Source organism: Peribacillus sp. Bi134, from assembly GCF_918698065.1.
GTDB lineage: Bacteria > Bacillota > Bacilli > Bacillales > DSM-1321 > Peribacillus.
The window spans coordinates 230,685-288,355 of record NZ_CAKKLN010000008.1 but is presented as its reverse complement, the minus strand read 5'-3'; the positions used below and the strand labels follow the sequence as shown (position 1 = coordinate 288,355).

The 57,671-nt window shown below is 40.6% G+C and carries 52 protein-coding genes (1 of these 52 only partly in view); 37 read left to right on the top strand and 15 right to left on the bottom strand.

From position 1 onward, the window contains the following. A protein-coding gene (locus tag LQ188_RS19710; RefSeq protein WP_101224948.1) for an ABC transporter permease crosses the window boundary here: on the top strand, positions 1-974 show its 3' portion. It extends 31 nt beyond the left edge of the window; the window shows 974 of its 1,005 coding nt (coding positions 32-1,005); its start codon lies off the left edge, out of view; its stop codon occupies positions 972-974. Between the two features lie 172 nt (positions 975-1,146). Here the strand turns inward: LQ188_RS19710 and LQ188_RS19705 are convergent, their stop codons facing one another. Then, positions 1,147-1,770, bottom strand: a complete 624-nt coding sequence (locus LQ188_RS19705) for a nitroreductase family protein (RefSeq protein WP_101224947.1) — start codon at positions 1,768-1,770, stop codon at positions 1,147-1,149. A 125-nt stretch (positions 1,771-1,895) separates the two neighbouring features. Between LQ188_RS19705 and LQ188_RS19700 the strand changes: the two genes are divergently transcribed. Continuing rightward, positions 1,896-2,246 carry a winged helix-turn-helix transcriptional regulator gene (locus tag LQ188_RS19700; RefSeq protein ID WP_101224946.1) on the top strand — a complete coding sequence of 117 codons (351 nt, stop codon included), beginning with the start codon at positions 1,896-1,898 and terminating at the stop codon, positions 2,244-2,246. Positions 2,247-2,550: 304 nt separating this feature from the next. Further along, positions 2,551-3,534 (top strand): ketoacyl-ACP synthase III, encoded by a 984-nt coding sequence (locus tag LQ188_RS19695; RefSeq protein ID WP_230177897.1) that lies wholly within the window; start codon positions 2,551-2,553, stop codon positions 3,532-3,534. Positions 3,535-3,884: 350 nt separating this feature from the next. Here LQ188_RS19695 and LQ188_RS19690 read toward each other — a convergent pair whose 3' ends face one another. After that, the gene (locus LQ188_RS19690; RefSeq protein WP_230177895.1) at positions 3,885-5,297 is read right to left on the bottom strand and encodes a cytosine permease; all 1,413 of its coding nucleotides are present in this window, start codon (positions 5,295-5,297) and stop codon (positions 3,885-3,887) included. Between the two features lie 327 nt (positions 5,298-5,624). Between LQ188_RS19690 and LQ188_RS19685 the strand changes: the two genes are divergently transcribed. From LQ188_RS19685 to LQ188_RS19635, 11 genes are all read left to right on the top strand, one after another. Next, the gene (locus LQ188_RS19685) at positions 5,625-6,332 is read left to right on the top strand and encodes a GntR family transcriptional regulator (protein WP_230177894.1); all 708 of its coding nucleotides are present in this window, start codon (positions 5,625-5,627) and stop codon (positions 6,330-6,332) included. A gap of 20 nt (positions 6,333-6,352) precedes the next feature. Then, on the top strand, positions 6,353-7,498 hold the full coding sequence (locus tag LQ188_RS19680) for an LLM class flavin-dependent oxidoreductase (RefSeq protein ID WP_101224942.1): 1,146 nt from the start codon (positions 6,353-6,355) through the stop codon (positions 7,496-7,498). After that, positions 7,499-8,077, top strand: a complete 579-nt coding sequence (locus tag LQ188_RS19675) for an amino acid synthesis family protein (protein WP_057278565.1) — start codon at positions 7,499-7,501, stop codon at positions 8,075-8,077. Then, a complete protein-coding gene (locus LQ188_RS19670; protein ID WP_230177893.1) occupies positions 8,077-8,889 on the top strand; it encodes an alpha/beta fold hydrolase in 813 nt (270 codons plus the stop codon). Before LQ188_RS19675 ends, LQ188_RS19670 begins: the two co-directional genes overlap by 1 nt. Then, on the top strand, positions 8,886-10,370 hold the full coding sequence (locus LQ188_RS19665; RefSeq protein WP_230177892.1) for an aldehyde dehydrogenase: 1,485 nt from the start codon (positions 8,886-8,888) through the stop codon (positions 10,368-10,370). The genes LQ188_RS19670 and LQ188_RS19665 overlap by 4 nt, the downstream gene beginning before the upstream one ends. Positions 10,371-10,427: 57 nt before the next feature. Further along, entirely contained in the window at positions 10,428-10,988 is a 561-nt protein-coding gene (locus tag LQ188_RS19660) for an NAD(P)H-dependent oxidoreductase (RefSeq protein WP_101224940.1), read from the top strand. An 88-nt stretch (positions 10,989-11,076) separates the two neighbouring features. Next, positions 11,077-11,382 (top strand): hypothetical protein, encoded by a 306-nt coding sequence (locus LQ188_RS19655; RefSeq protein WP_101224939.1) that lies wholly within the window; start codon positions 11,077-11,079, stop codon positions 11,380-11,382. A 37-nt stretch (positions 11,383-11,419) separates the two neighbouring features. Beyond that, entirely contained in the window at positions 11,420-12,862 is a 1,443-nt protein-coding gene (locus LQ188_RS19650; protein ID WP_230177891.1) for an aldehyde dehydrogenase family protein, read from the top strand. A gap of 12 nt (positions 12,863-12,874) precedes the next feature. Next, the gene (locus tag LQ188_RS19645; RefSeq protein ID WP_101224938.1) at positions 12,875-13,129 is read left to right on the top strand and encodes a YciI family protein; all 255 of its coding nucleotides are present in this window, start codon (positions 12,875-12,877) and stop codon (positions 13,127-13,129) included. Between the two features lie 334 nt (positions 13,130-13,463). Then, complete coding sequence (locus LQ188_RS19640; protein ID WP_230177890.1) at positions 13,464-13,628, top strand: hypothetical protein; 165 nt, start codon at positions 13,464-13,466, stop codon at positions 13,626-13,628. 131 nt (positions 13,629-13,759) lie between these two features. Next, the gene (locus LQ188_RS19635) at positions 13,760-14,212 is read left to right on the top strand and encodes a helix-turn-helix domain-containing protein (protein ID WP_101224937.1); all 453 of its coding nucleotides are present in this window, start codon (positions 13,760-13,762) and stop codon (positions 14,210-14,212) included. A gap of 121 nt (positions 14,213-14,333) precedes the next feature. Here LQ188_RS19635 and LQ188_RS19630 read toward each other — a convergent pair whose 3' ends face one another. Then, on the bottom strand, positions 14,334-14,690 hold the full coding sequence (locus LQ188_RS19630; protein ID WP_230177889.1) for a hydrolase: 357 nt from the start codon (positions 14,688-14,690) through the stop codon (positions 14,334-14,336). A gap of 188 nt (positions 14,691-14,878) precedes the next feature. Between LQ188_RS19630 and LQ188_RS19625 the strand changes: the two genes are divergently transcribed. The 8 genes from LQ188_RS19625 (at position 14,879) to LQ188_RS19590 (ending at position 23,204) form a co-directional block, all read left to right on the top strand. Beyond that, positions 14,879-15,568 carry a hypothetical protein gene (locus LQ188_RS19625; RefSeq protein ID WP_230177887.1) on the top strand — a complete coding sequence of 230 codons (690 nt, stop codon included), beginning with the start codon at positions 14,879-14,881 and terminating at the stop codon, positions 15,566-15,568. A 195-nt stretch (positions 15,569-15,763) separates the two neighbouring features. After that, complete coding sequence (locus tag LQ188_RS19620; protein ID WP_202190644.1) at positions 15,764-16,999, top strand: trypsin-like peptidase domain-containing protein; 1,236 nt, start codon at positions 15,764-15,766, stop codon at positions 16,997-16,999. Positions 17,000-17,255: 256 nt separating this feature from the next. Beyond that, on the top strand, positions 17,256-17,570 hold the full coding sequence (locus LQ188_RS19615) for a hypothetical protein (RefSeq protein ID WP_101224934.1): 315 nt from the start codon (positions 17,256-17,258) through the stop codon (positions 17,568-17,570). A 1,046-nt stretch (positions 17,571-18,616) separates the two neighbouring features. Then, positions 18,617-19,546 (top strand): cytochrome aa3 quinol oxidase subunit II, encoded by a 930-nt coding sequence (qoxA, locus tag LQ188_RS19610; RefSeq protein ID WP_101224933.1) that lies wholly within the window; start codon positions 18,617-18,619, stop codon positions 19,544-19,546. 73 nt (positions 19,547-19,619) lie between these two features. After that, positions 19,620-21,566 (top strand): cytochrome aa3 quinol oxidase subunit I, encoded by a 1,947-nt coding sequence (gene qoxB, locus LQ188_RS19605; protein WP_101224932.1) that lies wholly within the window; start codon positions 19,620-19,622, stop codon positions 21,564-21,566. Continuing rightward, on the top strand, positions 21,566-22,162 hold the full coding sequence (gene qoxC / locus LQ188_RS19600) for a cytochrome aa3 quinol oxidase subunit III (protein ID WP_101224931.1): 597 nt from the start codon (positions 21,566-21,568) through the stop codon (positions 22,160-22,162). Before qoxB ends, qoxC begins: the two co-directional genes overlap by 1 nt. A 1-nt stretch (position 22,163) precedes the next feature. Continuing rightward, positions 22,164-22,448 carry a cytochrome aa3 quinol oxidase subunit IV gene (gene qoxD / locus LQ188_RS19595; RefSeq protein ID WP_101224930.1) on the top strand — a complete coding sequence of 95 codons (285 nt, stop codon included), beginning with the start codon at positions 22,164-22,166 and terminating at the stop codon, positions 22,446-22,448. 306 nt (positions 22,449-22,754) lie between these two features. Continuing rightward, positions 22,755-23,204, top strand: coding sequence for a YfmQ family protein (locus LQ188_RS19590; RefSeq protein WP_101224929.1), 450 nt, complete (start codon positions 22,755-22,757; stop codon positions 23,202-23,204). Positions 23,205-23,798: 594 nt separating this feature from the next. On the opposite strand, the gene LQ188_RS19585 is transcribed toward LQ188_RS19590, so the two are convergent. Beyond that, positions 23,799-24,056 carry a BA3454 family stress response protein gene (locus LQ188_RS19585; RefSeq protein WP_230177886.1) on the bottom strand — a complete coding sequence of 86 codons (258 nt, stop codon included), beginning with the start codon at positions 24,054-24,056 and terminating at the stop codon, positions 23,799-23,801. Between the two features lie 124 nt (positions 24,057-24,180). Further along, positions 24,181-25,017 carry a DMT family transporter gene (locus LQ188_RS19580; protein ID WP_101224928.1) on the bottom strand — a complete coding sequence of 279 codons (837 nt, stop codon included), beginning with the start codon at positions 25,015-25,017 and terminating at the stop codon, positions 24,181-24,183. Positions 25,018-25,320: 303 nt separating this feature from the next. Here LQ188_RS19580 and queF point away from each other — a divergent pair, with 303 nt between their 5' ends. Both queF and LQ188_RS19570 read left to right on the top strand, forming a co-directional pair. Then, positions 25,321-25,821, top strand: a complete 501-nt coding sequence (gene queF / locus LQ188_RS19575) for a preQ(1) synthase (protein WP_034305880.1) — start codon at positions 25,321-25,323, stop codon at positions 25,819-25,821. Positions 25,822-26,024: 203 nt separating this feature from the next. Then, the gene (locus LQ188_RS19570) at positions 26,025-27,371 is read left to right on the top strand and encodes an aspartate kinase (protein ID WP_230177885.1); all 1,347 of its coding nucleotides are present in this window, start codon (positions 26,025-26,027) and stop codon (positions 27,369-27,371) included. Between the two features lie 659 nt (positions 27,372-28,030). Here the strand turns inward: LQ188_RS19570 and LQ188_RS19565 are convergent. Next, positions 28,031-28,591 (bottom strand): nitroreductase, encoded by a 561-nt coding sequence (locus LQ188_RS19565; RefSeq protein WP_101224925.1) that lies wholly within the window; start codon positions 28,589-28,591, stop codon positions 28,031-28,033. A 449-nt stretch (positions 28,592-29,040) separates the two neighbouring features. Between LQ188_RS19565 and LQ188_RS19560 the strand changes: the two genes are divergently transcribed. The 9 genes from LQ188_RS19560 (at position 29,041) to LQ188_RS19520 (ending at position 41,411) form a co-directional block, all read left to right on the top strand. Beyond that, positions 29,041-30,789: an ABC transporter ATP-binding protein gene (locus LQ188_RS19560; RefSeq protein ID WP_230177884.1), complete on the top strand. Its 1,749-nt coding sequence runs from the start codon at positions 29,041-29,043 to the stop codon at positions 30,787-30,789. Beyond that, positions 30,764-32,554, top strand: a complete 1,791-nt coding sequence (locus LQ188_RS19555) for an ABC transporter ATP-binding protein (protein ID WP_230177883.1) — start codon at positions 30,764-30,766, stop codon at positions 32,552-32,554. Before LQ188_RS19560 ends, LQ188_RS19555 begins: the two co-directional genes overlap by 26 nt. Before the next feature lie 366 nt (positions 32,555-32,920). Continuing rightward, positions 32,921-34,975 carry a carbon starvation CstA family protein gene (locus tag LQ188_RS19550; RefSeq protein ID WP_101225040.1) on the top strand — a complete coding sequence of 685 codons (2,055 nt, stop codon included), beginning with the start codon at positions 32,921-32,923 and terminating at the stop codon, positions 34,973-34,975. Positions 34,976-34,988: 13 nt separating this feature from the next. After that, entirely contained in the window at positions 34,989-35,192 is a 204-nt protein-coding gene (locus tag LQ188_RS19545; RefSeq protein ID WP_101224922.1) for a YbdD/YjiX family protein, read from the top strand. Between the two features lie 305 nt (positions 35,193-35,497). Next, complete coding sequence (locus tag LQ188_RS19540; protein WP_230177882.1) at positions 35,498-36,712, top strand: ammonium transporter; 1,215 nt, start codon at positions 35,498-35,500, stop codon at positions 36,710-36,712. Between the two features lie 15 nt (positions 36,713-36,727). Then, positions 36,728-37,090: a P-II family nitrogen regulator gene (locus tag LQ188_RS19535; RefSeq protein WP_230177881.1), complete on the top strand. Its 363-nt coding sequence runs from the start codon at positions 36,728-36,730 to the stop codon at positions 37,088-37,090. Positions 37,091-37,660: 570 nt separating this feature from the next. Continuing rightward, positions 37,661-38,311, top strand: coding sequence for a LytTR family DNA-binding domain-containing protein (locus tag LQ188_RS19530; protein ID WP_133351753.1), 651 nt, complete (start codon positions 37,661-37,663; stop codon positions 38,309-38,311). 130 nt (positions 38,312-38,441) lie between these two features. Continuing rightward, the gene (locus tag LQ188_RS19525; RefSeq protein ID WP_101224918.1) at positions 38,442-39,968 is read left to right on the top strand and encodes an acetyl-CoA hydrolase/transferase family protein; all 1,527 of its coding nucleotides are present in this window, start codon (positions 38,442-38,444) and stop codon (positions 39,966-39,968) included. Between the two features lie 336 nt (positions 39,969-40,304). Then, positions 40,305-41,411, top strand: coding sequence for an AI-2E family transporter (locus tag LQ188_RS19520; protein ID WP_101224917.1), 1,107 nt, complete (start codon positions 40,305-40,307; stop codon positions 41,409-41,411). 54 nt (positions 41,412-41,465) lie between these two features. On the opposite strand, the gene LQ188_RS19515 is transcribed toward LQ188_RS19520, so the two are convergent. From LQ188_RS19515 to LQ188_RS19495, 5 genes are all read right to left on the bottom strand, one after another. After that, complete coding sequence (locus tag LQ188_RS19515; protein WP_230177880.1) at positions 41,466-42,884, bottom strand: NAD-dependent succinate-semialdehyde dehydrogenase; 1,419 nt, start codon at positions 42,882-42,884, stop codon at positions 41,466-41,468. A 203-nt stretch (positions 42,885-43,087) separates the two neighbouring features. Continuing rightward, positions 43,088-44,356 (bottom strand): dicarboxylate/amino acid:cation symporter, encoded by a 1,269-nt coding sequence (locus LQ188_RS19510; RefSeq protein ID WP_230177878.1) that lies wholly within the window; start codon positions 44,354-44,356, stop codon positions 43,088-43,090. A gap of 228 nt (positions 44,357-44,584) precedes the next feature. Continuing rightward, entirely contained in the window at positions 44,585-45,496 is a 912-nt protein-coding gene (locus tag LQ188_RS19505; RefSeq protein WP_101224914.1) for a 2-dehydropantoate 2-reductase, read from the bottom strand. Positions 45,497-45,652: 156 nt separating this feature from the next. Next, positions 45,653-46,210 carry a 3D domain-containing protein gene (locus tag LQ188_RS19500; protein ID WP_101224913.1) on the bottom strand — a complete coding sequence of 186 codons (558 nt, stop codon included), beginning with the start codon at positions 46,208-46,210 and terminating at the stop codon, positions 45,653-45,655. Positions 46,211-46,607: 397 nt separating this feature from the next. Continuing rightward, positions 46,608-47,672 (bottom strand): M20/M25/M40 family metallo-hydrolase, encoded by a 1,065-nt coding sequence (locus tag LQ188_RS19495; protein ID WP_101224912.1) that lies wholly within the window; start codon positions 47,670-47,672, stop codon positions 46,608-46,610. A 163-nt stretch (positions 47,673-47,835) separates the two neighbouring features. On the opposite strand from LQ188_RS19495, the gene LQ188_RS19490 reads away from it, so the two are divergent. Continuing rightward, entirely contained in the window at positions 47,836-48,342 is a 507-nt protein-coding gene (locus tag LQ188_RS19490; RefSeq protein ID WP_048685038.1) for a general stress protein, read from the top strand. Positions 48,343-48,391: 49 nt separating this feature from the next. Here the strand turns inward: LQ188_RS19490 and LQ188_RS19485 are convergent, their stop codons facing one another. From LQ188_RS19485 to LQ188_RS19475, 3 genes are all read right to left on the bottom strand, one after another. Beyond that, the gene (locus LQ188_RS19485) at positions 48,392-50,386 is read right to left on the bottom strand and encodes a methyl-accepting chemotaxis protein (RefSeq protein ID WP_230177876.1); all 1,995 of its coding nucleotides are present in this window, start codon (positions 50,384-50,386) and stop codon (positions 48,392-48,394) included. Between the two features lie 203 nt (positions 50,387-50,589). After that, positions 50,590-52,062, bottom strand: a complete 1,473-nt coding sequence (locus LQ188_RS19480; RefSeq protein WP_230177875.1) for a PH domain-containing protein — start codon at positions 52,060-52,062, stop codon at positions 50,590-50,592. Beyond that, positions 52,062-52,556 (bottom strand): PH domain-containing protein, encoded by a 495-nt coding sequence (locus LQ188_RS19475; RefSeq protein WP_101224909.1) that lies wholly within the window; start codon positions 52,554-52,556, stop codon positions 52,062-52,064. The genes LQ188_RS19480 and LQ188_RS19475 overlap by 1 nt, the downstream gene beginning before the upstream one ends. 234 nt (positions 52,557-52,790) lie before the next feature. On the opposite strand from LQ188_RS19475, the gene dacB reads away from it, so the two are divergent. The 3 genes from dacB to bluB all read left to right on the top strand — a co-directional run bounded on the left by dacB (position 52,791) and on the right by bluB (position 55,916). Beyond that, the gene (gene dacB, locus LQ188_RS19470) at positions 52,791-54,281 is read left to right on the top strand and encodes a D-alanyl-D-alanine carboxypeptidase/D-alanyl-D-alanine-endopeptidase (protein WP_230177872.1); all 1,491 of its coding nucleotides are present in this window, start codon (positions 52,791-52,793) and stop codon (positions 54,279-54,281) included. Between the two features lie 296 nt (positions 54,282-54,577). Continuing rightward, complete coding sequence (locus tag LQ188_RS19465; protein ID WP_230177870.1) at positions 54,578-55,183, top strand: uridine kinase; 606 nt, start codon at positions 54,578-54,580, stop codon at positions 55,181-55,183. A 91-nt stretch (positions 55,184-55,274) separates the two neighbouring features. Further along, the gene (bluB, locus tag LQ188_RS19460; RefSeq protein ID WP_101224907.1) at positions 55,275-55,916 is read left to right on the top strand and encodes a 5,6-dimethylbenzimidazole synthase; all 642 of its coding nucleotides are present in this window, start codon (positions 55,275-55,277) and stop codon (positions 55,914-55,916) included. A 119-nt stretch (positions 55,917-56,035) separates the two neighbouring features. Here the strand turns inward: bluB and rpoN are convergent, their stop codons facing one another. Beyond that, on the bottom strand, positions 56,036-57,379 hold the full coding sequence (gene rpoN, locus LQ188_RS19455; RefSeq protein WP_230177868.1) for an RNA polymerase factor sigma-54: 1,344 nt from the start codon (positions 57,377-57,379) through the stop codon (positions 56,036-56,038). Positions 57,380-57,671: the final 292 nt, after the last annotated feature.

The following is a 57,671-nucleotide window of genomic DNA, read 5'->3' as shown; positions in this document are numbered from 1 at the left end:
CGAAAGTGAAGAAAAAGGTGGAACTATTCGACTTTTTCTATAAATACGGCACAATATTGACGATTATCATTCTGATTGGAATTTTTGCCGTATCCAATCCATCTTTCATTCAAACTACGAATCTGGTCAACATCCTGCGTTCCATTTCAATCGTGACCATCATTGCGATCGGCATTACGATATCCCTGACCGTGGATGGCTTCGACCTTTCCGTCGGCTCCGTCGCATCATTGGCCAATGCCATCGTCATCTCGATGTTTGTCTGGTTTTCACAGGATACATTAATTGCCATATTAGCTGCGATCGGTGCCTCACTTGTCGTAGGCGCCTTGAATTCATTCATGATCGTTAAATTGAGAATTCCCGACATGCTGATGACTTTGGCTACCATGTTCATTATCCAGGGAATTGCCCTTACCTATACAAAAGGGGCCACGGTTTCGCAAAATATGGTCATGCCAGACGGGACGTTCGCAACAGGACTGATCAGCCCGTTTTTCGCCAAAATTGGCCAGGTACCGTGGATAATCCTGATCATGGCCGTCATTGTGATAGCGACCCATATCTTTTTGACTTATACGAAGCACGGTCGTTATATGTACATTATTGGGGGAAATAAGGAAGCGGCGAGACTTTCCGGGATATCGGTCAATAAATACAAAATCCTTGCCTATCTGCTTTCGGCTCTATTTGCTGCAATCGGGGGGATTGTCCTTGCTTCAAGGGTCATGACATCGGAAATCAATTCAGGGTCACCCTATTTAATGGATGCCGTCGCGGCTGCCTTCATTGGTTCCTCCGTTTTAGGAGCGGGAAAACCGAATGCCTTTGGAACCTTTGTCGGAGCAGTCCTGATCGGAATCCTACAAAATGGGCTGATCATGATGTCCGTTCCGTATTATGCGATGGATATCGTCAAAGGAACAGTGCTGGCCCTTGCTCTCGCTGTAACTTATTACAAACAAAAACACTAAAATGAATCCGTTACGTTAATATGACTATATGATAAGTCTGCATGTGGATGAAATGTGAGACTGTAACTCGTGGTGAGTTTTAACTATAAGATGATAGGGGAAGAGGGTTCTTTTTAACCCTCTTTCCACACTAATCTCCCATATTCAAATTTTAAAAAAGTAAAAACACTCACTATATTTTGTTTTTATAAATGACTTTGTTCACATCGTGTCTTACTGTTTTGTGACCTTCTTTAATTCCTTTCCCCATGGCGATAAGCATAACATCTAAATACCTATCAGAAATTTTTAAAGCTGACTTTAATTGTTCGGAATCATACCCGGACATTGTAATGGTTTCAAGACCTGCCTCGTTCGCCAATAAAACTAACGACATTGACGCCAGGCTTGCGTCTCTTATTAATTCAGCCTTTAAATCTTCTTTTGATTTATTTAGATAATAATTGATTGCCGCGTTTGTTAGATAATCTCTTACTGATGCGTCAAAATAACCTTTTTGAAACTCATCCTCATGTATCATTATGATATTTTCTTTTTCAAATGCTTGATAATCACCTAGTATAACAATCAGTACTGAGGCTTCAATTACCTGTTGCTGATTAAAAGCAATGGGCAGTAACAAATTCTTTAAATATGGTTCATCTATAACCAGGTATCGTGTTGCTTGAATATTGTTTCCGTTAGGCGATTTACTAGCTCCTTCAATAAATGTCGCCAACGTTTCGGGACTAATTTTATAATCGGGATCGTACTGCCTTACGGAACGTCTTTTTTCTATGATCTCCCTTACACTCATCGTGTTCACTCCCAATGTTATATTTGCTTCATAATCAGAGTATAATGGACCCATGATGTAGAAGAAAATAACGCACAATAAAGTGGCATAGCCACCTTTATGTGCCTATTCAGGAGGAATGAGGAATGAAGAGTTTAAATACTGGAATAAATATTTTCATGAATACTGTAGGAGGAAAGTGGAAATGCTTAATCCTCTTTTTTCTGAGTCAAAAACCAATGAGGACAAAAGAGTTTTATATTCTAATACCGGCCATTACCCAGAAAGTTTTGACCGACCAATTAAAGCAGTTGGAAAGAGATGGGCTTGTCCGAAGAGAAGTATATAAAGTAGTACCACCAAAAGTAGAATACAGTTTAACTGAGTTGGGTCAATCCTTTGTACCTGTATTAAATACAATGTGTGAATGGGGCACTACATATGCAGTTGAACAAAATCTCGAAAGACAAGAACAAATTTGTCGCCATCATAAATAGTAAGAGCTGCATCAACTAGGAGTATGGCTTTTTTTTTGACAAGTTCAGTGATGCAAGCAGAATTTATTCAACTATCAGTATAATTGTCAGAAATACAAAATGTCTTGAAGATGACTTTTGGCAGTCACTCTAGAGATTGTAATAAACTAACAGGTGCTTTACTTTAAAGTAGTTGCTTTTCCCCACTCTTTTTCTTAAAATGTAACGGTTAGTTGCATAAGATTTTTTTTGCTTTATAATTAGTACCAGGTGTTAATATCAAGTTATAAAATGATGCAATTCATACACACGAGGTGGCTATTCTATGTTCAAATCCAAAGCACGTATTACTGCGATAGGTTCGTATGTTCCTGAAAAAAGGTTAACAAATAAAGACTTGGAAAAAATGGTTGAAACCAATGATGAATGGATTGTTAAACGTACTGGTATTAAAGAACGAAGAATTGCACATGAAGAAGAGTTTACTAGTGATATAGGTTATAAAGCTGTAAAGGATTTAATTGAACGGTATGATAAATCTGTCGAAGATGTTGATATGATCATTGTCTGTACCTTTACACCTGATTTCAACACTCCAAGTGTAGCATCTTTAGTCCAAGCAAAGCTAGGTATTAAGAATACTGGAGCTATTGATTTAAACGCTGCCTGTGCAGGATTTACTTATGGGCTGCATGTAGCTAATGGATTAGTAACATCTGGTTTAAACAAGAAAGTTCTTGTTATTGGAGCTGATACTTTATCTAAACTTATGGACTATGAAGATCGAGCCACTTGTATTTTATTTGGAGATGGCGGAGGAGCAGTTCTTGTAGAATATGATGAAAAACAGCCAAGTTTTATTTCTTCACATTTGTATTCTGAGGGAGAAGGCGGAAAACATTTATATAGTACAAACCTATCGACACGAATAAATGGTGAAGACTTAAATAATAGTGGCAACCTTGTACAAAATGGACGTGAGGTTTATAAATGGGCTGTCACGACCGTTCCAAAAGGAATGCAAACTGTGATGAAAAATGCCGAATATCAATTGAATGATGTTGATTGGTTCGTACCGCATAGTGCAAATTTAAGAATGATTGAGTCAATATGTGATAGAAGTGGCTTTCCAATTGAGCGTACTTTATATAGCTTAGTGGAGTATGGAAATACTTCTTCAGCGACAATTCCATTAGCTTTAGAAATAGGATTAAAAGAAGGGAAGCTCAGTGGTGGTGAGAAGGTTTTATTATATGGTTTCGGCGGTGGATTAGCTCAAGCTGGATTGCTTATCAATTGGACCTTATAACGCTTTTTTCTACAACTAATAACGAGTTTGTACCAAAAGAAGGCCTCTCATCGGGGGCCTTCTTAAAGTATGATTCTTTGAAAAAGTTTCATTCAAACTTAAATGAAGAGTCAGGATAATTCAACTGGGCCCTTATTTGTATTTAGACAACTAGAGGTATACCACATCATCCTCTAAAAAAAAACAGAACCTTTGAACTGAAGTGAACCCAAATGGTTAGGCACTTTATTTAAACAGCCTTGAAGGCATGAACCCGGTAATCTACCGGGCTCATGCCTTTTTATTTTATATTTGGTCAAAAAAACTGCACCTCCATTTTGGGTGCAGTTCATTTACGGTTCTCTATTATCTTACTTAACATTCTCTTCGGAAGCGTTTGTTTTCTCTAATGAACCAATCTTTTGTTTGTTTATTGCATTTTCAGCGGTATTCAACTTTTTTCTCATTGGGAAGTAATACAAAACAGCTGGGACAACTAACCCAATAATCCAAGCGATATCTGCTCCTTCAAAAGCCTTGGCTATCGGTCCTACATAGAATGATGTGTTTATAAAAGGGATTTCCGCCAAGATTGATACAGGGAATGCCATACAAGTAATCCAATTTATTTTGCCATATTGACCGTTCACATCAAAAATATCTTTTACATTGTAATGGCCATGTCGCAGCAAATAATAATCAACAAGGTTGATGGATGTCCAGGGAATTAAAAAATAACTAATGAAAAAGATGAAATTCAAGAAAAAGGATAGGAAATTACTCTGACCTAGTAAGCACAAAACGGTACCTGCTACTGTTACACAGAATATCATTCCTATTCGTACTTTCGGTGTGACCTTTAATTTAATAAACGGTTCAATTGTTGTTATGGTTGCCATGAATGCTCCATATAGGTTAAAGACATTTATAGCAAGCTGTCCAAAGATGATTATAAAGAACATGATTATAGCAAAATTTCCAAACAGGCTGGCCAAGTTACCGCCAGAGTGATCAAGGAAGTTAGGTATCGCTATGGTTAAGGTTGCGCCTAATGTCATCATCCATATAGTCCCGATGACTGTGCCAGCGTAACTATACCAAAATGTATGGGCCGTGGGTGTGGTTATCGGTAGATAGCGAGAATAGTCTGCAACGTAGGGGGCATATGCCAATTGCCATGTAGCAACCATACTCACTGCCAGCAAAAACACTGGTATATCCAAATTCCCAATGGCCCAACTGCCTGCCGGAACTTGCAATTGGAAAACTATATATGTAGCTACAATATAAATACAAAGAGACGCCCAGGATAATAATTTTTGCATTTTATGAATTAAGTTATAGCCATAAATGGTGGCCACGAAACAAAGTACATTTAAAAGTATTATGCTCCATGTTTGGTCGATCTTTGTTAAACTGCTTAAGGTTTGTGCTGCAAGCAAACCGCTGCTGGCAAAGAAGCCTAAATAGACAAACATAACGAGAAACAAGGGGAAGATGGCTCCGATTACACCAAATTGAGCCCGGCTTTGGATCATTTGCGGAATTCCGAGTTGAGGTCCTTGAGCTGAATGGGAGGCCATGAAAATGGCGCCTAATAAGGTACCGACAATAATTGCAGCCAGACTCCAAAATAAATTAAGACCTAATGTAATGGGCAATGCCCCGGTCACAAGGGTGGTAATATGCATATTTGCCCCAAACCAAATTGGAAATAAATCACGGGCCTTGCCATGGCGTTCATCTGCCGGAATATATTCTATACTGCGAGTTTCAACTTTCATCAATTTACCCCCTATCAAATTCGGTATACTACCATGTACCATGCAAGCTTATTTTATAGAATCACTATAATTGTAAGCGTATACAGATGTCAATATTTTCAGAAAAAATAATTTTTAGGTAACTATCATAAAATATCCGTTCATTCAACTAGTGAATTTCAATAAATCAGATTGATCATTAGACTGAATGATTGGAAATATTAAACTCTAGTTTGAAAATTGTGGAACAACACGTCTTCCAATAAAAAATAAAAATTTTATATTTTTTGAATTGACAGTCTATTTTTCATGACCTATAATTGCACTTATCAAGAGCTTGCATGGTACATGGTACAAACTTTTAAAAAGGAGGGGCTTTTCATTACAGCTATCTTAACGTTGGGGATTACTGCTCAGGTTACGAACGCTATACGCGAATCCATAGTAACTGGAGATTATGAACCAGGACAAAAATTATCGGAAACTGTTTTATCTGAATATTACAAAGTTAGTAGAACCCCTATCAGGGAAGCATTTAAACAGCTAGAAAGAGAAGGGTTAGTCGAGATCATTCCAAGGGTTGGAACATGTGTGACCAAACCAACTGAAAAGGAACTGGATGAGTTATTTACTTTAAAGGAAGTAATGGAAGGGCTCGCAGCGGGGCTGCTTGCAGAAAGCGGGAGTGCTGAAGACATTAATAACCTTAAGCAAGCAGTGTCTGACATGGAGGTTGCTATACAAACCTCGGATAAAAAGCTATATGTCGAGGCTAATGATGTTTTTCATTCAGTCATCCAAGAAGGCGCCAATAACTCTAAATTAAGTTACATGCTAAATTTGCTGCTCAATCAAATACCTTATAGACAGTATGTCTTTTTAACCATTGAAGATCCGAATCGCCGTGAGAGATCACTAAAGGAACATCAGGCGGTCTTGATTGCTATAGAGAAAGGCAATCGGGAGGAAGCGGAGAAGGCCATGCGAGAGCATGTAAAAGCAAGTGGAATGCAACTTAAAATGGACATAGCAAAGAAACTTGGTCAAAAAAAGTGATATGAGGGGGAATGAGTACTATGAAATTTGGAATCTTTGCAAACCTTGCAGGACAGGGAAGACATGATGAATATTATAAAGTGCTGGACGAAGCACGTGAGCAAGCTATTTATTGTGATGAAAATGGTTATGATTCGATTTGGTATACCGAGCACCACTTTGGTCATGAAGGAAATGAATTGATTTCTAACCCGATCTTAATGGGGGCTGATATTGCTGCACGTACAAAGAACATTCGAATTGGACAAGCTGCGAATGTCGCCACTTTCTGGCATCCGCTGCGTTTGGCGGAAGACATAGCAATGCTTGATCAGTTAAGCAAAGGACGTGTGGAAGTTGGTCTGGCACGTGGATTATACGGACGGGAAGCGGCTAATTTAAACACTTTGGCTGATCCGGCAAATCAAGAACAAAACCGTGCACTGTTTGAGGAAACACTGGAAATTTTAAAAAAGGCTTGGTCAAACCGTTTCTTTTCACATCAAGGTGACATCTATCAATTTCCTCCTAAAGGTTTAAAGTGGAGTCACCCTATGAGCCCATCAACACCGGAGTTTATGGATATGGAGAAAGGAGAAATTGATAAGATTTCCCTTATGCCTAGACCTTACCAGCAATCACTTCCTCTGTGGCAGGTAATTGATTCACCGCGTTCTATTGAATTGGCCGCGGAGAACGATATACAAGGAATGTTTTGGATGCCGACCGTCAAAGAATTAAAAGGCCGTTTTGAACTGTACCGTGAAAGGGCTTCCAAATCCAAAGGCTATGAAGTGCCACTTGGTCAGGGTATTGCTTTGGTACGTGATGTATATGTAGCGGAAACGATGGAACAGGCTCGTCAAGATGCGGCAGAAGCAGTATTGAACAATTATCGCTGGATTTGTCACTGGAGAGGACTTAGCAACCTTATGGATCCGGGCGAAACAGTAAAAGAAGGGCAGGAATTGAACTATGAATTCTTACACCCAAGAAATTTATTGTTTGGTACACCTGACTATGTAGCAGAGAAAATTCAGGAATTGAAGGAAGAACTGAATTTGGAAACATTACTGCTTTGGGTGAACCATAATGGTTTGCCACATGAAAAAATGATGAAAAGTTTAAAATTGTTCACGGAAGAAGTAATGCCAAGATTCACAAAAACTAAATTGGGGGTAATGTAAATGTTAGATATTCGTAAAGTGTATACAGCTATAGAAGAAACACGTATTGAGGGCGGTAAAAAAGTAGAGAATCCCATCAAGATGATAACAACTATGGCGGTTATCAAAAACCCATGGGCTGGAAGAGGATATGTTGATAATTTAAAACCGGAAATTGATGAATTTGCACCGCAAATTGGCGAACTATTAGTTGCTGAACTATTTAAGCACATTGATTCCGCTGATGACGTCGAAGCATTCGGCAAGGCAGCTGTCGTGGGTGTTGATGGGGAGGTTGAGCATGCATCAGCTTTTATCCACACTTTGAAATTCGGTAACAAATTCAGGGACGCCGTGAAAGGAACGAGTATCTTAAGCTTTACTAATAAGCGTGGTGGCGCTGGATCTGCGGTGCTCATACCGATGGTACATAAGACAGATGAGTCTGAACGCTCTCATTTCATTACATTTGAAGCTTCTATACCTGATGCACCTAGGGCCGATGAGATCGTTGTTGCCATTGGGGCTTCTACAGGAGGACGTCCTCATCCGAGAACAGGAAACAGGCATCAAGATATGGTTGAAATGGGGCTGGTTTAATGCCAACTACATTGCATGGAAAAGATTCGCTTCATTATGAAGAGAAAGGGATGGGGCAATCGCTTATCTTTATTCATGGTGTTGGTCTTGATCTTACGATGTGGAAAAAACAAGTTGAAGATTTGTCGAAACATTTCCGTGTTATCACATATGACATGGTTGGGCACGGAGGATCTGAGCATCCTCCGGGTCCTTATTCCCTTTCACAGTTTGTTGAGCAGTTAGCAGAACTAATGAATCACTTACGGATTGAAGGAAGTCATATTATTGGTTTCTCCATGGGTGGTATGGTCGCTCAGGCATTTGCATTAAAATATCCGGATAAAGTGAAAACGCTAACAATTATGAACGCAGTGGCCAATCGGACGAAGGAACAGAGGAAAGCCGTTTTAAAAAGAGTGGAAGAAGTGAAAATAACGGGCCCTTTGGCAACAATTGAACCGGCCATTAAACGATGGTTTAATATTGAATTCTTGAATTCAAAGGAAGAAACTGTAAGTGAAATTCGGGAAAGACTTCAGACAAACGATGCTGCTTCATATTTAGCGGCCTATACACTTTTTGCAACTGCGGATGAAGAGTTGTGGCCGCAGATCCACCAGATTAATATACCGACCCAAATTATAACAGGGGAGCATGATGTAGGTTCAAATCCCGAAATGGCAAGACAAATGCATGAAAAGATTGTGGATTCAGAATTAATGATAGTACCAAATATGAGGCATATGCTGCCGATAGAAGGAGCCAAAATAGTGAACGAAGCTATTAGGTCGTTTATTGAAAGACAAAAGCAAAGGGGTGACTCGATGTGAAAGAGCTGAAGAAATATCAGATGTATATAAACGGGGAATGGATAGAATCATCAAGTGGTGAATATTTCGATAGTTATAACCCTGCAACCGAAGAAGCTTGGTGTCAAGTCGCTAAAGGGAATGCTGAAGATGTAAATCATGCCGTTCAATCTGCGCATAATGCATTCCTGCATTCGGGATGGACCAATATGACATTCACGGAGCGGGGGCGTCTGGTTAGAAAGCTTGGAGAGCTGATTGCTGATCACTCTGAAGAGCTTGCGAAAGTCGAATCACTGGATAATGGGAAATTAATACGCGAAATGCGCGGTCAGGTAAAATATTTACCTGAATTTTTCTATTACTATGCGGGTCTAGCAGATAAAATCCATGGTCAAACCTTACCAATTGATAAAAAAGATATGTTCGCTTTTACATCCAAAGAGCCGCTGGGGGTAGTAGCCGCCATTACTCCTTGGAATTCCCCTCTTTATTTAACAACCTTGAAGCTTGCACCTGCACTTATTGCAGGAAATACCATAGTCATTAAACCTTCGGAAATGACTTCGGCCTCTCTATTGGAATTGGTGAAACTGGTTGAAGAAGCTGGTTTTCCACCTGGAGTAGTCAATGTAGTTACCGGCTTTGGAACTCCTGTAGGCGATACACTCACCTCCCATCCTCTTGTAAGGCGTGTGGCCTTTACGGGAGGTTCAGAATCAGCACGGCATATTGTTCGTAATTCGGCTCAAAATTTTGCGCAGGTATCGCTTGAACTTGGAGGGAAATCACCCAATATCGTGTTTGAGGATGCTAATCCGGATAATGCGGCGATGGGTATCATAGCTGGTATTTTTGGTGCTTCAGGACAAAGTTGTGTGGCAGGTTCGCGTGCATTTTTACATGTTGATATTTACGATGAAGTGATGCAAAAACTCGTAGACAGAGTATCGAAAATCAAGATCGGTGATCCTTTTCAAGATGAAACAGAAATGGGTCCGCTGGCTACGCAGGCCCAATTGGAGCGAGTCGAAAAATACGTGGCTATCGGATTAGATGAAGGTGGTAAACTTGTTTGCGGAGGTAAAAAGCCTGAATATTTAGAAAAAGGTTGGTATTTTGAACCCACGATCTTCGAGCATCACGATAATAATTCCCGTATTACAAAGGAAGAAATATTTGGCCCTGTGTTAAGTGTGATCCCTTTTAAAGATGAAGAAGAGGTTATTCAATTAGCAAACAGTACTGATTACGGATTGGCAGCTGGAATTTGGGTGAGTGATATTGCAAAAGCTCATCGAGTCGCGAAAGCTATACGTGCTGGAATTGTTTGGGTGAATACCTATCGAAGTATTTCACCAATTGCTGCAATCGGTGGATCTGGCCTAAGCGGTTATGGAAGAGAAGGCGGTTATGAAGCGATTCATGAATATATGCAAGATAAAGTTGTTTGGATCAATACATCATCTGAACCGATTCCTGACCCGTTCATAATGAGATAATGGGAATTCTTGGGTATGCGCTTTTATCTAAGAGATTTAATAAGGAGGAAAAGTGAAATGAAATTACTGGGGATTTCAGGAACGATAATAGGAACGAAGACGAAAGTTGTTATTGAAAAGGTTTTAGAGGAAGTTAAGAATAACCATCCTGATATCGAAGTCGAATTGCTTGATTTGAAAAAGTATGATGTTCAATTTTGTGATGGCCGTAATCCGTCAACATACACTGGAGATACGAAAAAAGTAATTGATATCGTTACCTCAGCAGACTTTTACATTATAGGAACCCCAATATTCCAAGGGTCAATTACAGGAGCTCTTAAAAACTTATTTGATTTGATCCCCCCGAAGGATTTCCGTAATAAAGTAATGGGGCTAGTGGCTACCGGTGGAACCTACCAGCATTATTTAGTCATTGAAAATCAGCTGAAACCTATAGCCAGCTATTTCCGTGCATTTGTTGCACCTGGCTCTGTTTATGCTCATAACGACCATTTCAATTCACAAAACGAACTGGTTGATGAGGAAGTTTTGGAACGTATTTCAATGCTGGGTGAAGAAATCGTTTTTATGCAAAAAGCACTGAAAAGTACTAAACCAGAGCATCAATTAAGCTAAAGGACGGTAGATTTTAAAAAACTCCATAAATCGTTTTGGAATTGAGTACATTTCAATAAGCAGAGCTAAGTAGCAAGGAGGGAACAAATTGCTATTAGATGTAGAAGAGATAATAAACTTAACTGATTTATCCTTTATTAAAGTTTGTAATGAACAGTATGGGATTAATAGAGGAGTTTATAATACCATCGATGCCTGGTTTTATAAGCAAGGAATTAGTAACATTCTAGAAAGGCGCAATAGTATATTGTATTTTCTTGAATTTATTAAGCGAAGTTCCGAGAGTGAAAATAATCACTGTAAATTTGGTCACGGTGGCTTAACGACAAAATTAGAAGAGTATTATTTTCCAAGAATGGAATCGACTGTTTCAAAAATTGCCTCTAATCTTTAGATGAAGCACTTACAAAGAGTGAAGGGTGGCTGAGAACATGACAATCATAGATAAAGTAGAAAAAAAACATTTACTAATTAAAGGGGAATGGGTGGAGGCGAAGGAGTATAGTTTGCTTCGTTCTCCTTATTCAGGCGAAGTCATAGCTGAAATCCCCCTGGCCACAGGCGAAGAAACCGACCAAGCTATTGAAGCGGCGCAAAAAGCTGCTAAGGTGATGGCAAAAATGCCAGCCCATCAACGTGCGAAAATCCTGGAAACATTGGCCCATCTTTTTGAAGAGCGCGCGGATGAAGCCGCCAAAATCATATCTATTGAATCAGCAAAGCCGGTTACAACCGCTAAGGGCGAGGTGGCGCGAACAATTGAAACCTACAAGTTTGCGGCTGAAGAAGCGAAAAGAATTCATGGAGAAACGCTTTCGCTGGATGCCGCCCAAGGTGGCGAAAACCGACTCGGTTACACTGTACGTGAACCGATTGGAGTGATTGGGGCCATAACACCTTTCAATTTCCCCATGAATCTAGTCGCTCATAAAGTAGGTCCTGCCATCGCCTCAGGTAATACAATTGTATTAAAGCCAGCAAGCCAAACACCTCTATCCTCTCTGTTCCTCGGAGAATTATTACAGGAAGCCGGATTGCCTGCAGGAGCATTAAATGTGGTCACAGGTGGAGGAAGAGTGGTTGGAGACAAGTTGGTCACTGATTCTAGAGTAAGTATGATTACTTTTACCGGCAGCCCAGGAGTCGGGATTGGCATCCGCAACAAAGCCGGATTGAAACGAGTGACGCTGGAGCTGGGATCAAATGCAGCTGTCATTATTGACAGGGGTGTGGATATCGATAAAATCATTTCTCGTTGTGTGACGGGAGCGTTTTCCAATCAGGGACAAGTATGTATTTCTTTGCAAAGAGTTTTTGCTCATGAAGAAATCTACGATCGCTTTGTTGAAAAGTTTATAGAAGCTACCAAACTATTAAAATTAGGTGATCCGCTTGATCCAGAAACGGATGTTTCCGCTTTGATTTCCCCAAATGATGTTGAAAGAAGCCTCAATTGGATTGAAGAGGCAAGACAAGGTGGAGCCAAGATTGCAACAGGTGGAATAACGGAAGGCAATATCCTTCATCCGACCGTCATATTGGATGCAGATACTCACACAAAGGTATCTTGTCAAGAAGTGTTCGCCCCAATCGTTTTGATTAACAAGATTCAATCAGTAGAACAAGCAATTGATTTGGTGAATGATTCAATTTATGGCCTGCAGGCAGGGATTTATACGAACGATGTAGGTACAGCAATGGATGCAGCGGAAAATTTACAAGTTGGTGGAGTCATGATCAACGACATTCCGACATTCCGTGTGGATAATATGCCGTACGGTGGAGTGAAGGAAAGTGGAACTGGACGTGAAGGATTAAAATATGCAGTTGAAGAAATGACAGAAATGAAGCTGGTTGTCTGGAACCGAAATTAGGGAGTGGAAAGCATGGCTTATTATGCAGCAATTTTACATATGATTGATGCTGAAAAAAATATAGAAGTTCGTCCACATCATATCGAGTATTTAAACGAACTTGATCGTAGAGGGAAGGTTTTTGCAAGAGGCCCTTTTGCGGATGGCTCAGGCGGCTTGGTTGTTTATATTGCAGACACATTTGAAGAAGCACTCTCTTTAGCGGAAAATGATCCTCACGTTGTACATAAAGTGCGGAGACTCGAATTAAAAGAATGGAACATTTAATAATGAAACGTTATGATTGCGTGTCAATGCGATGAATATATACTGGGATCTGGAGACAGTTCCTTCATTAAAGGGAGGTTGCCGAGGCAACCTTTTTTTATGTGCAAAGCAACTCGATAACGAAAAGGTAAAGTTATACCAAAGTGAGGAATGATCTTTGATAACTGCCAGTTGTTATATTGTGAAAGTATTAGTGGAAAAAGGATCAAAGAGCGAAATAAAAAAATGCTTCGTGTAGTTAAACAGGCAGGAAAAAATGGGTTTAAAAGTCTTGTCTATACAAGGCTTTTTTTGAATTAAGCTGAATTATGTGATGGCAAGATGGCTTATTCAGTTGAAAAATTATAGAATTGAGTTGCTGCTTAACTGGCTAGCTACGACCTCGGAGTCGCTTGCTTTGATGAGGCTTGGCAAACAGTCGGCGGAAAGGGAGCTGATTTCTGAAATCAACTGGAATCTTTTAAAAATTTACCTTTCTGCAGCAGTTCCGGAAAATTAATCTGATTCCCTTGATATATCAAGGTTTTCTTCGGTGTCACTCATAAGTTGCATAGTAATGCGCTTATTACTATCTTTACTTTGCATAATTCATCTCACAATACTAGGAGTAGGAAAGGCGATGAACTCACTATGATTTTTAGCGAACGATTAAAAAAAGAACGGGAAAAAAGAAATTGGTCACAAAATGATCTTGCGGAGAAGATTCATGTGAGTCGCCAATCTGTGTCCAAATGGGAAACGGGAAAAAATTATCCTAGTATTGAAGTACTCATTAATTTAAGTGATTTATTTCAAATTACGGTAGATGAATTATTAAGGAGTGACGAGGAATTGAAAGAAAAAATAATAAGGGAAAGTAAGCAGTTAGCATTTCCAAAAAGGAAGATGTTTTTTGATATCGTATTATTAATAGGAGCATTTTTGTTAGTGTCTAAATTAATTATTTTTGGACTTAATAAATTTGCCGGCACAGATATTACCATTTTAAAAAGCATGCCAGTTGTATCGAATTTTTTACCATTAGCTTTGATGGTCATTGGCGGTATTGGTTCAGATTATTTGAAGGATAAATATGTAGATTAAAAGAACTCTGCTTATAAAACTTTATAATGAATCATAAAATAGAATCTTCTGTTTTCCCTTTTATTGTGGGGACATGATAATAAAAGAACAGAACCTTTGAATCAGGTTCTGTTCCTATTTCTTATTTGAACTTTTGCACTTCTTCTTGTCCCTCGAATTTGTTATCTTTCAATATGCCGATTTCTTCAATATGGTTTCGTGCCGTTTCATCCCCTAATTTATAAATGAGGGCATAAAGCCTTTTCATGGCTGCATCGTATTTATCATTTGCCCGGTCATGATGATAGAGTAGGTAGGGCACATGTGAACGGGCATATGCTTCCAGGTCATCTGTCCGGTGTTCCTCCAAGCATTGTTTCAATTCTGCAAGTTCCTCATCAGTTGCGTGTACAGTGAAGCTTGGATTCTCTTCAAGTTTTTGTCCGAGTACGTCGCCGCTGACCAAATCGACATGATAGGTCTGTTTTTCCTGCATCATTCTGTGATCATCCTTTCAAGCGTTTATCTATTCTGTACCACTATTTGTAAAAACTTAATCATCAATGTAAACATTTCCTTAATGAAAAAGATAGGAAATAGAGGTATCGGATTTCTTATCAAATGGTATAAGATGAATTTACAGAATAATATGGAAAATCAAGGGGTGATATAGTGAAGAGGTCAATCATGGTTATTTTTTTGGTGTTGATTGCTTCAGGCTGCGTAACAAGGAATTATGATTCCAATATGGATTTAGGGAAAAGTCAGTTGAATGAGGAAAATTATTTAGAAGCCCACGAGGCATTTGAATTAGCTTATAAAGAAGCAAATACACCGGAAGCAAGAGAGTTAATGGATCTTTCAGGTTTTCTGGCGAATGGAATGAAGAAATACGACGAACAGGATTTTGATTCGGCCAAAAGAGATTTTGAAGAAGCAACCGCATATAAAGCAAAATACCAGGAAGGTAAACTAATGGTTTCTAAGGCGGTGGAAATGCAACCGGTATCAGACTCCGCCACGATAGAAGCAGTAGAGGGAAATGACGAGGCGGAGCCGGCGGAGGAAGCAACCGTGGACGGAACCAATGGATCCAAAGTAGAAGATGAGGCGGCAACGGATACAATAGGCAAAGAAGAGAGCAAGGCTTCGGTTAGTACATTAAGTAAATCTCAGGCAGAAAAGCTAGTTAAGGATTATGTGGACATGGAAAATTTTCCTGATTTAGATATCGAATATGATCATGATGCCGAAAAGGGAGATTACATTTTTCATGTTTTCGAGGTGGATGAACCTAGTCAGGAAAGTGGCCACAAAACCACTTGGGGCTGGTATGGCGTGAATAAGAAGACTAAAGAAGTTTATGAAGTCTTGTAAGGATAACTGTATGGTCGAATTGAAGGCCCCTGTTGAGGCCTTTTTATTTTGCAGGCGGCAAGATACAGGATTCGATAAAATTTTATAATTTTTGTAAAATGTCGCCCTATTCGTTATTTCTTAAGAATTTTTTAATATTTCCTGTTTATGATTGAGTCAAGTAAAGGATAAAGGACAATCATAGGAGGGATAAAGATGGAAAATTATAATGGTGATGAGCAAGTCAGAGTAAAGGCAGAACGGAAAAAGGGTAAGTCTCTTTGGCTAACTAGCCTTGTTTCCGGAACGGTTGCTGCTATGGTTACATCGTCTGTATTTCTATTTGGCGGGGACTTTATAGGTCAAGGGAATAGTCCAGTGAATGAGTCAACCAAAACGGCAGGTGTACAGCAAACGGAAAGTGTTGAAAAGGATAAAAGTGTCACGGCGGAAAAGTTATCGACAAGTACGGATTCAAATGATAGGGCAGAGATGGTCGAATCAGCATCCAAATCGATAGTCGGGGTCGTGAATTTACAGGAGATGCAAAACCAGTACCCGTACCAGCAGCAAAGCACGGAGAGCGAAACGGTTGAAAGCGGCACCGGCTCAGGGGTCATCTATAAAAAAGCTGATGGGAAAGCCTATATCATCACGAACAATCATGTTATTGAAGGAGCTAAGGAAGTCGAAATTTCATTGTATGATGGACAAAAGGCAACGGCAACGGTTGTCGGGGCTGATGCTTTGACTGATTTAGCGGTGTTGACAATTGATGCCTCGAAAGCACCTGAGGGAATTAAATTCGGGAATTCCGATAGCATGCGTCCAGGAGAAGAAGTATTGGCAATTGGCAACCCACTTGGACTTGATTTTTCACGATCGGTTACACAAGGGATCGTCAGTGCGACCGGACGCTCCATTTCAGTCGATACCTCGGAAGGGGAGTGGGAACTTGATGTGCTTCAAACAGATGCAGCGATCAACCCCGGCAATAGCGGGGGTGCATTGATCAACACCGCTGGGGAAGTGATCGGCATAAACAGTTTGAAGATTTCCGAAAACGGTGTGGAAGGCTTAGGATTTGCCATACCAAGTAATGATGTGATTCCGATTGTTACGGAGCTAATTGAAAATGGAAAAATCACGCGCCCATATTTAGGAGTCAGCTTGGCCAGTATGGAAGAACTGCCGCAATATTACATTCAAAATGTTCCAGAAGCCGTAAAGTCCGGCGTAATGGTGACGAGTATAGAGGCGGGATCGGCTGCGGCGAATGGAGGGCTTAAGCAACAGGATATCATCGTTGAGATTGATGGAACGAAAATAAATACTCCCGCTGCATTAAGGAAGTACTTATATACAGATAAGAAAATCGGAGATAAAGTAAAGATTAAAGTATATCGAGGCACTGAAGAAAAAACGGTAACGATCACCTTGCAAAAACCATAGAATGAGGTAAGGCCCCTGATTATTCAACAGGGGTCTTTTATTGGAGTTTTTTTAATAGTATACAGTGGGCTAATATCGGAAAAAACAGATAGTGTATTTGCACTGTTTTGAAGTTTGTTCATGTAGTCTTGAATACCTAAAAGTGAATGGTGGCGCCTTCTATTTGTCAAGGTTTTCATCGTGAATATGTTAAAAAATAGAAAAGATTTGACAAATTTGTGAAATGTCATAAAATAGAAAGAAAGGGGATGAAATTATGGAAGCTAATCAGAAGATGTTAGATGCAGTGAAATGGGTATCGGGCACAGGTTGTGTAATCGGAATTATTATTTTTGCTTTAAGTTTCTTTGTAAGCGATTACAATAAGGATTATATATTCACCGCTGTTGGAATCGCCATCACATTAAGCGCAGCTGCCATTTTTCTAGTTGGTATATTTTTTGTCCTGACAGAGGAAATGGTAATGAATACACGTAAAGGCGAAAGAATTGAACCGGAAACGACTAAAATCATAAAAATGAAAACAAAGGCTAAAGCTCCAACAAACAGAAGTACAGAATTCAGTAACTAAAGCGAGGAATATAGCGCAATATACTGTTTTTCTAAACAAAACTAGTTGTTCTTTTACCTAACTTGCTGAATTTGAGTCAACTTGATCACAATTAATGAATGCGCTTTCATTTCATATTATCAGAATCGAATTATCGATTTGTTACATTTTAATTCAATATACTGCCACTCGTCATTGCCAAACACACGATGTGCTTGTACATCCAAACCAACTGCCTGCACGCCAGGAAGTCTCAATTACATTTTAAACAATATCTACGAGAAAAGGACACTTTTAAGAAGTCCTTTTTTTGTGGTTTTTTTTTATGTACTTTTAATTGAAAATTCAAAAGGGAAAGGGATACAGGTATCAATATGGGGTTATTGAGCAGTGGTTTTGCTAAAGGCAGATTTGATAGCAAACCTGAATTACTTACTACGCTTTTGCTACACGGCTGTTTAAAAATACTGACAGGGCATAAGGATTGCAAAAAGAACCCAATTTCATTTCAACTCGTTGTTTCCTTATATATATATAATATTGACCTGTGTTGGTTCATAAGGGTATTGAAGCATGGAGACAACATCGTGTCCCATGTGTCTACCATTTACCAACCTCCTTGGCCGAGTGAAAAAAATCCGGTTTAAATCATGGTATCTAACGATAAATACCTAATTGACAAGATAGGTAATATAATTCATAATCTTTAAGAGTTTTGAGGCAATATACACGGTGACTATAATGTGAAATTTTTATTTCATTATATTAGAGTAATATTAAATGGAAAGAGGATCGGTACTATTTGTAATCCTGCACTGATAAGTGAATTTTCAAAGGCAAGATATGAAACATTTATTATATTTCATTTGCTGAAGATTTTCGAACATTTCAGTTCATTTACCATCTTCTTACTGCTCTTTAATGAACTTTATGTGACAGATGTCACTTTGTATTGTCTTTTTTTAGACTTGGGATTAATATTGGTATGTCGGGGTTTGTGAACATGGTAACACTTTGTCCGAATAATTACCAATTGGAATTTTATTATGTAAGAAAGGGGTAGTACTATGAAAATAAAATGGGCTCTATTAACTATACTTTTTACTATTGCCACTGTGCTAACCGGTTGCGATAACCCATTAATGGTCTTGGACCCTAAAGGGCCAGTAGCTGCAACACAAGCAGATGTTATTATGATTTCGATATGGACAATGGCCTTTGTCGTCCTTGTCGTTATGGTACTGTATATCTTCATGATAATGAAATATCGTGCTTCCAAACAACGTGATGATTATGAACCGCCTCATATTGAAGGAAGTAAGGTTCTTGAAATAATTTGGGTTGCGATCCCAATTCTAATCGTCGCTTTCCTATCCGTTGTTACTGTTAAAACAACAAATGAAGTTGAGGCAACACCTAAAGGATACGGTGATCAAGAACCTTTAATTATTTACGCTTCATCTTCAAACTGGAAGTGGCACTTTAGTTATCCGGAAGAAGATATCGAAACAGTCAACTATCTGTTTTTACCTACTAACCGACCAATTGAATTTAAACTTTACTCATTCGGTCCAATCTCAAGTTTCTGGATTCCGCAACTTGGAGGACAAAAATACGCGATGTCGGACATGGTTAATACGTTGCACTTAGCAGCTGATGTACCAGGAGAGTATATGGGTCGAAATTCAAACTTCAGTGGTTCAGGTTTTGCTCAGCAAACTTTCAACGTTAATGTACTATCTGCAGAGGAATACGATAAGTGGGTAGATGAAATTAAAGCTACTGCTAAACCGATTACTGAGAAAAAATTCAATGAATTGTTAAAACCTGGTCATGTGGGACAATCCACTTACACTGGAACTCACTTAGAGTTTTCTCCAGCTCCTGAAGGGGAAAATGCTGGTCATGACCACGGATCTTCTGATACGGAAGAAAATGATTCCAAGGATTCACACGATGAACATTCAGAACACAGCAACATGAATCATGATCACTAAGAATTAATTTCGTTCGATAAAACAACTAGGTTTACAAGATAAGGAATATTTTCCTGAAAGGAGTCACAAAAGTATGGATTACTTTGATCGATTTGCCGTACCTCATCCAAGTCCTGCGATTTATGCATCCATGGTTGCCATTGGGTTAACTATGATTGCGGTTGTTGCCGGAATTACCTATTTTAAAAAATGGGGTTACTTATGGCGTGAGTGGTTAACAACGGTTGACCATAAACGTATTGGTATCATGTACATCTTGGCAGCACTGCTTATGCTCTTCCGTGGTGGCGTGGATGCTCTTATGATGCGTGCTCAAACGGCTATTCCAGATAACGGTCTTTTGGATGGACAGCATTATAATGAGGTATTTACAACACACGGGGTCGTCATGATCCTGTTCATGGCTATGCCATTTATCATTGGGTTAATGAACATTGTCACACCATTGCAAATTGGAGCGCGTGACGTAGCATTCCCACGTCTGAACGCAGTAAGCTTCTGGTTATTCTTCATGGGGGCAATGCTATTTAACATCTCTTTCGTAGTCGGTGGTTCTCCTGATGCAGGTTGGACATCTTACTTCCCGCTGGCAAGTAACGATTTCAGTGAATCAGTAGGTTCGAACTATTACGCGATTGCAATTCAAATAGCTGGTATCGGTACATTACTGACTGGTATCAACTTTATCGTAACAATCTTGAAAATGAGAGCACCTGGCATGAACTTAATGAAAATGCCAATGTTCACATGGTCTATCTTGATCACAAACTTCATTATCGTTTTCGCTTTCCCTGTATTGACAGTGGCACTTGCGTTGATGACAATGGATCGTCTATTCGGAACTCAATTCTTTACGATGGCCAATGGCGGTAGCGATATGCTTTGGGCGAACTTGTTCTGGGTTTGGGGACATCCTGAAGTTTATATAGTAATTCTTCCGGCTTTCGGTATTTACAGTGAAATCATTTCGACATTTGCACGTCGTAACCTGTACGGGTATAATTCGATGGTTATCTCCATGGTAGCTATTTCTACTCTATCTTTCATTGTATGGGCTCACCATTTCTATACAATGGGTCACGGTGCAATGGTTAATGGTATCTTCTCGATTACCACGATGGCAATTGCCGTCCCGACCGGTGTTAAGATTTTCAACTGGTTGTTCACACTTTGGAAAGGTAAAATCGTTTTTACCGTTCCGATGCTATACTCTTTAGCTTTCATTCCGATTTTCACGCTCGGTGGGGTAACAGGGGTCATGCTTGCAATGGCAAGTGCTGACTACCAATACCATAATACAATGTTCTTAGTAGCTCACTTCCACTACGTTTTAATCCCTGGTACTGTATTTGCCGTACTTGCTGGTTTCACGTACTGGTGGCCAAAAATGTTCGGTTTCATGTTGAGCGAAAAAATTGGGAAATGGTCGTTCTGGTTCATTACAATCGGCTTTAATGTTACATTCTTCCCGATGTTCATCACTGGTTTAGATGGGCAGGCACGTCGTATGTATACGTACTCTGAATCAACAGGGTATGGTCCATTGAATATGCTCTCTTTCGTTGGAGCGATTGGCTTGGCAATAGGTTTTGCACTTATTGTGTACAATATCTATTGGAGCACTCGTTATGCGTCAAGAAATATTTCAAACGATCCATGGGATGCACGTTCTCTAGAGTGGGCTACACATACACCAATCCCTGAATATAACTTTGCAATTGTGCCAACAGTTGATTCTACAGAAGCATTCTGGGATTCAAAGAAAAAAGGCTTTAAGTTATTTGGCGGTAAAGTAGAAAAGATCCATATGCCAAATAACAGTGGTGTGCCGTTTATCATGAGCTGTATCTTCTTCGTTTGGGGCTTTGCGATGGTATTCAGCATGTGGATCATTGCTATCATTGCAACGATCGGTATCTTTGCTTGTATGATTCACCGTTCATTCGAAAAAGATCACGGACGTTATATCTCTGTTGAAGAGATCGAAGAAACTGAAAATAAATTGCGAGGTGCTAAGTAATGAAAATAGATAACTCGCTGCCACTAGAATATAGCACGGAAGAAAATCGCTTAAAGATTTTTGGATTCTGGATTTTCCTAGGAGCAGAAATAGCTCTTTTCGCTACACTGTTCGCCACTTATTTTGTATTGGTCAATGGAACTGGAAATGGTCCAACAGGGGAACATCTTTTTAAAGTCCCAACCCTGATGTTCCAAACAATCTTTCTTTTAACCAGTAGTTTTACCATAGGTCTTGGAATCAATGCAATGAGACTTGGCAGACAGAAAGCAACGATTGGTTTCTTCATTATCACCCTTATTCTTGGTTTAGGCTTCTTGGGAGTCGAAATTTATGAATTCGTGGAGTATGTACATGAAGGAGCAACCATTCAAACAAGTGCTTTCTTATCTAGTTTGTTTACATTACTAGGTACGCATGGAGCTCACGTTACACTTGGTTTATTCTGGGGAACCTTCATCGTCATGCAAATCAAAAAGCGCGGTATGACTCCAGAAACAACAAACAAGGCTTTCATCTTTTCACTTTACTGGCATTTCTTGGACGTTGTCTGGATCTTCATCTTCAGTTTCGTCTACCTGAAAGGAATGATGTAATATGAAAGAATTATTCCCACGGGGCCAAGTTATGGGATTTGCGTTTTCTCTAGTCCTGACTTTGGTCGCACTATCAGTTATTATGTATGATCTCTCACTAAAAATGGGTGTGATCATCCTACTTGTTACAGCTTTCATGCAAGCTGCACTGCAATTAGTTATGTTCATGCACGCAGGTGAGTCTGAAGATAAAGCATCGATTTACACAAACGTTTATTACGGATTGTTCGTTGCATTGGTTACAATTTTCGGTACAATGCTAACAATGATTTGGGGATATCAATAATCGATTCCGGAAAAGCTGGGCGTCTTGATGACGCCCAGTTTTTTTGTACTTTAATAAATATAATTTCTTATACCGATCTATCCATCTCATTCATGGAAATTTGTTAAGAAGGATGTGGATGAAACCATTATGTTTAGTATAACCATTTCGGAAAATTATATTTATAAAGGGGAAATTGTGTTTAAGTACAATGTTTTACCAAAGTAAAACGTTAATAGAACGGACACATCTTCTAAGAGAAATTGCCAGCCCTATTGATATAATAAGTTATAAAGAATTAATTATAAATGTAGCGGAGATGATGAATTGACATTGCCGGTTTTGATTTTGACAATTATATTAAGCTTGTTAAAAATATTGGTTTCCTGTCTTCCAACCGATGCTGTTAATTGGATTATCAGCAAATTTAAAATACACTCAGAAATTAGTGGCGGGAATGCGATCGTATCCTTTGACGGAAAACGTTTGGAAGGTGAAGAAAAAGTTCAAGTTATTAATTACTTTAATAACGCCAGATTTTTGAAGAAAAATCATATATTCCCGGGTAACGAGCAATTGTTTTTACATCCAGAGGACAGTGGGACTCCATTAGTCATTGATACTAAAAAAGGCAAAATTGATGTTAAGTTATTTGTGTATATTTACAATGACCGAGTGGATGTAGTTAAACAGTACAAGAAGAAAGTCATTTCTTATAGCCTGTTTTCCGATAACCTCCAAGAACGTTCCATGCCATTAATAAGAAATTTAGTTTAATAACAGTAATTCGGTCTCAGTTTGTAAACAAAAGGGTTCTGTATTAAATTAAAAACAAGGTTGATTGGAATGGTGTGTGCGAGACCTTTGCGGGGAAAGCGTGTCCAGGGGAGACCTCGCAGGCGCAAAGTGAGTGCCAGGAGAGGAAATAAACGATTGAATTTAACAAACCCTCAACAAAAACTGCAGGAAAATCAATTATTAGCTTGTTTGTGGACAAAAGGGGTTCTATCTAAATTTTAAAACAAAGTTGATTGGAACGGAGGCTCCCGGACCGCCCGCGGAAAGCGAGTGCCTGGAATGGAAATCAACGGTTAAATTGTCTACAGTTGAGACGGTCCTTTAAAAGACCGTCTTTTTTAAAAGACTTTTATTATATAATCCCATTTCTATTGGATGTTTTTTCCATTATAAAAATTCTAGTACACAAACTGACATCTTAATTTTAGTGTCTTTTGAATAAAAATAATTAAAAGTGTTTTTTACCAGGAGGGAATTGCTGCAAGAGGATCTTTAATAGTTCATATGAAACGTATTTTGGAAATTATTAAAATGGTAATAAAAAAGCAGGTATCTATTGCGATGCCTGCCTTCTTACGCTTTCCATTGCTTTTCAACTTGATGAAGGGCTTGTTGTAAAATTACTTCATGATCTGTACCCGGTTTAGTAAGGACGTTAGTTTGATAAGATTTTCCTTGGAAATCAACTGTTACTGTAACTTTTACCATAATGCATCTTTCCTTTCTTGATTCAGAATTAAATGAGGTGGTTGTACCTATTTCTTTAATACCCGTGGCAGAGGATTTTTCAAACATTTCAAAAGCTGTTAAATCTAAAGAATTAATATTCAAAATTATCTGATATTTTTACGGATGTGTCAACATTTTTTTTTTGACCTACCCCATTTCCCATTAAATAGAAAACGACCTGGCTTGTACACATGACAGCCAGGTTGTTTTTGTAAACGTACTATATTCATATTTTAGTTAAAATAATACCGATTAATGCTGCAAGAACACCGGCAATTTGATAGGTTTTTAGTTTTTCCTTGAATAAATAGCATCCAGCGAATACGACAACTAAACAGTTCAGGCTGACGACAGGGAAAATGATGCTTGCGATCCCTGTGTTCAATGCAAAGAAATAACATCCATAGCCTATCATGCTTAAAAAACCTACTAAGGAACCGATTTTGACTTCCTTTAGCTTGATTTTTTCTTTTTTTAAGGCCAGAGCCGAAAGAAGATAAAGCATTCCGCCTCCATACATTGATACAAGGATATCAAGGGAGTTTAAATGAAGACGTGTTGATGTCGTCATTAGAATTCCGAGCACTCCGAATGATAAGATGGAGAATACTGTGTGCATGATCCAAGGGACATATTGATGGTTACCTTTGGCGTTAGGTGTATACTGGATAACTAATGTAGCGAGAAACATGCAGACTATTCCACTCCACTGCAAGGAGGAAATATGTTCGTGAAAAATTAAAGCTGCACAGAGTATGGGGAATATGGCATTCGCTGCGATTAATGGTGATGTCAAGCTTGCCGGCCCTTTTTCAAAGGCGCTTGCCATCTGGATGTTACCATTAGCGTTCAGTACACCAATTGCTGCACCAAGCATGATGGACAGCCAGTTCAGCTGCAAACCATCCATAAACATTCCATAAATAATGGACAAAATAAAAGCTGAAAAATAAAAGAAAAATTGGATATGTATCTTGGAATAGCCTTTTCCGCTGCTCCATTTGAAAATGCTGTTATTGATTCCGAAACATAAGCTGGTGATGAGTGCTGCAAAAATCCACATGTGTATATTCTCTTCTTTCTTATAGGTTGAACTGCTTTTTCCATTTTAAACTGAATATATAAAGGAATCAAACCCAATTTAAGAGAGTTGCATTGACAGATTGACTATTTTTTTTTATATTTACTAAGACAATTTTAAAATATTTCCCGATAATCGGGAGAGGTTCATAGCATCACCCTCTTAAAAAAACTATGGCTTTGATATTTTTCGCGAATCAACCATATCTTTGAGGAGATATGGTTTTTGTTATATAGAGGCCCATTTTATGAATCTCCCTGAAACGTGGGATTAGGAGGACTTTTCATGTCTGGAAGAAAAGAAGAAGAATTAAAAAAAGATATCACACTGCTTGGTAATCAAGGAACAAAATATACATTTGACTATGCGCCTGAAATCCTTGAGTCATTCGATAACAAGCATCCGAACCGGGATTATTTCGTCAAATTCAATTGCCCGGAATTCACTAGCTTATGTCCGATAACGGGCCAGCCGGACTTTGCTACCATTTACATCAGCTATATTCCCAGTGTGAAAATGGTGGAAAGCAAGTCTTTGAAACTTTATTTATTCAGCTTCCGCAATCACGGTGATTTCCATGAAGACTGCATGAACATCATCATGAATGATTTAATCGAATTGATGGATCCTAAATATATTGAAGTTTGGGGCAAGTTTACACCTAGGGGCGGAATTTCCATCGACCCTTACACGAATTATGGGAAACCAGGCACGAAGTATGAGGAAATGGCGAATTACCGCTTGATGAATCATGACTTATACCCGGAAACCGTGGATAATCGCTAAAGAATGGAGAGACAATGGGGATATGCCCGTTGTCTTTTTCTTTGTTTTTAGCCATTCCCGATTCATCGTCCTGATGATTTGTCTTTTTTAAAAATACAAATGTCCTCCTATAATGGAATTTTCACTTGATTGTTTCGAGAAAAAGCGTAATAATAGGGAGAGTTGATTTTGACAGAATATTTACGAAAATAGGGGATGTCGAGATGAAAGTTGCGAAGTTTGGTGGAAGTTCACTTGCGTCAGGTGAACAATTGAGGAAGGTATTCGAAATTGTTGTTTCTGATCCAGAGAGAAAGATTGTAGTCGTTTCGGCTCCAGGGAAACGCAATTCCGATGATATAAAGGTGACGGATTTATTGATTGAAGCTGCGGAACAGCAGCTGCGCGGGGATAACGGAGAGCAATTGATAGAAGATGTCGTATCCCGCTATGCGAGCATTGCTGAAGAGTTGGATATATCCGAGAGTGTCATCAATGGGATTCATGAAAATTTAATGGCACTGCTGCATGCAGACCAAACTAACCCGAAGCGCTATCTGGATGCCTTGAAGGCAAGCGGCGAGGATAATAATGCGAAGCTGGTCGCAGGTTATTTCCAAAGCCGTGGTGTAGAGGCGCAGTATATAAATCCAAAGAAGGCCGGCTTGATCGTAACGGATGAAGGTGGATTTACCAAGGTGCTGCCAGAGTCTTATGATCGGTTATATGCTCTGCGTGATGAGCCTGGAATCGTAGTATTCCCGGGGTTCTTCGGTTATACGTTGGATGGTGATGTGTTAACCTTCTCAAGAAGCGGTTCCGATATTACTGGTTCGATTCTTGCTAATGGGGTCAAAGCTGATTTGTATGAGAACTTTACGGACGTGGATGCCGTTTATGCGGTGAATCCAAATGTGGTTTCCAATCCGAAGGGAATCCGGGAATTAACCTATCGTGAGATGCGTGAGCTTTCTTATGCAGGCTTCTCGGTATTTCATGATGAGGCACTGATTCCTGCATTCCGTGCGGGAATACCAGTCCATATCCAGAATACGAACAATCCGGCGGCACAAGGGACCCGCATTGTGAATACACGGGATAATACGAACGGGCCCGTTATTGGGATTGCGAGTGATAAAGGATTTTGCAGCATTTACATTAGCAAATATTTGATGAACCGGGAAGTTGGTTTTGGTCGGAAACTGCTGCACATCCTTGAAGATTATGGAGTTTCATATGAGCATATTCCATCAGGCATCGATGATGTGACGCTTATTCTAAGGCAGGACCAGATGAAAGGTGAAGCCGAGAGAAAAATCATTTCCCGAATCAAGAAAGAGCTGCATGCCGATGAAGTGAATGTGGAGCATGATCTTGCCTTGATCATGGTTGTAGGGGAAGGAATGCGCCATAATGTCGGTACAACGGCAAGAGCGTCAAAAGCCCTGGCCGAAGCTAAGGTGAATATTGAGATGATCAACCAGGGCTCTTCGGAGGTAAGCATGATGTTCGGTGTGAAAGGGCACAACGAAGAGACGGCGATTCGGGCATTGTATCACGAGTTCTTTTGAGTATGGGCGTTCAGGGACCTCCTTTTAGAAGGGGGTTTTTTTGATTAATCTTTTAGTCACTATACATACGCTGGATTTTTCATTCGGTTCTTTATGATAGTGGCAATGACCGTGTGATAATCATTACAAGCTAACAGTCGCGCTGTAGGGTTCAGGGCGTCTTTATTAATTTAATACCCATTTGTCAAGTGGTTAAAGCAATTAGAGGAGAACGGAGTTGACGCTCCAACCTCTGAATACATATCTTTCACCAAATTATAAATGAAAGAGATGTCAAAGGCACATCAAGTTTACGAGCCAAATGATTCACTGAGTTGATCTTGCTGAATAGAATCGTGTTTAGAAAGCATCCATATCACCCAAGTTAAATACTTCTATATAATACAAAAAAGAATGTAGGGATAAGTTCTATCTATATGTTAAAACAAAGTTGATTGGAGTGTAAGGGGCGAGACTCCTGGGGGAAAAGCGCGTCTAGGGGAGACATCGCAGGCGTAAGCCGAGGAGGCTCCCGGACCGCCCGCGGAAAGCGAGTGCCTGGAGCGGAGATCAACGTTCAAATTGTAAAAGCCATAAAAAAACTGTAGAAAACTCGATTTTCATCAAGTTTGTCTACAGTCTGAGTCTCCAAATAGAAGATTGGATGCTTTCCTTTTATGTTAGTCCATAATGGTCAGGAGTTGATCGATCGCGGTCCTTGGACGAGGGGCAGGAATCATATCGGGATAGCCAACGTGAAGGCTGCCGACGATCTTCTCGCCTGGTTTCACACCCAAAGCTTCACGAAACTCCATGCTGTGTATCATGCCGTATGTTTCCCATATCATCCCGATTCCCTGTTCCCAGGCAAGCAGGCTGAAATTCTGGATCAAGGCACTTGTAGCCGCATAATCTTCTTCACGTGTCATGGGATTCGGGTTCTCTTCCATGATCACTGCGACAAACATCGGTACACCTATAAGTTTATTATATCCTCGCTGTCCGGCTGCTTTTTTCTTTTCAGGGTCCTTCTCTTTGCCTTCCATGAATGCACGGGTTGCTTCTGCGAGTTTTAAACGGCTATCACCATGCACCACGACGAAGCGCCATGGCTGGGTCATTTTATGGTTCGGTGCCCATGTCGAAGTTTCCAATAATGATTGAATGGTATCAATAGGAACAGGAATGTCCTTAAATCGTTTGATGCTGCGCCGTTCTTTAATGATATCTTCTAGTTTCATGATCATCCTGCTCCTTTAATCATATATGTAAGTTTAATAGTTGAAAAAAAATAATCCCCGGCTGCCTAATATGCTTCCAACGTGAATAAATTACTTGAATAAAGAGGGGGCAATATTCTAGTGACTTGCATTCGCTAATGAGCATATAATTTTACTAGGCACAGAGAAGCCGGGGCGACATTGTATCTATGTACAATATCAAAAGGGTACGATAAGAGAATATCGTAATTGCTTATCAAATTTCAGAGATCGATAATGAAATTGAAAATCATTATCAATTAGAATTTTCGCTTATTTCCTGTTATTTGTCAAGGGTATTTATAAAAAAAAATTCAAGATATTTACCAATGCTTTAAAACGGTTAAAATCTTTTAAAAAATCTGTATAAAAATGTATAATGAGAGGATAAAAAAATGCTATCTACATAAGAAGAATCGAAGGTGTCATAGATGAAAAAATTGTCCTCATTTCTTAAGCCGTACTGGCTTTTGATCATTCTTGCTTTATCCTTAATGATTGTCGAGCTCGGGGTAGAGCTGTTACAACCTTTATTTATAGCAAAAATAATTGATGATGGCATTTTGCAGAAAGATTTATCGGTGGTGATTAAATGGGGAAGTGTCATGGTTGGGCTTTCTGTTTTTTCATTTCTTGGCGGGATCGTTAATTCATTTACGGCATCACATGTAAGTCAAAGCTTTGGACATGATGTCAGGAAAAGCCTTTTTGGTAAAATACAGGCGTTTTCTTTTGCAAATTTGAATAATATCCCGACTTCCTCGTTGATAACAAGGATGACAAATGATGTGACACAACTTCAAAATACGGTTTTTATGGGCTTGCGTATCATGGCGAGGGCGCCATTGATCGTAATCGGCGGAGCGATAATGGCTATTGCGGTCGATTTGAAACTATCACTTGTTTTGGTCATTTCAATTCCGATTCTTGTTTTCTTCCTGAGATGGGTTATGAAACGAGCAGCCAAGCTGTTTAAGCTCGTACAGAAAAAACTCGATAATGTTAATGGCGTAATGAGGGAAAACCTGATAGGCATGCGCTTGATCAAGGCTTTTCTTCGTAAGGAGCATGAAATCGGCCGATTTGACGATGCGAATGAAGAGTTGAAAAGAAAGACCGTGACTTCGCTTCGTCTAATAGAAACGACGATGCCAGTACTGATGTTGGTCATGAATGTGGCGATTCTGATCATTCTCTGGCTTGGAAGCGAATTTATAACAACGGGAGATATACAGGTAGGGGAAGTTGTGGCGATTGTCAACTATGCCACAAGAATTGCGGCATCCCTTTCCGTTTTTTCATGGCTGATCATGGTCATTTCCCGTGCGAAGGCTTCAGCGGAGCGTGTGACGGAAATATTTGAAACCCCGATAGATATTGATGAAGGTAAGGCGGAAAGCAAGAGTGGGGCCGTAAATGGGGGAGGCATCAAGTTTTTGGATGTATCTTTTCGTTATCCTGGAACCGATACGCCGATATTGAAAAAACTGACCTTCTCCATCGATCCGGGAGAAACGCTTGCCATCTTAGGAGCGACAGGATCAGGGAAAACATCTCTGTTTCAGCTGATTCCGAGATTATACGAAGTTGAAAGCGGCTCCATTCAAATTGATGACCAAGATCTGAAAGATATCCCCCTGAATTCTCTGCGGAAAAGGATCGGCTATGTACCGCAAGAGGCGCTGCTTTTTTCAGGAACCATAAAAAATAATGTCGCTTGGGGAAAAGAAGGTGCCTCGATGGAGGAAATCATGGCTGCGGCCAAGCATGCTCAGGTGCATGAGACCGTAATGAAACTTCCGAAGCGATATGAAACCCAGTTAGGGCAAAAAGGAGTGAATCTGTCCGGAGGGCAAAAACAGCGCTTATCGATCGCAAGAGCATTGGTGCGCAGACCGAAGATTCTCCTTCTGGATGATAGTACGAGTGCGCTGGATTTGAAAACGGAAAGTAAATTGCTTGCCGCTTTAAAGGAATATACATGCACAACGCTCATCATTACACAAAAAATCAGTACAGCCATGGAGGCGGACAAAATCTTGTTGCTGGAAAGCGGTCAAGTCCTTGCACTGGGGAAACATGAGGATTTGCTTCAAACAAGCGATCTTTATCGAAAAATCGTTCACTCACAGTTTGGGGAGGAGGGGATTTCGCTTGAGTCAAAGAATATCTCCCGATAAGGCAAAGTCTAAACCGGTCAACTCCTGGAATACGATAAAACGGATCATTCCCTACTTAGCAACGAATAAAAGCCTGTTATTTTGTGTCCTTTTCATGGTGCTGATAAGCTCGGTTTTGGGGTTGCTTGGCCCCTTTCTTGTTGGGATGGCCATTGATGATTATATTGTCACAAAAGATAGCGGGGGGCTGATCACCCTTCTTTTCGGACTTCTTGGAGTCTATATATTCTATTCCCTATCCATGTGGCTTCAGAATTATTGGATGATTGGAATCGCGCAGGATACGGTTTATGAAATGCGCAATCAATTATTTAAAAAGCTTCATCAGCTATCCATCCCCTTTTTTGACCGGCGCCAGCATGGGGAATTGATGAGTAGGGTCACGAATGATATAGAAAATGTCAGTTCCACTTTGAATAGTTCCGTCATCCAGATTTTTTCAAGTGTGCTGACACTGGTCGGGACGATCGGAGTCATGCTGTATCTGAGCCCTTTATTAACTGTTTTAACCTTATTCATCGTTCCGCTTATGTTCTTCGGTCTGAGGTGGATAACGAACCGGACAGGAAAGCTGTTTAAACAACAGCAGAAGAACCTTGGGGAACTGAATGGGTTTATAGAAGAAACGATTTCCGGACAACGGATCGTAAAGGCTTTTTCACAGGAAGATAAAGTGATCCGGGATTTTATCATCCGGAGTGAAAACTTGAAGAAAGCCGGCTTCCTATCACAATCATACTCCGGGCTGATTCCAAAACTGATGAATTTACTGAACAACCTAAGTTTCACGGTAATAGCTGCTGTCGGCGGGTTTTTGGCGCTGAGTGGCATAGGAACGGTTTCCATCGGGGTAATTGTCATCTTCACCGAGTATTCAAGGCAATTCACCCGTCCGCTCAATGACCTGGCTAACCAATTCAATACACTCCTCTCAGCTGTTGCCGGTGCGGAGCGGGTTTTCGCCATACTTGATGAAGAAGAAGAGGAAGTGGATGAGAAGCAGGCCTCTGAACTTCGAGATGTCCGCGGTGAGGTGGTCTTTGAGGGTGTTTCCTTTTCGTATAATGATGAGGAGCAAACGATATATGATGTTAATTTCCAGGCGGAAAAAGGGGAGACCATCGCGCTTGTAGGTCCCACTGGGGCCGGTAAGACTACGATCATTAATCTTCTTGCCCGTTTTTACGAGCCGAGCAGCGGCCGGATAATGATTGATGGGCAGGATATCCAACAGGTGACGAGGTCTAGTCTCCGTAAGCATATGGGCTTCGTTTTACAGGATTCCTTCTTGTTTCAAGGTACGATTCGTGAAAATATCCGCTACGGCCGACTGGAGGCGGAAGATGAAGAAGTGGTGAATGCAGCCAAGCTTGCCAATGCCCATTCCTTTATCATGAAACTGCCAGATCGATATGATACCATCTTGAATCAAGAGGGCAGTGGAATAAGTCAGGGGCAGCGCCAGTTATTATCGATTGCCAGGGCTATTTTAGCCGATCCCATTCTATTGATTTTGGACGAAGCGACAAGTAGCATAGATACGATTACCGAACTTAAAATCCAGGAAGCATTACACCGCTTGATGGAGGGAAGGACAAGTTTTGTCATTGCCCACAGATTGAATACAATTCAGCAAAGTGATCAAATCCTTGTACTTGATGAAGGAAGGGTCATTGAAAAGGGATCCCATGATGAATTGTTGCGGCAGAGGGGTTTTTATTACGACCTATTTCGCAGTTCTTTAAGGGGAAATCAGATTGGATGAAGAAAGAATGTGTGCCGTCAGGCGCACATTTTTTTGTTGTTGGTCCAATAACAAGGACAACTTCCGTTTCATTTAATGATGCACCTTCCAAAAATGGTATTTTTTAATCGATGCGGTTCTTATAAAGAGTGTGAATTCATAAATCCATATTGGTGGGAAAAGAGGTAATTATCGACAAAATAATGGAAAATACTTTACAAATTGACCAATTTACTATTGCTAAAAATCCTTATGGTGACATATAATTCAGAATATATATAAAATTCTTTAAATTTAATGGGCACGGGGAGTAATTCAGCCCAGGTCCCTTATAAATGAAGGTTTTTTATAGTTGTAAAATAGTTCAATGGAGGGGAGATGGAAAAAATGAAAGCGCTTAAGTCAGTCGTACTTTGGGGGATCATATCTGCTTTGGGGGCGGTGAGTTTTGGTTTCGTCGCGCTAAACCGGGGGGAAAGCATCAATGCCATGTGGATTGTCACTGCAGCACTCTGTGTTTATTCAATTGCATACCGCTTTTATAGTAAATTCATTGCACGGAAAGTGTTTGAGCTAGATGACAATCGCCAGACTCCATCGGAAGCGAATAATGATGGGAAAGATTATGTTCCTACAAACAAATGGGTGTTGTTTGGCCACCATTTTGCAGCAATTGCCGGAGCTGGCCCTCTGGTAGGTCCCATCCTTGCAGCGCAGATGGGATATTTGCCAGGGACGCTATGGCTTGTAGTCGGAGTTGTTTTGGCTGGTGCCGTACAGGATTTCATCATTCTTTTCGGTTCGATGCGCCGTAACGGCAAATCTTTGGGAGAGATGATCAAAGAGGAAATTGGACCGATTACAGGCTTGATAGCGATGATCGGTATCCTCGGTATCATGATCATTTTATTGGCGGTACTTGCCCTGGTTGTCGTAAAAGCGCTGGTGGGCAGTCCGTGGGGAATGTTCACGATTGCCTCGACCATACCGATTGCAGTCCTTATGGGCATTTACATGCGTTATATAAGGCCGGGACGGGTTGGTGAAGGGTCGATTATCGGAATCATACTTTTGATGCTCGCGTTATATTTCGGCCGCTTTGTAGCCGAGAGTGCAACATTGGCGCCAATGTTCACTTTCAGCGGGGAAACGATTGCCATCATGTTGATTGTCTACGGTTTCGTTGCCTCCGTTTTGCCTGTATGGATGTTATTGGCACCGCGTGATTATTTAAGTACATTCTTGAAAATCGGTACGATCATCGGACTTGCACTTGGTATCTTTATTGTCATGCCGAGCCTTGAAATGCCTGCAGTCACTCAATTCATCGATGGAACAGGACCTGTATTTTCCGGAAATTTATTCCCGTTCCTATTCATTACGATCGCTTGTGGAGCGGTATCGGGATTCCATGCACTCGTTTCCTCAGGTACAACTCCTAAGATGATTGAACGCGAATCGCATGCACGTCCAATCGGATACGGGGCGATGTTGACTGAATCCTTTGTAGCCATCATGGCGATGATTGCCGCCTGTGTATTGACGCCAGGTATCTATTTTGCCATTAACAGCCCGGGAGCCGTTGTGGGAACGGAACCAGCGCAAGTGGCTGCTACCATATCCGATTGGGGTTTCCTTGTGACACCTGAGATGATTACCGGCCTTGCAGACGATGTTGGGGAAGAGACCATCATATCCCGTACTGGAGGAGCACCGACCTTTGCAATCGGCATGGCCCATATCTTCTCGCAAGTGATTGGGGGGGCGTCCCTGATGGCATTCTGGTATCATTTCGCGATCTTGTTCGAGGCATTGTTCATATTGACCACCATTGATGCAGGAACCAGGGTGGGACGTTTTATGATACAGGATATCATCGGCACCTTTTACAAACCATTTGCCGAAACGAATAAATGGCTGCCTAATATAATTGCAACTGCCATTTGTGTAATCGGTTGGGGGTACTTCCTTTATCAAGGGGTCATTGATCCCCTTGGCGGGATCAACACCCTTTGGCCATTGTTTGGAATTGCGAATCAGATGCTTTCCGCCATTGCGTTGCTGCTTGGGACGACGGTCCTTTTCAAAATGGGCAAAAAAGCGTACACATGGGTCACTCTTGTGCCCACTACATTCTTGTTGATAGTGACCATGACGGCAGGGTGGCAGAAGCTGTTCCATGAAAACCCGGCAATTGGCTTTTTAGCACATAAGGATAAATTTAAAGCGGCTTATGATAGTGGGGAAGTTCTTGCTCCTGCAGCCAATCTGGCCGAGATGAAGCGGGTTATCGTCAATGATTATGTGGATGCTGCTCTATGTGCCATCTTCATGATCGTGGTGATCACTGTCCTGATATCTGCCATTAGGTTATGGATAAAAGTCTTGAAGAACCAGAAAATAGATTTACATGAAACGCCTTATGTATCAAGGTCGTCATAAGGGAGGGAAAGCAATGTTGAAAAGAATAATTACAATTCTCAGCTACAGAAAGCAATTCGTCAGTTTGCTCGTCGGCGTGCCAAGTTATGATACGTATGTGGCACATATGAAAAAGCATCATCCTGAAGAGCGCGTGAAAACCAGGAAAGAATTTTTCTGCGAAGCCCAGGATGAACGGTATAACGCAAAGGGTGGGAAAGTGTCTCGTTGCTGTTAATTGAATATTTTTTGAGGGTCCTCAATATGAGGGCCCTTTTTTTATTGGTTTTTTTGAAGTGGGGCATAGGTAGAGGGGTAAATGTAATAGTAATGGAGTCGTAAAAAGGTGGAAAATTAATTATAAGACAAAAAAATCAAATTATCTAAGCCTTTATTCACAGTTATGTTATATAACCTAACATTTTTTTTATGAAATATAAAAATTAAGTTGAATTATTAGAAAATTAAGTATATGATAAAAAATATAACATAATAGTGTTAATAAACATAACATATACAAAAAACAAGGGGGAAAAAAACAGTATGCAAATGGCAGATTCGGTATTCATGTTTTTGGCGACAATGATGGTTTGGTTAATGACACCAGGGATTGCCCTGTTTTATGGAGGGATGGTAAAAAGTAAAAATGTCCTGAATACGGCAATGCATAGTTATATGCCATTGGCTGTCATTTCGATTCTTTGGGTGCTGATTGGGTATTCATTATCATTTTCACCTGGTAATACACTTCTGGGAGGTCTGGACTGGGTTGGCTTAAAGGATGTAGGCTTTGCACCTGGACCATACAGTGAAACGATTCCTCATAGTTTGTTCATGTTATTCCAAATGACTTTTGCCGTTTTAACCGTCTCGATCATTGCAGGTGGCATTGCCGAGCGGATGAGATTTTCAGCATTCCTGATTTTTACGATCCTTTGGTCTTTATTCGTATACGCTCCCGTTGCACACTGGGTATGGGGAGGCGGCTGGTTAGCGGAACTTGGTACACTTGACTTTGCAGGCGGCAACGTTGTTCATATTTCTTCAGGGGTTGCAGGTCTGGTTTTAGCGATCATGTTAGGTAAAAGGAAAGAGTCGGGTGACAGTGCACCGCATAATCTTCCTTTAACATTCCTTGGCGGATCATTAATATGGTTCGGTTGGTACGGCTTCAACGTCGGAAGCGCACTGACAATCAATGAAGTGGCGATGAATGTATTCGTCAATACAGCTGTTGCGGCCGCTGCTGGTATCATAGGCTGGCTGATCGTTGAGTATATGGCTAATAAAAAGGCAACATTGCTGGGTGCGGTATCAGGAGCTATTTCTGGCTTGGTGGCCATTACACCTGCTTGCGGATTCGTAACCCCTGCCTCTTCCATCATCATCGGTGTCATTGGTGGTGCCGTATGTTTCTGGGGCGTATTCTTCCTGAAGAATAAACTCGGTTACGATGATGCACTTGATGCTTTCGGATTGCACGGGATCGGCGGGACATGGGGTGGGATCGCTACAGGTTTATTCGCGACCACTTCCGTTAACGAAAACGGTGCAGATGGTTTATTCTATGGAGATTTCAACTTGTTGTGGAAGCAGCTTGTAGCGATCATTGCGACATATATCTTCGTTGCCGTGGTCACATATGTCGTTGCTAAAGTCATTAACCTTTTCGTACCGTTGCGTGTCAGTGAAGAAGATGAGTCAATGGGGCTTGATCTTACACTTCATGGAGAAAAAGCTTATCACGAATCCATTTAAAAGGGGGTTGCTCATATGTCCGAGGTTTTAACCAAAATAGAAATCATTACACGTCCGATCAAGTTTGAACAATTCAAAGCGGAACTTGCAAAAATAGGGGTAAGCGGAATGACTGTATCGGAAGTAAAAGGAACGGGTCTTCAGAAAAGTTATGTGGAAACCTATAGAGGCAGAAATCGTGAAATGTCACTACATGATCGAATGAAAATCGAAATCGTCGTGTGTGAAGTGCCAGTTCAGGATGTTGTGGATGTAGCAAGGAAATTCCTGAGTACAGGTAAACCAGGTGACGGAAAAATCTTCGTTTATGAATTGGCGAATGTTGTGAATATCCGTACCGGAAAAGAAGGTCATGATGCATTAAAGAATGACATCTGAATGTCCGGCCGAATGTGCCGGATACAGTTGATTAAAGAAAGGGAGCTGAAAATGGGGAGACTGGTCCGAATTGTTAATGCAAAAAAACAGAAGATCGTTAATACGCTCATTTCAGAGGATGTATATCAACCTGATGACCGACCCTTTTTATTGGAATTGCCACTGAAAAATCTAGAAGAGATACTATCTCTAAGAATAAAATCCTCGTTTCAAAATCCCCGTTTTAAAAAATGACCCTTAGCCGTTATCCTATATGGGGAGAGCGGCTTTTTTATGCGTTTGATTCCCACCCTCGCGACATTTAAATGTTAGTATATAAGGAAACTTTTTTCTTGAATCCCCCATGGAAATCGAGGAGCTTTCCAACTATAATGAATAAGGATGTAAATTTAAATACGATTTTTTTGCCTTTTTTGACGCTTTTCGCTTAGTTACTTCAATTTTTCTTTAATTTTACGAATAGTAAATTCAAAAAAATGTAAGTTTTCCAAAAAATGATGAATTATTTTATGAATGCCCTGTTTAATAATAGGGAAATTATTAATATGTTCTTTTAAGAGGTGAAAGGAAATGGATCAATTTACGGTCGAATCCGTTTTAAATATCATCAGGGAATTTGTACCGAAGGATGCTTCAATTTCTGTGGCTGATTCCGAAAAATACATTTATTATCAACCGAGCAAACAAGTTGATTTAAGAATAAAACCAGGTGATTTAATCAGTGAAAACACAGCGACATATAAAGCACTGAGTGTCCGTAAAAAAATAGGGGTGCAGGTTGAAAGCAATGTATTTGGCGTACCTTACTATGGGCTGAGTGTTCCTATCATGGACCAGGGCAATCCTTTAGGAGCGGTCACGGCCATCTTGCCGACAAAGCCATTAATTTTACCTACATCATTCTTGACCATTAAAACCGAAGATCGCTGGATACCGCTTCCATATGATGAAATTATGTATCTGGAAGCTCAAAATAGGAAAACTAAAATTCAGTCCGAACGTGTGAGTGGATTTCATAAAATGAATTTAAGTGAATTGGAATTCATTTTACCTAGTGATTTATTCATTCGCGTGCATCGTTCGTACATCGTCAATATCAACTATATTCAAGAAATCCTTCCCGATTTTCATTCTACATTTTTACTGATAATGAAAGACAATTCCAAAATCCAGGTCAGTCAAACGTATGCAAGTCAATTCAGGAGGGCTTTAGGATTTTAATGATTCTCCCTTGTGTGAATAAAATGCTGGTTTATGCCCTATTTAAGGCTTTTCATTCAAAAATGAATGTGACGATTACACAGGATTGGTAAAATTAAGTGTAAGAAAAGCGAAAATGGGGGTCTTTTGTATGAACGAAAGCGTTTTCAAAAAAATTCGCAATGAACAATTTAAGGGGAAAGTAGTTACAGCGGAAGAAGCAGCTTCATGGATTAAAGATGGGATGAAACTCGGGATGAGTGGATTTACCCGTGCTGGTGATGCTAAAGTTATTCCGATGGCTCTAGTTGAAAAAGCAAAAACTGAAAAATTCAAAGTTGACGTTTATACTGGTGCTTCATTAGGACCGGAAGTCGATCAACATATGGCGGAAGCCGGTATCATAAACAAACGTTTGCCGTTCCAAGCGGATAAAGGCATTCGCAATAAAATAAATGCTGATGAAGTCACTTATGTGGACCAGCATTTATCTCATACAGCTGAACAAGTTCGTCAAGGCATTGTCGGACCTATAGATTTTGCAATCATCGAAGCATTGGCGATTACTGAAGAAGGATTGATCATCCCGACAACTTCTGTAGGTAACTCAGCCATATTCGTTCAAGAAGCTAAACATGTAATCATTGAATTGAACGTGTCCCATCCAGAAGGATTGGAAGGGATGCATGATATATATACACCAGCTGAACAAGGGAAACGAGAACCGATTCCTATGACTAAAGCTAGTGATCGCCTTGGATCGATCGGTATTGCGGTTGACCCTGAAAAAGTAATGGGAATCGTCATTTCTACAGATCTTGATGCACCTTCTACAATCGTGCCGCCGGATGAAGAAACTGCAACAATCGCGAACCACCTCATTAACTTCCTTCGTGAAGAAATCAAGGCTGGCCGTTTAACTGAAAGCCTTGCTCCGCTTCAGTCGGGTGTAGGTTCAGTGGCAAATGCTGTATTCGCTGGCTTCCTTGATTCTGAATTTAAAGATTTGGAAGTTTATTCAGAAGTGCTGCAAGATGCGGTATTTGATTTAATCGATGCTGGAAAAGTTAAATTCGCTTCAGGTTGTTCGATCACATTAGCTGAAGAAAAAGGTAAACAAGTTTACGGTGAACTTGAAAAATACCGTGATAAACTAGTTCTCCGTCCACAAGAAATATCTAACCATCCTGAAATCATCCGCCGTCTTGGTTTGATTTCAATCAATACAGCGTTAGAGTGTGATATCTATGGTAACGTAAACTCGACACATGTTTCTGGGACAAGAATGATGAATGGAATCGGTGGCTCGGGAGATTTTGCCCGTAACTCACGCCTAGGCATTTTCGTAACGAAATCATATGCAAAAGGCGGCAAGATTTCCAGTATCGTTCCTTTCGTTTCTCATGTGGATCATACTGAACATGATGTGGATGTATTAGTGACAGAGCAAGGGATCGCTGATTTACGTGGTTTGGCACCAAAAGAGCGCGTAGAGTTAATCATTGAAAATTGTGCGCATCCTGACTACCGTCCACAGCTTCGTGCATACTTCACTGAAGCTGTTGCGCAAACTGGCGGGCATCAAACTCCACACATTCTTGAAAAAGCATTTTCATGGCATACAAACCTAGCTAAAAACGGTACGATGCTTGAAGCAGTACTTCAAGATCAAAAATAAGACTCAAAACCACCCCGCCAATACAGCGGGGTTTTTTTATTTGGGTCCGTTTCCCGTATTGGGTGGAAAACCATGAATCTTTCAATTTGCATGATGGTGCATATTAGTTTTTTTCCTCTAACATATAAAAGATTTAAAGTGTAAAATGATGCTTAACCATCAAAAAGATAGGGAACTGTATCTTTAGGCTTTTTTCTTTTATTTTTGTATATAATTATTCATTCAAGTTATAGAAGTATGGTAAACTGCTAACAATGAAGGATTATCATACATAGAATTTTTTCGTTTCCTTAGAAATAAGGAGTCATATAGAATGCTTATAGTGGAGGAGATTATTTGTTCAAGCAAAAACTGCATTTTTGGACGTTAGAGTTATTACTATTGTCTTTACTTTTTTATGTTGGTACAAAGATTTCTTTTCTTTTTGAACCAATCGTGATTTTTACCTCGACATTGTTCTTTCCCATCTTGATTTCAGGTTTTCTCTATTTCCTTTTCAATCCCACTGTTGATTTCCTCGTTAAAAGAAGAGTGCCTAGGGGATTGGCGATATTATTGCTTTATGTATTTTTCCTGGGATTGATTAGTTTGCTGGTCGGTCTGGTTGGACCTTCACTGTCCAAACAGGTTACGGATTTAATCAATAACCTTCCGGATTATTTCAATCAAACAAGGAAGTTCATTGAAGATTCAGCGGAGTCAAAATGGTTTTTATGGACGGTGGAACAAGATTATGTACCTTTGCAAGAAGTAGGGGATTCGCTTCAGAAATATTTGACTGATTTACCTAGTAATATTACGAACAGTTTAACTTCCGTTTTCAGCGTAGTGACGAATATTACTTTAGTGGTCGTAACGGTTCCTTTCATCCTGTTTTATATGTTGAAGGATGGGGATAAGCTTCCGGCCGCCATTATGAAATTCGTCCCGGTTCGCTATAGGAAACCAGCTTTAACAGTGCTTCAGGAAACTGGCGGGACGCTTACTACATACATACAAGGGCAGATGCTTGTTTGCATGTTTGTCGGGATCGGAACTTTCATCGGGTATTTGATCATTGGTTTGCCATATGCGTTCTTATTCGCGCTGATTGGCGCTGTAACCAATATCATTCCATATGTAGGCCCGTTTATCGGAGCCGCTCCTGCTGTCATTGTGGCGTTGATTCATTCACCGACCGAGGCGTTATTGGTCATTCTGGTTGTAACGGTCATTCAGCAATTGGATGGCAATTTCATTTCACCGTTAGTCATCGGGAAGAAATTGAACACACATCCGCTTACCATCATCATCCTATTGCTCGTCGCCGGAAACATTGCCGGTATCATCGGCATGATTTTGGCCGTTCCGACTTATTCCGTTGTTAAAACGATTGTATTGAATATCGTAAAATTCATCAGGATCCGAAAAGAGGAAAAGCTTGAAGAGGATATATTGGAATGAAAAAACGGGCCCGACTCAATTGAGTCCGGCCCGTTTTCGGTGCGTATAAATAGGTTACAAACCTAAGGAAATATATTTTACTTCCAGGAATTCTTCGATGCCCTGGTGTCCGCCTTCACGGCCGAGCCCGCTTTGCTTGAATCCGCCAAATGGAGCTTGCGGAACGGAAGGAAGTCCATCGTTCAAGCCTACAATTCCAAATTCAAGTGCCTCGGTGAATTTGATGCCCTTTGTGATATTTTCAGTGAAGACGTAAGCTGCCAAACCGAAGATGGAGTCATTTGCCCTCTTGATTGCCTCCTCGTCAGTCTTAAAGGAGGCTATAGGAGCTAGTGGACCAAATGTTTCTTCCTTCATGCAGAGCATGCTGTCATCAATGTTGGACAGTACGGTTGGTTCAAGAAAAAGGCCGCTTATTGATTTACCGCCAGCTTCGAGCTTAGCCCCGCTGCTGATTGCTTCATCTATTTGTTTTTGAACCTTATCCACTGCATTTTGATCGATAAGCGGACCGATATCGACGCCATCTTCCAGTCCGTTTCCTACCTTTAGTTCCTTTACCTTGGCAACGAGCTTTTCGATGAAGGCTTCTTGTATGGCTTCGTGGACATAAATGCGATTTGAACAGACGCATGTTTGTCCTGCGTTACGGAATTTTGAACTGATGATGCCATCAACCGCTTTATTAAGGTCGGCATCCTCAAGAACGATTGCTGGTGCGTGACCTCCGAGTTCAAGCGAGATTTTCTTAACTGTGTCAGCCGAGCCCCTCATAAGGGTTTTGCCGACTTCTGTAGAACCGGTAAACGTCAATTTACGAACCCTCGTATCTTGAAGCCAAGTTTCACCGATTTCTGATGATTTTCCTGTCACGACATTGATGACACCTTTTGGAATGCCAGCTTCTTCAGCTAATTCAGCCATTTTTAAAGCTGTTATTGGAGTCAGGTTTGCCGGTTTAATGACGACTGTGCAGCCGACGGCAAGCGCTGGTGCCACTTTTCTTGTAATCATGGCTGCAGGAAAGTTCCAAGGCGTAATGACAGCTACAACTCCGACAGGCTGTTTAGTCACGAAAAGACGCTTATTGGACACGGAAGCAGGAATCGTTTCGCCGTACACCCGTTTTCCTTCTTCGGCAAACCAAGATAAAAAGCCGTTTGCATATGTCATCTCACCAAGAGCCTCTTTAAGGGGCTTGCCTTGCTCTTCAGTCATGATTTTTGCCAATTCTTCTTTATTATCATCAATCAATCGATGCCATTTCCAAATCAGTTCAGCGCGTTCGTAGACTGAGAGTGCAGCCCAGCCCGTAAAGGCTTCATATGCGGCATCTGCAGCCTTCGCCGCTTCAGGTGCACCGCCTTTAGGAACGGTGGCAACTATTTCATCCGTTGCCGGGTTTCTTACTTCAATTTTATCCAATCCAAAATCCGACCACTCACCGTTAATAAATAATCCGTAATCCTTCATGATAAAACCTCCTAATTTGGTTAAATCCATCAAACTACTAAAACTTTTAACTTTATACTTTTACCTGTTACATAAAAGTATAAACACTTTTCACTGATTCTGAAATTTATTTGATTGGCTATTTATAGAAAATTGGCTAATTGATAGAAAGGGAGCTATACAAAAAAGAGGTGCAAGTTACACACCTCTTCATTAGTGTTCGATTATTTTTCCGATGAGACGGCCACTTCATTCATATCACCTGAGATGGCTTGGTTTGGATTGAATTCACCTTCTGATTTAGAAATGACCACTGTAGCAACACTGTTACCGATTAGATTGGTGATGGCACGTGCTTCAGACATGAAGCGGTCGACTCCCAGTAGTAATGCCATTCCTTCAACTGGAATCATTGGGAAGGCAGCTAATGTTGCAGCAAGGGTAATGAAACCGGATCCCGTTACACCAGCAGCACCTTTGGATGTTAACATCAAGATTCCCAGAAGGGTCAATTCCTGCCAGATGCTTAAATCGACACCATATGCTTGGGCGATGAAAATTGCAGCCATGGATAAGTAGATGGATGTGCCATCAAGGTTGAAAGAATAACCTGTTGGGACAACCAAACCGACTACCGATTTTGAGCAACCGTATTTTTCGAGTTTTTTCATCACGCTTGGCAGGGCGGATTCCGACGAAGATGTTCCTAAAACTAAGAGGATCTCTTCTTTTATATAGGCAATGAACTTGAAAATATTAAAGCCGTACATCTTTGCGATCGAGCCAAGGATTAGTATGATGAATAGTGCCATTGTGATATATACGCTGCCCATTAATTGTCCTAACGAGGTTAAAGAACCAAGGCCAAACTTACCGATTGTATAAGCCATTGCTCCAAATGCGGCCAATGGAGAAACTTTCATGATCATACCTACGATGCCGAAGAAAATGTCGGCAATATGCTGAAAGAAAGAAACGACTGGCTGCACTTTCGGTCCCATTGCCGCCATTGATAATCCGAATAATACGGCAAAGAATAGAATAGGGAGTAAGTCTCCGCCGGCCAGTGCTGCAACGGCATTATCAGGAATGATATTAGAAATGAAAGCAACGGCTCCATGTTCCGTTTCGGAAGCGGCTGTTGTATATTGTGATACATCTCCGCCCTCGACTGAATCGATGTTAAAGCCTTTACCAGGTCCCAGCAGATTGACTACGATGATACCGATGGCAAGTGCGAAAGTGGTAACGATTTCAAAATAGAGCAGGGCCTTTCCGCCGATGCGGCCAACCTTTTTCATATCACCCATACCGCCAATTCCGATTACGACGGTTAAGAAGATGATTGGTGCAATGACCATTTTAATCATTTTAATAAATAAATCAGCTAATATCTTCAGTTGTTCACCGAAAGCAGGGAAGAAGAAACCGACTGTTATACCCAGAATGATACCGATGATGACCTGAACTGTTAGATTTTTTAATATTTTCAAGGTGCATTCTCCTTTATTATATGATAGCGCTTTCTTAACTTGGTAATAGTGTAACAGAAGAAAGAATCAGAATATTCTTTTGGTGATATTGTTTTCTTTTTGTTCTTTTTGGTCTTGGGGATTTTTAATAACTGAAGGGAAGAAGAGGAATTAAAAGTGCCATTAGGATATAGATAGATTACTAAGCTGCAAAAAAAAATACCGGTGGAGCACCGGTATTGGCGAAAATCAATTTTCAAAAGGTTTTATGAGTGCATATAGGGTTCCGATCACAGGAAGTTTCAAACCGGCCTTTTCGGCAAGGCGCAGTGCACCGCCCTGTAAATGTTCCACTTCGAGGGTTAGGCCCTTCCGGCGGTCCTGGTGCATGGAAGAGGTGGATTCGTCAGGTAAACCTGCCATGTTTTCTAACGCTTGAGCAATATTCTCCACAGTAATACTGACGTCATAAGCATTTGCAAGCTCCTTCATTTCAATAAGGACCTTTTCTAGCAATCCATTGGTTTCCGGGAATCTCCGTATCGTGCCGATAGGGAGGTTAGATGCAGTTGTCACACCGGAAAAAGCGGTGATGAACATATATTTGATCCACATCCTGATCAATATATTTTCCGTTCTGCTTGCCTTCATGATAGCTGATCCGGTAGCCTGTTCGAATTCATCACAAACTTTTTTTTGTGACGGATGAAGCGGGCCATAGATTAAATCGTGATTTTCATTGGAGTGAATGACATGACCTTTTTCATCAAGGGTTGCTATGATGAAGGCGCTTCCTCCCAAGACGGCTTCTTCGCCCAGTTCGTCCTGTAAAATGGATACATGTTCCAACCCGTTCAAAAGCGGGAGGACCTTTGCGCCCCTTTCAACAAGCACCTTTAAATCTGTAAGAGTGCCTTGCAGATGCTGGCCTTTTACAGCGAGAATCACAAGATCGACCTTTTCTATATCATTTACATTCTCTGTGATATGAAGGTCGGTGAATTGGTAGTTTCCATGTGGACTGGTTAAGCTGATCCCGTTTTCCTTCAATTGTTTAGCGCGGTTTTTTCGGACAAGGTATTGAACATCCTGCCCGGCCTGCTGCAACCTGCCCCCAAAGTAGGAGCCGAGTGCCCCGGCCCCTATAATGACAATATTCAAAGCGCACACCTCTCTTTTGATTAAGATGTACTAATCATAACATTGACTGAATTTTCGGTAAATGTTTTCCGTTTGACGGTAACTGGTTGTTTAGTTGTTTGCAAGAATGGGAAAAACAAAAAAACAGCCTGAAAGGTTTCAGGCTGGTGTTTATCATTATTTATAGATTTTTACTTTAACGGTTTTTCTGCCCCAATTGATAGCTTTTGAGTGAGAAGAGTAGAAGACGTCAATTTTATTACCTTTGATTGCGCCGCCTTTATCTGCAGCAATGGCATCCCCGTATCCTTCTACATGAACTTTTGTTCCAAGTGGAATGACTTTAGGGTCGACTGAGATTGCTTTTACGTTAGGGTTTTTCTTTAAGTTAAGACCCGATGCTGTAATCCCGCTGCAGCCTTTGCAGTTTGCTGTGTATGCTGTTGCCTTCACCGTGATCGTTTTATATTTTTTTGATGATGATGATGTTTTAGCTTTAGGTTTAGCTGCGGTCGATGTTTTCTTGACCTTTAAAACTTGTTTTGGATGGATGTTATCTTTTTTCAGGTTGTTCCAACTTTTGAGTTGATTGACTGTTATATTATGTTTATTGGCGATACCCCATAGTGTGTCGCCGCTTTTAACTTTGTATGTAGTAGTAGCAGCCGATGAAACTCCGGAAAAACTAAATACCAAAAAGAAAGCAGTGAATAGTGGAAGTAGTATTTTTTTCAAAATGAATAGTCTCCTTTGTTTTAAATCGTAGACTTAGAATAACAGGTCTTTATGACAATAATGTTTCGGTGGAATAGTAATTGTGTTACAAAAAGGTTTCCCTTGATAAATAAATGTAATATAAACTAGGTCAAAAGTACTTATCTAAGAAATGTAAATATATTATTTATTATGTCAGTATAAGCGTATTTTTGTTAAATAGTGTTGATGTAATGGCGTATCCTGTTTAATGAGGTAATATATGGACGTGTAATCCCTGGTTTTAAAGTCCTGTATATTTTGTAAAAAAACAACGTAATAATAGACGATTGAATGCTCTTTATTTTAGTAGGAGAGGATATGCGGAACATGAAAAAAGCCGACATCTATGTGATGCCGGCTTTTTTCATGATTTGGATTAATGTAAAACAAATTCAGAAGCGAAATCGACAAGCATTTTTTGATAGACTGCTACCGATTCAAGATTGACGCATTCCCTATCTCCGTGCCAGTTCTCACCTTTTGGTCCGAATTCAATCGCTGGGATATCATATGCCGCAAAAAAGACGGTATCTGCGGAGCCATGTTGTCCAAAAATGACAGCGTCTTGCTTGGTGTTTCTTTCGATAATCGGACGGAGCAGAGTGATGAATGGGTCTGACTCTTCGGTTTTTACAGGTTTACTGTACATATTAAGGTGGACATTATTTCCTGTCACACTTTCGATCTGAGCAATGATATCTTCCATTGTTTGCGTAGGAAGATAGCGAATATCAAGACTTAGCAAACAGGCATCCGGTACCTTATTATAGACCTCCCCACCTTTTATTTTTGCTAGGTTAAGTGAAGGTGAAGCGTAAAGGGGAGTATGATCCCGGGTGAAAGGAAGTTCCTTTATTTTTTGATAAAGATCATAGGCCTTTTCAATTGCATTCACGCCTTCCCATGGCCGGCTTCCGTGTGCGGATTTGCCGGATACTTCAATATCGATTCGAAGGGCACCCTTTGCCTGGAGCCCGATACCCAATTGCGTCGGTTCAGCACAAATCACAAAGTCCCCTCTATAACCATGTTTCGCTAAATATCCGGAACAGTTCAACCCGCCAATCTCTTCATCCGATACGATCTGAAGCTGGATTTTCAAACCTAAGTCCTTATCCTTCAGTTCGGTAAATGCACACATCATCCCTGCAACTCCAGCTTTCATATCGGCTGTCCCTCGTCCATATAAGTTTCCTTCATGAATCTCAGGGAAAAACTGATCCGGCGTTCCGCTGACAACATCGACATGGCCATTCCAAATTAGGGTTTTATCTCCGCTGCCAATCTCGCTTACAAGCATCTTATAACCGTTATTTACGATCACATTCACGGTAAGTCCTTGATCTTTAAGCCAGTCCGCACAGTAATCAACTGCTTGGTTAGCTCCTTCTTTCGATGAACTGTCGATAGATACTAAATCTTTAAGTAACTCGATGAGCAAAAAGAAAACCTCCTAAAAATATGCATACTATGATTATATATACCCTTTCTGAGAAAGGGTTAACTCAAAATTTTTTTCCTGTTAATTAACGTTTAGCACTTTCATCATCTGGGGTATGTAAAGGGGGAGCGACAATTTACATTCTTTAAGGAGGATGATAGATATGGATAAACGTATAATTGGTGTATATGAAACTGGAGAAGAAGCCATAAAGGCTGTTGAGTCATTACAGGCCCAAGGATATAATCGTGAAGATATTTCAGTGGTAGCTAAAGATAAAGAAGAGTTAAATGCAGTGAATGAAGAAACGGGTACCAAAGTTGAGGAGGGGCTCGCAGCAGGTGCGGCGACCGGAGGTATTTTGGGCGGTGCTGCCGGATTATTAGCTGGTGTGGGAGCGTTGGCGATTCCGGGAATCGGACCGGTACTGGCAGCTGGACCGCTTGCTGCAACATTAGCCGGAGCGGCTGTAGGTGCTGGTACAGGAGGATTGGCCGGTACATTAATCGGTATGGGCATACCTGAAGACGAGGCGAATCGTTATGAAGCGGATGTAAAGAGTGGCAAGCTGCTTGTGTTAGTCGATTCGGATGCGAGAAAATCCAGTTCTTCTTACTCAGGAATAACGGAAACCGATGAAACGCTAACGAACGGTAGAAGAACTCTATAGGTCGTAAGTTAAAAAAGGACGGATCCCTTAGGGCCCGTCCTTTTTTTGATTAGAATGTGAATTTCTTTATTTCTTTGTGCATTTCCTGGGATAGGGCATCCAATTCACTAGCCAGGGCATTTAATTGTTCCATGGAAGCATTCGTTTGTTCCACGGAAGCAGATACTTCTTCAGTTCCCGCTGCAGCTTCCTGACTTATCGAATTTAATTTTTCTGCATTGCCCGCCATCCGTGTGACCTCGTTTACCATATCGTTCATCATCTTTTTGATTTCGTCAAAATTGCTGAATGTGTTCGCGATGATGGATGCAATGTGACTGAAGGCATTTTCCGTATCCGTTACAGAAGTATCCTGAAGATGGATTTTTTGATTGACTTGATCAATCAAATGAACGGTATTGGTTGTATCGGTTTGCATGGCTTGAATGATTTGAGAGATTTCTTTCAGTGAGTTTTCCGTCTGTTCGGCCAATTTTTTCACTTCATCGGCAACGACTGCAAACCCTTTTCCGTGTTCACCAGCCCTGGCTGCTTCGATGGCAGCATTCAGGGCGAGTAAATTCGTTTGTCCTGCAATCCCGCTTATGGTTTTTACGATCACACTAATATCATTGGATCGTGCATCCAATGATTTGACTGCCGTACTCATCTTATTGGATATCAGGGACGTTTCATTGAATTGTTGTTTCAGGCCTTGTACTTGAGTGATTCCGTTTTCGGAAGCCTTGAACATATTTTCGGATTCCGTGGCCATTTTGCCCGTTTGCGCCTCAAGATCATTGATTTTGTCAGCCAATAGCTTTACGGCCATTTCGTTATTCTGCCCGACCTCGATTTGGTCTATGGCACCGGTTGCTATTTGTTCCATCGTCATGGCCACCTCGTTAGCTGCCGCTGAATTTTCATCGGCACTAGCCACTAGCGTCATGGAGGAATCCGATACTTTATCGGAAAGGTTTTTGACAACTCCTAACATATGACTCATATTCCTCGTCATTAAGCTGGTGTCTTCTGCAAGTTGGCCTATCTCATCTTTTCTGGAAATGGAATTCCTGGAGGTGAAATCGCCGTTAGCCATTTTTCTTATGGATTCCTGCAGCTTTTTAATGGGATTTGTTAAAGAACGGGTGATGAAGATGGCAGATAGTGCAGTGACGGTAAAGACAATCAAAAGTGTGATGATATTATCGATTATCATCGGGCTTGCCCGGACTTTCACTTCATTTTCCTCCATTACCCCTGCTATTCTCCATCCAGTGGTAGGATTTGTGGCGTATCCGACGATCCGGCTTTGCCCTTCAAATTCCTCGATCATTGATCCGGATTCACCTTTCATTTTTTTGAAAATATTTTCCTTTGATATATCCTGTTGAATTTTTTCCTTGTCTGGATGTGTAACGAATGACCCTTTCTGATCTAGCAAAACTGTATAGCCCGTTTCGCCGAATTTCGTTTTATTGACCATCGTGATCAATGTATCGATCGAGATGTCGACACCGAGCACGCCTATTAATTCATCACGATCATCATATATGGCTTTTGCTGCCGTAATGACAAGCTCATTCGTAGCCTGATCGGTATAAGGTTCCGTCCAAATGGTCTTGTCTTTTTGTTTTAATGCGGATTGATACCAATCCCTCTGTCTTGGGTCGTAGTCAGCCGGCAATTCAGTTTCTGGGAATATAAATGCTTTTCCATCCTTCTCTGTGCCGAGATATATACCATTTATTTCAGAGTTACTGGTTTGCGTATAAGAAAATTCATCCATTATGGATTCGAGGTTCTTATCATAAGAAATCATGATAGGATATTTACTGATTCTATCCAATTGATTTTCCGTTTTTTGAAAGAAGGTCTCGAAAGAATCGTTCATTGACTTGACTTGTTCTTCCGTCGTTCCGGTAAGTTCCTGGGTCGTCAACTCGATACTATTTTTATAGCTCATGTAGGAAATGGCCATTCCGCTTATCATGATCAAAGCTAAAAAGGGAATCAATATTTGTTTTTTTAGTGAATTAAAATACCAGTCTGTCAGTCTTCTCATTTGGAAAAACCTCCTTCTTATAAACTTCTAATTAATTTTGGCTTCTATTTGATATTTCGGTCTTCTTTCGCGTTTTTGAAGTGATTAAGTTAGAAAATTCCAATATTAATTTTGTCATGAAGTGCAATGGTGGGAAGGGAGTGGGATATAGAGGATAAAAAAAGAGTTGACTGCTGTCGTCAACTCTTTCATTTCAATGATTACTATTCGACTTGGATATTTTTTGTCCTGTCCATATACCATGTGTAAAACTCGTCTGCGTATTCAACTGATACATCTTGGAGCTTTGTATGGTGTACAGGCTTGGAGCGGTTGATCGTTTCAATTGTGGCAAGCCCGAAAAGCTTTTGCAGCTTCGAACGTTCCACCTCAATTTGAATGACCTTGCTCCTTTTGGTTATGAATAGTGATGTTTCCAAACTTCCGGCTTTGAACTGAATGAACTCATCATTTAACAAGTAACGGCTATTTTTGTAATCCATTATTCTCAATGTATAAATGAGAACGAGTAGAATCAGTGAGATATACCATAGGGAGACGTTGAAATAATAGATTGCCAATGTTGTGAGAATCCAGAAAAAGCTGGGCCGCAGCATTCGGATTTTGAAGGCCTGTTTCGATAGTGACTTCATTGACCGTTCCACTTTATAAGCGGGTAAAATCTCTTCTACCATCCCATATGCCCGTTCAATTGATAAAAAAGGATAGAGGGTGTTCGTTTCCAGCTCTTCATCACCGGTGCTTCCTGCACTGATCAGTTTCACTTCTGCCAACCCTAGCAATCTTTTAATGATTGATTGGGTGATTTCGACTGCTTGTACTTTTTCTTTCCGAATGGAAAAAGCAGATTCGTCCAGTACGCCTTTCTTGATATATATGCGCTCATGATTGGATGAAATTTCATATTTTCCATATTTAACGAATGTGGAAACGATTCCGAAGGCAACGGCGACACATATGAGGCCTGCAAAAACGATGGTAATGATCCACCATGAATCCAATAACTTGGCAAGAAACCCTTCGGCATTCTCCAAATCGATAAAATCATCGAGTGTATTATATAACGTAGCCAATATCGGGATAAGAGCCAGGAAGCTGAGTGATGTAAAGGAAGCTTTCAGCACATCTTGTTTGCTTGGCGTGAAATGAATCGTTTTTTCATTGGCTGGTTCCATATCCTCAGCAATTCGTTCTTCGGGAATATCCGCTTCGTTAACCGGAAGTTCCTGTTTTGAAGCATATTCCCCCTCAAGCCGTTCGGCCTCTTTTCGGGAAATCATCTCGAAAGGTACACTACCCTGATCACCTGTCATCCCTGTTTCGAATGTTAAAGAGGTCAATCTGAAAATCTTATGAAATAACGTCGTGCGTTGCTGGACATTCTGAACCTTATGAAGCGGGACAGTTCGATACGATTTTGAGACAAGCCCTGAAGTAATATATAAGGTACCTTCTTTGATTTGGTATTTGTATGTATACCATTTAAGGATGACAGAAATGACTTTCCAAACCAGATAAACTAGAAAGCCGATTTGGAGTACCTTCATATACATCTTTTCAGAACCGAAATTCAAGACATAAAGCATGATTATGAAAAATACATTTCCTTTCAGCAATTTCCAAAATTCGAAAGGGATTTTGATAGGGTGTAATCGTTTTGCTTGTTCTTCCATCATTAATCCACTTCCTTAATTTTTGCGAAATGGGCAATTTTATCTCGTAATTCATACGCTTCCTTCTCGGGGATGGCTGGTATGTCATGAGAGTCGCCCATTGTTCCGATGCTTAGGGAATAAAGGTTGTATTTTCGCAAAAACGGTCCTTGGTTCAATTTGACGGATTGAACCTTCGTCATCGGAATGAGTTCATGCGTTTCACTCCAGGCTCCACGTTTTGTTTGAATGAATTCTTCGTTCACGTCGTAACGCCAATACTTTTGCAACAGTATCGGTTCAATGAAGATGGACCAGATAGCATGGAAAAAAGATAATACGATAAGTCCGTTTAAAATCCATCCAATCCATTCTTTCCAAGTGAAATAATCATCAACAAATAATAGGAAGCCAAGGACGGCGAGGATAATGAGATTGGTAATGGCTTCGGTCATCCGCCACACCTTCACTGATTCTTTGGATATTTTCTTCGTTGGTGGCTGTATCTTGGAATACATATATTCACTCCTTACTATGTCTTTATACTTATACGGATTATCTTGCAAAAAAGTTCCCTATTATAGGTACATGTATAGAAATTGGCAGCCGCATACCATGGAGTGGCGGCCGAATAATCCTGCAGTTTCCCGAGTATGTATAAATAAGGAGTTTTCTAGTGGATCTTTTCTTTTTATATGATCGAAAAATGGACAAGATAGAAGTGGTGAGTTTCTAGAGTGGGAGTGATAGGTTTGACGTATAAAAGGAAGTTGAGTTTTATATTCTTCCTGTTTTTGATTTGTTTTTTTAATGGAGAATCGATGCAGGCTGCGAATGATGATGGAAACCTAGGGCAGGAAATTCAACGAATATTGGAGCATTCGCCAGGACTGGATGGGGCGTTGACGGGAATTTCCATCCGTTCAGCTGAAACGGGGGAAGTGATTTATGAACGGGGGTCGCAAACGAGATTGCGGCCTGCTTCGAACCTTAAGCTTTTGACTGCAGCAGCTGCGCTGGAAACTTTAGGGGAAGATCATGTTTTTCAAACGGAACTATACATAAAAGGAGTGCAGGTTGGCCATGTTCTGCAGGGCAATGTATATCTGAAGGGAAAAGGAGATCCCACATTATTGGAAAAGGATTTTGATGAGCTGGCAGCTTCACTGAAGCACAGGCAAGTTAAGTTCGTTCACGGGGATCTTATAGGCGATGATTCTTGGTATGATGATGTTCGTTATTCCCAAGACTTAGTTTGGAGCGATGAACAGGAATATTACGGTGCAGCCGTTTCGGCTTTAACGGCTTCCCCGAATGAAGATTACGATACCGGTACCATCATCGTGGAAATGACCCCAGCGGAAAAGGCTGGGAAGAGGGCAACGGTGAAGCTGGAGCCTGAAACCGATTACGTGAAGGTCATCAACAAAACGAAAACTGTATCGGCTGACGCTAATAACAAAATTGAAGTTGAACGGTCTCATGGCACACAAGTCATTACGGTGACCGGTACCATTCCGGAGCATTCCGGTGTGACCAAAGAGTGGATTTCTGTGGAAGATCCCACAGAATATGCGCTGAGCCTATTTGAAAAATCAATGAAGAAACATGGAATTAAAGTGTTGGGAAAAAGGAAAAAAGGGAAAACGCCAGTAGGAGCGGACATGATTGCTACTCATCAGTCCATGCCGCTTTCACAGCTGCTTATTCCTTTCATGAAATTGAGCAATAACAGCCATGCCGAGGTTTTGGTAAAGGAAATGGGCAAAGAGGCAGAAGGGGAGGGAAGCTGGAAGGATGGTTTGAAGGTTACTCAAAATCAGCTGAAGAGTATGGGTCTCGATATGCAAACGATCATGATGCGTGATGGATCTGGAATTTCCCAAGTCAATATGATTCCAGCGAATGAAATAACGAAGCTGCTGTATGCCGTTCAGGAAAAAACGTGGTTTCCTGCTTACTTGAATGCTCTACCGATTGCAGGCAACGAAAATCGGATGGTGGGCGGTACGCTTAGAAAGAGGATGAAAGGGACACTTGCAGCCGGGAATGTTCGTGCGAAAACAGGGACGATTTCAGGAACGAGCTCCTTATCAGGTTATGTGACGACCAAAAGAGGGGAAAAAATCATATTTTCAATCATCTTGAATAATTTTGTAGAAGAAAAAGGCATTACGGCAATTCAGGATAAGATAGCCGTAATGCTCGCAGAACAGGAAAACCTATTGGAAAGTGGCCATTAATATCCATGGAAAGCTAAGTTGAAGTTCAGGATATGCGAGAAAAAGGTCGGCATCAACCTAAGCATTTTTATATAGTTACCATGACTGTTAGTGAAACGCCTGTAATCCAAGAGGAGTATACCCTGTCCAGCTTACTTTTATTCGAAGATCCTTAAACGTTTTTTTAGTGATGGACCAAATCTATTTTTTGTTTGAAACTAATAACAGTACCTTCATCTTAGTTTTTTCATTTTATCCTCTCAAGGAAGGAATTTAAGGGAGGATGAATAGAAATAAGTAGTATAGGGGGAATGCTTATGAACTTTCCAACACTTAATGGACCGTATACGATTAGCAGTCTTATAACCAAAATTCACGAAATTTCCAAAGAACGATCTCTCTATATATTGGCCATAGATGGCCGGGGCGGGTCTGGAAAAAGTACACTCGCTGCCCGTATCCAAGCAGAATGTCCGGGCAGCGCGGTCGTACATATGGATGACTTTTATTTGCCATCATCGGATAGGGTTCAACTGCCTCCATCCCAAAAGCCGATTGGAGCGGATTATGATTGGGAACGTGTTTGTAACCAAATCCTGAAACCGCTTACGGAGGGAGGGGAAGGAAGGTATCAAAGGTATGATTGGGAAACGGACACTATGGCCGAATGGCATGAGGTTCCTGCTGGGGGCTTTGTCATAATAGAAGGAACGTATTCTATCCGTAAAGAATTGGCAGGGTACCATGATTTCACGATTTGGGTGGAATGTCCACGTGATCAGCGTTTGAAACGTGGCCTTGAGCGGGATGGTGAAGATGCGCGTCAAATGTGGGAGGATAATTGGATGGTTCATGAAGATCTCTATGTGGGTGCGCAATGGCCTCAAGAAAGAGCGAATCTTGTTGTGGACGGAACGAGATGAATCCGGGGATATTTTAATTGTAAGGGTTTACCTATAAAATAGATTGTATGTTTAGATAAATTTCTGGGGAGCCGGAAACAGGGGGGAAACTATGTTTACTAATGAAGAACAAGCTGCCGTATATAAAGCCATTTATAACCGTAGGGATATCAGGAGTTTTTTGCCAAAGCCAATTGCAAAGGATATACTCCGGAGAATTTTGGATGCTGCACATCATGCGCCGTCTGTAGGATTCATGCAACCTTGGAGTTTCATCGTGATTTCTTCTCAGGAAACCAAGAACAGTTTGGCATGGGCAGCGGATAAAGAAAGAAGGGCACTCGCTATTCATTATGAAGGAGGTAAAGAAAATAAGTTTCTTAGTTTGAAAGTGGAAGGGTTAAAAGAAGCACCATACACCATTTGTGTTACATGCGACCCGACACGGGGCGGCTCCCATGTTTTAGGGAGGAACTCCATTCCGGAAACCGATATTCTATCCACAGCCTGCGCAATTCAAAATATGTGGCTGGCTGCCTGTGCGGAAGGATTGGCAATGGGGTGGGTAAGCTTTTATAAGAAAAATGATATTCGTGATATTTTGGAGATTCCGCCGCATGTAGAACCCGTTGCACTCCTGTCGATTGGCTATACGGATCAATATCCGGATAAGCCCATTCTTGAACTTGCTAATTGGGAAAAAAGAAGGCCGATGGATGAACTTATTTTCGAGGATAAATGGGGTAATAAATAAAACGATATATTAATATTCCAAAACTTTTTATTAAGCTCTGGTTCAGGGCTTTTTGGTTGTGATGAAGACATAAAAGACTCTTACGAAAGATACATCTTTTGTAAGAGTCTTTTTTTCAGTTAAAACCTGCGCCGTTTTGAAGATCCCGGTATACCGAGATCTTCACGGTATTTTGCAATAGTACGGCGGGAGATCTTCGTTCCTTCATTTTCGAATATTTGACAAAGTTTCTGATCTGAAAAAGGCCTTATCTTATCTTCATCGGCAATCAATACCTTTATTTTTTCTTTGATGGTGGTCGTTGATTCGGTTGCTTGGCTGTTCACGCGGTGTAACCCTCTAGTAAAGAAGTTCCTTAGTTTAAAGAGGCCATGCGGCGTCTGGATGTATTTATTGCTCGTCGCCCTGCTGATCGTTGATTCATGAAGCTGAAGTTTTTCCGAAATGTCTTTCAGTGTCATAGGTTTTAATCCAGTAATTCCCTTCATGAAAAACTCTCGCTGTTCGTCCACGATTGATGCTGTCACTTTATAAAGTGTCATTTGCCTTTGCTCAAGCCCTTTTAAAAGTAATTGGGCATCATTTATGTGCCCCTTTATATAATCTTTAGCTGGATTAACTGAATTCATAGCAACGTGGTTCTTGTAGAAAGGATTGATGGAAAGTTTAGGCATGCAGCTATTGTTGACCGTTATCAGAAAACCTTCTTTATCTATTTCCACGTAAACATCCGGAATTATGTAATGAGTCATATCATTGGAAAAGTGACTGACTGGACGCGGGTTTAACGTACGGATGAAATCCGAGGCCTCTTGTACTTCCTGAACGGTCACCTGGTAAAGACCGGCAATTTTCCTGTAGCGTTTTTCTGCTAAATCCGTTAAATGCTTTTTAACGATCTTATACGCCAATTCATTGTAATCCTCATGCTCACGCAGCTGAATGAGTAAACAGTCGGTCAGATCTTTAGCCCCGACTCCAATGGGGTCAAGGGACTGCAATACTTGAATCATATTTTCGATTTCTTCCACGGACACGGAAAAATGAGAGGCAGCCCAATTGGCATCCAATTCAAGAAATCCATATTCATTTAAGTTCCCAATCAAGAATTGGAGAATTCTCTTTTCAAATGCTTTCAACGAACTTAGTAAACTCAATTGTTCCAGTAAATGGCTTTCCAGTGTTTCTGTGTTGATTGAATAATTATTGATAGGGTTGTAATCATTGTCTCCGTTAAAACTTTTACTTTTATAGGACCGTATCTGAGAATTTATTTTATGTGTATGAATGCTAGATTCAGAAAATGATGCGAGGGGTTCTTTAAAGCTAATTTCGAGAACGGGATTTTCGTAAGCCTGTCGGTTCAGGAAATCATTCAGTTCATGGGAGGAATATTGAAGGATATTGATTGATTGCTGTAATTCAGGTGTTAATGACAATTTCAATGTTTGTTTTTGGTACATTTCAAATCCTACCTGCATATATATCAACTTCTTTCGTTTAGATTAACATAGCGGTTCAAAAGGAATGAAAAAATATTAACATGATAATAATACAAATCTTCCGAAAATTCAACATTGTGTGTCAGGTTTTGTAACATCAATTAGAAAATAAAGAGGGGGATTCAAAAATTTGTGTAAATTAAGATTTAATTTAATGAATGGGAGTCGAGTGATCCAAATTCGAATCAAATGATTTGTGTATGAATTAACACGCGCTCCTAATGATTCACTTATGAATCATATTAACTTGAAT

What these genes read in the sequence shown, in the direction of transcription:
- LQ188_RS19705 (WP_101224947.1), bottom strand. Translation starts at nt 1,770, where the DNA reads ATGAGTGTAAGGGAGATCATAGAAAAAAGACGTTCCGTAAGGCAGTAC.
- LQ188_RS19700 (WP_101224946.1), top strand. Translation starts at nt 1,896, where the DNA reads ATGAAGAGTTTAAATACTGGAATAAATATTTTCATGAATACTGTAGGA.
- LQ188_RS19695 (WP_230177897.1), top strand. Translation starts at nt 2,551, where the DNA reads ATGTTCAAATCCAAAGCACGTATTACTGCGATAGGTTCGTATGTTCCT.
- LQ188_RS19690 (WP_230177895.1), bottom strand. Translation starts at nt 5,297, where the DNA reads ATGAAAGTTGAAACTCGCAGTATAGAATATATTCCGGCAGATGAACGC.
- LQ188_RS19685 (WP_230177894.1), top strand. Translation starts at nt 5,625, where the DNA reads ATGGTACAAACTTTTAAAAAGGAGGGGCTTTTCATTACAGCTATCTTA.
- LQ188_RS19680 (WP_101224942.1), top strand. Translation starts at nt 6,353, where the DNA reads ATGAAATTTGGAATCTTTGCAAACCTTGCAGGACAGGGAAGACATGAT.
- LQ188_RS19675 (WP_057278565.1), top strand. Translation starts at nt 7,499, where the DNA reads ATGTTAGATATTCGTAAAGTGTATACAGCTATAGAAGAAACACGTATT.
- LQ188_RS19670 (WP_230177893.1), top strand. Translation starts at nt 8,077, where the DNA reads ATGCCAACTACATTGCATGGAAAAGATTCGCTTCATTATGAAGAGAAA.
- LQ188_RS19660 (WP_101224940.1), top strand. Translation starts at nt 10,428, where the DNA reads ATGAAATTACTGGGGATTTCAGGAACGATAATAGGAACGAAGACGAAA.
- LQ188_RS19650 (WP_230177891.1), top strand. Translation starts at nt 11,420, where the DNA reads ATGACAATCATAGATAAAGTAGAAAAAAAACATTTACTAATTAAAGGG.
- LQ188_RS19645 (WP_101224938.1), top strand. Translation starts at nt 12,875, where the DNA reads ATGGCTTATTATGCAGCAATTTTACATATGATTGATGCTGAAAAAAAT.
- LQ188_RS19635 (WP_101224937.1), top strand. Translation starts at nt 13,760, where the DNA reads ATGATTTTTAGCGAACGATTAAAAAAAGAACGGGAAAAAAGAAATTGG.
- LQ188_RS19630 (WP_230177889.1), bottom strand. Translation starts at nt 14,690, where the DNA reads ATGATGCAGGAAAAACAGACCTATCATGTCGATTTGGTCAGCGGCGAC.
- LQ188_RS19625 (WP_230177887.1), top strand. Translation starts at nt 14,879, where the DNA reads ATGGTTATTTTTTTGGTGTTGATTGCTTCAGGCTGCGTAACAAGGAAT.
- LQ188_RS19620 (WP_202190644.1), top strand. Translation starts at nt 15,764, where the DNA reads ATGGAAAATTATAATGGTGATGAGCAAGTCAGAGTAAAGGCAGAACGG.
- LQ188_RS19615 (WP_101224934.1), top strand. Translation starts at nt 17,256, where the DNA reads ATGGAAGCTAATCAGAAGATGTTAGATGCAGTGAAATGGGTATCGGGC.
- qoxA (WP_101224933.1), top strand. Translation starts at nt 18,617, where the DNA reads ATGAAAATAAAATGGGCTCTATTAACTATACTTTTTACTATTGCCACT.
- qoxB (WP_101224932.1), top strand. Translation starts at nt 19,620, where the DNA reads ATGGATTACTTTGATCGATTTGCCGTACCTCATCCAAGTCCTGCGATT.
- qoxC (WP_101224931.1), top strand. Translation starts at nt 21,566, where the DNA reads ATGAAAATAGATAACTCGCTGCCACTAGAATATAGCACGGAAGAAAAT.
- qoxD (WP_101224930.1), top strand. Translation starts at nt 22,164, where the DNA reads ATGAAAGAATTATTCCCACGGGGCCAAGTTATGGGATTTGCGTTTTCT.
- LQ188_RS19580 (WP_101224928.1), bottom strand. Translation starts at nt 25,017, where the DNA reads ATGTGGATTTTTGCAGCACTCATCACCAGCTTATGTTTCGGAATCAAT.
- queF (WP_034305880.1), top strand. Translation starts at nt 25,321, where the DNA reads ATGTCTGGAAGAAAAGAAGAAGAATTAAAAAAAGATATCACACTGCTT.
- LQ188_RS19570 (WP_230177885.1), top strand. Translation starts at nt 26,025, where the DNA reads ATGAAAGTTGCGAAGTTTGGTGGAAGTTCACTTGCGTCAGGTGAACAA.
- LQ188_RS19565 (WP_101224925.1), bottom strand. Translation starts at nt 28,591, where the DNA reads ATGAAACTAGAAGATATCATTAAAGAACGGCGCAGCATCAAACGATTT.
- LQ188_RS19560 (WP_230177884.1), top strand. Translation starts at nt 29,041, where the DNA reads ATGAAAAAATTGTCCTCATTTCTTAAGCCGTACTGGCTTTTGATCATT.
- LQ188_RS19550 (WP_101225040.1), top strand. Translation starts at nt 32,921, where the DNA reads ATGAAAGCGCTTAAGTCAGTCGTACTTTGGGGGATCATATCTGCTTTG.
- LQ188_RS19545 (WP_101224922.1), top strand. Translation starts at nt 34,989, where the DNA reads ATGTTGAAAAGAATAATTACAATTCTCAGCTACAGAAAGCAATTCGTC.
- LQ188_RS19540 (WP_230177882.1), top strand. Translation starts at nt 35,498, where the DNA reads ATGCAAATGGCAGATTCGGTATTCATGTTTTTGGCGACAATGATGGTT.
- LQ188_RS19535 (WP_230177881.1), top strand. Translation starts at nt 36,728, where the DNA reads ATGTCCGAGGTTTTAACCAAAATAGAAATCATTACACGTCCGATCAAG.
- LQ188_RS19530 (WP_133351753.1), top strand. Translation starts at nt 37,661, where the DNA reads ATGGATCAATTTACGGTCGAATCCGTTTTAAATATCATCAGGGAATTT.
- LQ188_RS19525 (WP_101224918.1), top strand. Translation starts at nt 38,442, where the DNA reads ATGAACGAAAGCGTTTTCAAAAAAATTCGCAATGAACAATTTAAGGGG.
- LQ188_RS19515 (WP_230177880.1), bottom strand. Translation starts at nt 42,884, where the DNA reads ATGAAGGATTACGGATTATTTATTAACGGTGAGTGGTCGGATTTTGGA.
- LQ188_RS19490 (WP_048685038.1), top strand. Translation starts at nt 47,836, where the DNA reads ATGGATAAACGTATAATTGGTGTATATGAAACTGGAGAAGAAGCCATA.
- LQ188_RS19485 (WP_230177876.1), bottom strand. Translation starts at nt 50,386, where the DNA reads ATGAGAAGACTGACAGACTGGTATTTTAATTCACTAAAAAAACAAATA.
- LQ188_RS19480 (WP_230177875.1), bottom strand. Translation starts at nt 52,062, where the DNA reads ATGATGGAAGAACAAGCAAAACGATTACACCCTATCAAAATCCCTTTC.
- LQ188_RS19475 (WP_101224909.1), bottom strand. Translation starts at nt 52,556, where the DNA reads ATGTATTCCAAGATACAGCCACCAACGAAGAAAATATCCAAAGAATCA.
- LQ188_RS19465 (WP_230177870.1), top strand. Translation starts at nt 54,578, where the DNA reads ATGAACTTTCCAACACTTAATGGACCGTATACGATTAGCAGTCTTATA.
- bluB (WP_101224907.1), top strand. Translation starts at nt 55,275, where the DNA reads ATGTTTACTAATGAAGAACAAGCTGCCGTATATAAAGCCATTTATAAC.
- rpoN (WP_230177868.1), bottom strand. Translation starts at nt 57,379, where the DNA reads ATGTACCAAAAACAAACATTGAAATTGTCATTAACACCTGAATTACAG.